Source organism: Cellulomonas hominis, from assembly GCF_005239125.1.
In the GTDB taxonomy this organism is placed as follows: domain Bacteria; phylum Actinomycetota; class Actinomycetes; order Actinomycetales; family Cellulomonadaceae; genus Cellulomonas; species Cellulomonas hominis_A.
Window position 1 is genome coordinate 1 of the sequence record NZ_SZYE01000006.1, and the last position, 53,270, is coordinate 53,270.

At 74.0% G+C, this 53,270-nt stretch carries 71 protein-coding genes, 1 other RNA gene and 1 pseudogene (1 of these 73 running past the window's edge); 22 read left to right on the plus strand and 51 right to left on the minus strand.

Annotated elements, in window-relative coordinates; translation table 11 throughout:
* A partial coding sequence (locus tag FA014_RS01765) for a hypothetical protein (RefSeq protein WP_230322789.1) occupies positions 1–394 on the minus strand: 394 nt, incomplete at its 3' end.
* A gap of 162 nt (positions 395–556) precedes the next feature.
* Between FA014_RS01765 and FA014_RS01770 the strand changes: the two genes are divergently transcribed.
* On the plus strand, positions 557–1,402 hold the full coding sequence (locus tag FA014_RS01770) for a siderophore-interacting protein (protein WP_154728000.1): 846 nt from the start codon (positions 557–559) through the stop codon (positions 1,400–1,402).
* Positions 1,403–1,541: 139 nt separating this feature from the next.
* On the opposite strand, the gene FA014_RS01775 is transcribed toward FA014_RS01770, so the two are convergent.
* The 3 genes and pseudogenes from FA014_RS01775 to FA014_RS21050 all read right to left on the minus strand — a co-directional run.
* Complete coding sequence (locus tag FA014_RS01775) at positions 1,542–2,261, minus strand: SOS response-associated peptidase (RefSeq protein ID WP_154728001.1); 720 nt, start codon at positions 2,259–2,261, stop codon at positions 1,542–1,544.
* A 170-nt stretch (positions 2,262–2,431) separates the two neighbouring features.
* A complete protein-coding gene (locus tag FA014_RS01780) occupies positions 2,432–3,271 on the minus strand; it encodes an HNH endonuclease signature motif containing protein (RefSeq protein WP_154728002.1) in 840 nt (279 codons plus the stop codon).
* 155 nt (positions 3,272–3,426) lie between these two features.
* Positions 3,427–3,987: pseudogene (locus FA014_RS21050) on the minus strand (DUF222 domain-containing protein); the annotation flags it as partial.
* Here FA014_RS21050 and FA014_RS20535 point away from each other — a divergent pair.
* From FA014_RS20535 to FA014_RS01805, 5 genes are all read left to right on the plus strand, one after another.
* Entirely contained in the window at positions 3,950–4,108 is a 159-nt protein-coding gene (locus FA014_RS20535; protein WP_230322791.1) for a hypothetical protein, read from the plus strand. The pseudogene FA014_RS21050 and the gene FA014_RS20535 sit on opposite strands and share 38 nt — an antisense overlap.
* Positions 4,109–4,318: 210 nt before the next feature.
* Positions 4,319–5,368: a zinc-dependent alcohol dehydrogenase family protein gene (locus FA014_RS01790; RefSeq protein ID WP_154728003.1), complete on the plus strand. Its 1,050-nt coding sequence runs from the start codon at positions 4,319–4,321 to the stop codon at positions 5,366–5,368.
* A gap of 78 nt (positions 5,369–5,446) precedes the next feature.
* Positions 5,447–6,670, plus strand: a complete 1,224-nt coding sequence (locus FA014_RS01795; protein WP_230322792.1) for a Nif3-like dinuclear metal center hexameric protein — start codon at positions 5,447–5,449, stop codon at positions 6,668–6,670.
* On the plus strand, positions 6,667–7,407 hold the full coding sequence (locus FA014_RS01800) for a zinc ribbon domain-containing protein (RefSeq protein ID WP_154728004.1): 741 nt from the start codon (positions 6,667–6,669) through the stop codon (positions 7,405–7,407). The genes FA014_RS01795 and FA014_RS01800 overlap by 4 nt, the downstream gene beginning before the upstream one ends.
* Entirely contained in the window at positions 7,407–8,171 is a 765-nt protein-coding gene (locus FA014_RS01805) for a histidine phosphatase family protein (protein WP_154728005.1), read from the plus strand. Before FA014_RS01800 ends, FA014_RS01805 begins: the two co-directional genes overlap by 1 nt.
* Positions 8,172–8,179: 8 nt before the next feature.
* Here the strand turns inward: FA014_RS01805 and FA014_RS01810 are convergent, their stop codons facing one another.
* Together FA014_RS01810 and FA014_RS01815 are read right to left on the minus strand one after the other, a co-directional pair.
* Positions 8,180–10,114 (minus strand): threonine/serine ThrE exporter family protein, encoded by a 1,935-nt coding sequence (locus tag FA014_RS01810; RefSeq protein ID WP_154728006.1) that lies wholly within the window; start codon positions 10,112–10,114, stop codon positions 8,180–8,182.
* Positions 10,115–10,269: 155 nt separating this feature from the next.
* Positions 10,270–11,055, minus strand: a complete 786-nt coding sequence (locus FA014_RS01815; protein WP_154728007.1) for a YaaA family protein — start codon at positions 11,053–11,055, stop codon at positions 10,270–10,272.
* Positions 11,056–11,180: 125 nt separating this feature from the next.
* Between FA014_RS01815 and FA014_RS01820 the strand changes: the two genes are divergently transcribed.
* Positions 11,181–12,104, plus strand: coding sequence for a hypothetical protein (locus tag FA014_RS01820; protein WP_195969120.1), 924 nt, complete (start codon positions 11,181–11,183; stop codon positions 12,102–12,104).
* Positions 12,105–12,122: 18 nt separating this feature from the next.
* Positions 12,123–12,509: RNase P RNA component class A (rnpB, locus tag FA014_RS01825), an RNA gene on the plus strand.
* Positions 12,510–12,646: 137 nt separating this feature from the next.
* Here rnpB and FA014_RS01830 read toward each other — a convergent pair.
* From FA014_RS01830 to FA014_RS01885, 12 genes are all read right to left on the minus strand, one after another.
* On the minus strand, positions 12,647–12,955 hold the full coding sequence (locus tag FA014_RS01830; protein ID WP_195969121.1) for a hypothetical protein: 309 nt from the start codon (positions 12,953–12,955) through the stop codon (positions 12,647–12,649).
* Entirely contained in the window at positions 12,928–13,179 is a 252-nt protein-coding gene (locus FA014_RS01835; protein ID WP_154728009.1) for a hypothetical protein, read from the minus strand. Before FA014_RS01835 ends, FA014_RS01830 begins: the two co-directional genes overlap by 28 nt.
* A gap of 128 nt (positions 13,180–13,307) precedes the next feature.
* Positions 13,308–13,559 carry a hypothetical protein gene (locus FA014_RS01840; RefSeq protein WP_154728010.1) on the minus strand — a complete coding sequence of 84 codons (252 nt, stop codon included), beginning with the start codon at positions 13,557–13,559 and terminating at the stop codon, positions 13,308–13,310.
* 172 nt (positions 13,560–13,731) lie between these two features.
* On the minus strand, positions 13,732–14,157 hold the full coding sequence (locus tag FA014_RS01845) for a hypothetical protein (RefSeq protein ID WP_154728011.1): 426 nt from the start codon (positions 14,155–14,157) through the stop codon (positions 13,732–13,734).
* A 14-nt stretch (positions 14,158–14,171) separates the two neighbouring features.
* Positions 14,172–15,155, minus strand: coding sequence for a peptidoglycan recognition protein family protein (locus FA014_RS01850; protein ID WP_154728012.1), 984 nt, complete (start codon positions 15,153–15,155; stop codon positions 14,172–14,174).
* On the minus strand, positions 15,152–15,316 hold the full coding sequence (locus tag FA014_RS01855; protein WP_154728013.1) for a hypothetical protein: 165 nt from the start codon (positions 15,314–15,316) through the stop codon (positions 15,152–15,154). Before FA014_RS01855 ends, FA014_RS01850 begins: the two co-directional genes overlap by 4 nt.
* 18 nt (positions 15,317–15,334) lie before the next feature.
* Positions 15,335–15,802 (minus strand): hypothetical protein, encoded by a 468-nt coding sequence (locus FA014_RS01860; protein ID WP_154728014.1) that lies wholly within the window; start codon positions 15,800–15,802, stop codon positions 15,335–15,337.
* Between the two features lie 103 nt (positions 15,803–15,905).
* A complete protein-coding gene (locus tag FA014_RS01865; RefSeq protein ID WP_154728015.1) occupies positions 15,906–17,414 on the minus strand; it encodes a hypothetical protein in 1,509 nt (502 codons plus the stop codon).
* Between the two features lie 2 nt (positions 17,415–17,416).
* Positions 17,417–18,502, minus strand: a complete 1,086-nt coding sequence (locus FA014_RS01870) for a hypothetical protein (protein ID WP_154728016.1) — start codon at positions 18,500–18,502, stop codon at positions 17,417–17,419.
* Positions 18,502–19,440: a hypothetical protein gene (locus FA014_RS01875; RefSeq protein WP_154728017.1), complete on the minus strand. Its 939-nt coding sequence runs from the start codon at positions 19,438–19,440 to the stop codon at positions 18,502–18,504. The genes FA014_RS01870 and FA014_RS01875 overlap by 1 nt, the downstream gene beginning before the upstream one ends.
* A gap of 25 nt (positions 19,441–19,465) precedes the next feature.
* Positions 19,466–20,320 (minus strand): hypothetical protein, encoded by an 855-nt coding sequence (locus FA014_RS01880; RefSeq protein ID WP_154728018.1) that lies wholly within the window; start codon positions 20,318–20,320, stop codon positions 19,466–19,468.
* Positions 20,317–23,400 (minus strand): tape measure protein, encoded by a 3,084-nt coding sequence (locus tag FA014_RS01885; protein WP_154728019.1) that lies wholly within the window; start codon positions 23,398–23,400, stop codon positions 20,317–20,319. Before FA014_RS01885 ends, FA014_RS01880 begins: the two co-directional genes overlap by 4 nt.
* A gap of 33 nt (positions 23,401–23,433) precedes the next feature.
* On the opposite strand from FA014_RS01885, the gene FA014_RS01890 reads away from it, so the two are divergent.
* Positions 23,434–23,781, plus strand: a complete 348-nt coding sequence (locus FA014_RS01890; RefSeq protein WP_154728020.1) for a hypothetical protein — start codon at positions 23,434–23,436, stop codon at positions 23,779–23,781.
* Between the two features lie 198 nt (positions 23,782–23,979).
* On the opposite strand, the gene FA014_RS01895 is transcribed toward FA014_RS01890, so the two are convergent.
* The 9 genes from FA014_RS01895 to FA014_RS01935 form a co-directional block, all read right to left on the minus strand.
* On the minus strand, positions 23,980–24,501 hold the full coding sequence (locus tag FA014_RS01895) for a DUF7426 family protein (RefSeq protein WP_154728021.1): 522 nt from the start codon (positions 24,499–24,501) through the stop codon (positions 23,980–23,982).
* An 84-nt stretch (positions 24,502–24,585) separates the two neighbouring features.
* Positions 24,586–25,140 carry a phage tail tube protein gene (locus FA014_RS01900; RefSeq protein WP_154728022.1) on the minus strand — a complete coding sequence of 185 codons (555 nt, stop codon included), beginning with the start codon at positions 25,138–25,140 and terminating at the stop codon, positions 24,586–24,588.
* Positions 25,137–25,574 (minus strand): minor capsid protein, encoded by a 438-nt coding sequence (locus tag FA014_RS01905; RefSeq protein ID WP_154728023.1) that lies wholly within the window; start codon positions 25,572–25,574, stop codon positions 25,137–25,139. The genes FA014_RS01900 and FA014_RS01905 overlap by 4 nt, the downstream gene beginning before the upstream one ends.
* The gene (locus tag FA014_RS01910; RefSeq protein ID WP_230322793.1) at positions 25,571–25,915 is read right to left on the minus strand and encodes a minor capsid protein; all 345 of its coding nucleotides are present in this window, start codon (positions 25,913–25,915) and stop codon (positions 25,571–25,573) included. The genes FA014_RS01905 and FA014_RS01910 overlap by 4 nt, the downstream gene beginning before the upstream one ends.
* 12 nt (positions 25,916–25,927) lie before the next feature.
* The gene (locus FA014_RS01915) at positions 25,928–26,215 is read right to left on the minus strand and encodes a hypothetical protein (protein ID WP_154728024.1); all 288 of its coding nucleotides are present in this window, start codon (positions 26,213–26,215) and stop codon (positions 25,928–25,930) included.
* A 35-nt stretch (positions 26,216–26,250) separates the two neighbouring features.
* Positions 26,251–26,664 carry a hypothetical protein gene (locus tag FA014_RS01920; protein WP_154728025.1) on the minus strand — a complete coding sequence of 138 codons (414 nt, stop codon included), beginning with the start codon at positions 26,662–26,664 and terminating at the stop codon, positions 26,251–26,253.
* Between the two features lie 59 nt (positions 26,665–26,723).
* Entirely contained in the window at positions 26,724–27,074 is a 351-nt protein-coding gene (locus FA014_RS01925; protein ID WP_154728026.1) for a hypothetical protein, read from the minus strand.
* A 65-nt stretch (positions 27,075–27,139) separates the two neighbouring features.
* On the minus strand, positions 27,140–28,129 hold the full coding sequence (locus FA014_RS01930) for a major capsid protein (protein ID WP_154728027.1): 990 nt from the start codon (positions 28,127–28,129) through the stop codon (positions 27,140–27,142).
* Positions 28,130–28,145: 16 nt separating this feature from the next.
* Positions 28,146–28,892, minus strand: a complete 747-nt coding sequence (locus tag FA014_RS01935; protein WP_154728028.1) for a hypothetical protein — start codon at positions 28,890–28,892, stop codon at positions 28,146–28,148.
* Between the two features lie 96 nt (positions 28,893–28,988).
* Here FA014_RS01935 and FA014_RS01940 point away from each other — a divergent pair, with 96 nt between their 5' ends.
* Entirely contained in the window at positions 28,989–29,561 is a 573-nt protein-coding gene (locus FA014_RS01940; protein WP_195969122.1) for a hypothetical protein, read from the plus strand.
* Here FA014_RS01940 and FA014_RS01945 read toward each other — a convergent pair.
* The 4 genes from FA014_RS01945 to FA014_RS01960 are packed head-to-tail and all read right to left on the minus strand — an operon-like array spanning position 29,558 to position 33,981.
* Entirely contained in the window at positions 29,558–30,625 is a 1,068-nt protein-coding gene (locus FA014_RS01945; RefSeq protein WP_154728030.1) for a phage minor capsid protein, read from the minus strand. The two genes, FA014_RS01940 and FA014_RS01945, sit on opposite strands and share 4 nt — an antisense overlap.
* A gap of 6 nt (positions 30,626–30,631) precedes the next feature.
* Positions 30,632–32,173, minus strand: a complete 1,542-nt coding sequence (locus FA014_RS01950) for a phage portal protein (RefSeq protein ID WP_154728031.1) — start codon at positions 32,171–32,173, stop codon at positions 30,632–30,634.
* A 15-nt stretch (positions 32,174–32,188) separates the two neighbouring features.
* Positions 32,189–33,466 (minus strand): PBSX family phage terminase large subunit, encoded by a 1,278-nt coding sequence (locus tag FA014_RS01955; RefSeq protein WP_154728032.1) that lies wholly within the window; start codon positions 33,464–33,466, stop codon positions 32,189–32,191.
* Between the two features lie 17 nt (positions 33,467–33,483).
* Positions 33,484–33,981, minus strand: a complete 498-nt coding sequence (locus FA014_RS01960; protein WP_154728033.1) for a helix-turn-helix domain-containing protein — start codon at positions 33,979–33,981, stop codon at positions 33,484–33,486.
* Between the two features lie 107 nt (positions 33,982–34,088).
* Here FA014_RS01960 and FA014_RS01965 point away from each other — a divergent pair, with 107 nt between their 5' ends.
* Positions 34,089–34,283 carry a YegP family protein gene (locus FA014_RS01965; protein ID WP_154728034.1) on the plus strand — a complete coding sequence of 65 codons (195 nt, stop codon included), beginning with the start codon at positions 34,089–34,091 and terminating at the stop codon, positions 34,281–34,283.
* Positions 34,284–34,445: 162 nt separating this feature from the next.
* Here FA014_RS01965 and FA014_RS01970 read toward each other — a convergent pair whose 3' ends face one another.
* Entirely contained in the window at positions 34,446–35,234 is a 789-nt protein-coding gene (locus FA014_RS01970) for a hypothetical protein (protein ID WP_154728035.1), read from the minus strand.
* Between the two features lie 116 nt (positions 35,235–35,350).
* On the opposite strand from FA014_RS01970, the gene FA014_RS01975 reads away from it, so the two are divergent.
* Both FA014_RS01975 and FA014_RS01980 read left to right on the plus strand, forming a co-directional pair.
* Positions 35,351–35,845: a hypothetical protein gene (locus tag FA014_RS01975; protein WP_154728036.1), complete on the plus strand. Its 495-nt coding sequence runs from the start codon at positions 35,351–35,353 to the stop codon at positions 35,843–35,845.
* Between the two features lie 264 nt (positions 35,846–36,109).
* A complete protein-coding gene (locus FA014_RS01980) occupies positions 36,110–36,442 on the plus strand; it encodes a hypothetical protein (RefSeq protein WP_154728037.1) in 333 nt (110 codons plus the stop codon).
* Between the two features lie 56 nt (positions 36,443–36,498).
* Here the strand turns inward: FA014_RS01980 and FA014_RS01985 are convergent, their stop codons facing one another.
* From FA014_RS01985 to FA014_RS02005, 5 genes are all read right to left on the minus strand, one after another.
* Positions 36,499–36,999, minus strand: coding sequence for a hypothetical protein (locus tag FA014_RS01985; RefSeq protein WP_154728038.1), 501 nt, complete (start codon positions 36,997–36,999; stop codon positions 36,499–36,501).
* Between the two features lie 16 nt (positions 37,000–37,015).
* Positions 37,016–37,438, minus strand: a complete 423-nt coding sequence (locus tag FA014_RS01990; protein ID WP_154728039.1) for a hypothetical protein — start codon at positions 37,436–37,438, stop codon at positions 37,016–37,018.
* A 235-nt stretch (positions 37,439–37,673) separates the two neighbouring features.
* Positions 37,674–40,187 (minus strand): phage/plasmid primase, P4 family, encoded by a 2,514-nt coding sequence (locus FA014_RS01995; protein ID WP_154728040.1) that lies wholly within the window; start codon positions 40,185–40,187, stop codon positions 37,674–37,676.
* Positions 40,184–41,761, minus strand: a complete 1,578-nt coding sequence (locus tag FA014_RS02000; protein WP_154728041.1) for a hypothetical protein — start codon at positions 41,759–41,761, stop codon at positions 40,184–40,186. Before FA014_RS02000 ends, FA014_RS01995 begins: the two co-directional genes overlap by 4 nt.
* 27 nt (positions 41,762–41,788) lie before the next feature.
* Entirely contained in the window at positions 41,789–42,652 is an 864-nt protein-coding gene (locus FA014_RS02005) for a hypothetical protein (RefSeq protein ID WP_154728042.1), read from the minus strand.
* Between the two features lie 27 nt (positions 42,653–42,679).
* Here FA014_RS02005 and FA014_RS02010 point away from each other — a divergent pair, with 27 nt between their 5' ends.
* Positions 42,680–43,258 carry a hypothetical protein gene (locus tag FA014_RS02010; protein ID WP_154728043.1) on the plus strand — a complete coding sequence of 193 codons (579 nt, stop codon included), beginning with the start codon at positions 42,680–42,682 and terminating at the stop codon, positions 43,256–43,258.
* A 4-nt stretch (positions 43,259–43,262) separates the two neighbouring features.
* Here FA014_RS02010 and FA014_RS02015 read toward each other — a convergent pair whose 3' ends face one another.
* The 9 genes from FA014_RS02015 to FA014_RS02055 all read right to left on the minus strand — a co-directional run bounded on the left by FA014_RS02015 (position 43,263) and on the right by FA014_RS02055 (position 46,033).
* Entirely contained in the window at positions 43,263–43,541 is a 279-nt protein-coding gene (locus FA014_RS02015) for a hypothetical protein (protein WP_154728044.1), read from the minus strand.
* 2 nt (positions 43,542–43,543) lie between these two features.
* Entirely contained in the window at positions 43,544–43,912 is a 369-nt protein-coding gene (locus FA014_RS02020; protein WP_154728045.1) for a hypothetical protein, read from the minus strand.
* Positions 43,913–43,935: 23 nt separating this feature from the next.
* Positions 43,936–44,175, minus strand: coding sequence for a hypothetical protein (locus FA014_RS02025; protein WP_154728046.1), 240 nt, complete (start codon positions 44,173–44,175; stop codon positions 43,936–43,938).
* Positions 44,168–44,620 (minus strand): hypothetical protein, encoded by a 453-nt coding sequence (locus FA014_RS02030; protein ID WP_154728047.1) that lies wholly within the window; start codon positions 44,618–44,620, stop codon positions 44,168–44,170. The genes FA014_RS02025 and FA014_RS02030 overlap by 8 nt, the downstream gene beginning before the upstream one ends.
* Positions 44,620–44,952, minus strand: coding sequence for a hypothetical protein (locus tag FA014_RS02035; RefSeq protein ID WP_154728048.1), 333 nt, complete (start codon positions 44,950–44,952; stop codon positions 44,620–44,622). The genes FA014_RS02030 and FA014_RS02035 overlap by 1 nt, the downstream gene beginning before the upstream one ends.
* On the minus strand, positions 44,949–45,203 hold the full coding sequence (locus FA014_RS02040; RefSeq protein ID WP_154728049.1) for a hypothetical protein: 255 nt from the start codon (positions 45,201–45,203) through the stop codon (positions 44,949–44,951). The genes FA014_RS02035 and FA014_RS02040 overlap by 4 nt, the downstream gene beginning before the upstream one ends.
* Positions 45,203–45,469, minus strand: coding sequence for a hypothetical protein (locus FA014_RS02045; protein ID WP_154728050.1), 267 nt, complete (start codon positions 45,467–45,469; stop codon positions 45,203–45,205). Before FA014_RS02045 ends, FA014_RS02040 begins: the two co-directional genes overlap by 1 nt.
* 88 nt (positions 45,470–45,557) lie before the next feature.
* Complete coding sequence (locus FA014_RS02050) at positions 45,558–45,767, minus strand: helix-turn-helix domain-containing protein (RefSeq protein ID WP_154728068.1); 210 nt, start codon at positions 45,765–45,767, stop codon at positions 45,558–45,560.
* Positions 45,767–46,033, minus strand: coding sequence for a helix-turn-helix transcriptional regulator (locus FA014_RS02055; protein WP_154728051.1), 267 nt, complete (start codon positions 46,031–46,033; stop codon positions 45,767–45,769). The genes FA014_RS02050 and FA014_RS02055 overlap by 1 nt, the downstream gene beginning before the upstream one ends.
* Positions 46,034–46,249: 216 nt before the next feature.
* On the opposite strand from FA014_RS02055, the gene FA014_RS02060 reads away from it, so the two are divergent.
* From FA014_RS02060 to FA014_RS02085, 6 genes are all read left to right on the plus strand, one after another.
* On the plus strand, positions 46,250–46,735 hold the full coding sequence (locus tag FA014_RS02060) for a hypothetical protein (RefSeq protein WP_154728052.1): 486 nt from the start codon (positions 46,250–46,252) through the stop codon (positions 46,733–46,735).
* A 46-nt stretch (positions 46,736–46,781) separates the two neighbouring features.
* Positions 46,782–47,897: a hypothetical protein gene (locus tag FA014_RS02065; RefSeq protein WP_154728053.1), complete on the plus strand. Its 1,116-nt coding sequence runs from the start codon at positions 46,782–46,784 to the stop codon at positions 47,895–47,897.
* A 50-nt stretch (positions 47,898–47,947) separates the two neighbouring features.
* Entirely contained in the window at positions 47,948–48,448 is a 501-nt protein-coding gene (locus FA014_RS02070; RefSeq protein ID WP_154728054.1) for a hypothetical protein, read from the plus strand.
* Between the two features lie 69 nt (positions 48,449–48,517).
* Complete coding sequence (locus tag FA014_RS02075; protein ID WP_154728055.1) at positions 48,518–48,934, plus strand: ImmA/IrrE family metallo-endopeptidase; 417 nt, start codon at positions 48,518–48,520, stop codon at positions 48,932–48,934.
* Between the two features lie 42 nt (positions 48,935–48,976).
* Entirely contained in the window at positions 48,977–50,095 is a 1,119-nt protein-coding gene (locus FA014_RS02080) for a tyrosine-type recombinase/integrase (RefSeq protein WP_154728056.1), read from the plus strand.
* Between the two features lie 232 nt (positions 50,096–50,327).
* Positions 50,328–50,555, plus strand: a complete 228-nt coding sequence (locus FA014_RS02085) for a hypothetical protein (RefSeq protein ID WP_154728057.1) — start codon at positions 50,328–50,330, stop codon at positions 50,553–50,555.
* 5 nt (positions 50,556–50,560) lie between these two features.
* Here the strand turns inward: FA014_RS02085 and FA014_RS02090 are convergent, their stop codons facing one another.
* Both FA014_RS02090 and FA014_RS02095 read right to left on the minus strand, forming a co-directional pair.
* Positions 50,561–50,884, minus strand: coding sequence for a DUF6191 domain-containing protein (locus tag FA014_RS02090; RefSeq protein WP_154728058.1), 324 nt, complete (start codon positions 50,882–50,884; stop codon positions 50,561–50,563).
* Positions 50,885–50,932: 48 nt separating this feature from the next.
* Positions 50,933–51,211 (minus strand): hypothetical protein, encoded by a 279-nt coding sequence (locus FA014_RS02095; protein ID WP_154728059.1) that lies wholly within the window; start codon positions 51,209–51,211, stop codon positions 50,933–50,935.
* 89 nt (positions 51,212–51,300) lie between these two features.
* Here FA014_RS02095 and FA014_RS02100 point away from each other — a divergent pair, with 89 nt between their 5' ends.
* Complete coding sequence (locus tag FA014_RS02100; RefSeq protein ID WP_419178359.1) at positions 51,301–51,933, plus strand: GNAT family N-acetyltransferase; 633 nt, start codon at positions 51,301–51,303, stop codon at positions 51,931–51,933.
* 117 nt (positions 51,934–52,050) lie between these two features.
* Positions 52,051–52,371, plus strand: a complete 321-nt coding sequence (locus FA014_RS02105; protein ID WP_154728060.1) for a hypothetical protein — start codon at positions 52,051–52,053, stop codon at positions 52,369–52,371.
* 98 nt (positions 52,372–52,469) lie between these two features.
* On the opposite strand, the gene FA014_RS02110 is transcribed toward FA014_RS02105, so the two are convergent.
* The 3 genes from FA014_RS02110 to ppgK all read right to left on the minus strand — a co-directional run.
* A complete protein-coding gene (locus tag FA014_RS02110) occupies positions 52,470–52,643 on the minus strand; it encodes a CsbD family protein (RefSeq protein ID WP_154728061.1) in 174 nt (57 codons plus the stop codon).
* Positions 52,644–52,744: 101 nt separating this feature from the next.
* Positions 52,745–53,161 (minus strand): VOC family protein, encoded by a 417-nt coding sequence (locus FA014_RS02115; protein ID WP_154728062.1) that lies wholly within the window; start codon positions 53,159–53,161, stop codon positions 52,745–52,747.
* A 94-nt stretch (positions 53,162–53,255) separates the two neighbouring features.
* On the minus strand, positions 53,256–53,270 hold the 3' end of the coding sequence (ppgK, locus tag FA014_RS02120; RefSeq protein ID WP_154728063.1) for a polyphosphate--glucose phosphotransferase. The gene runs 783 nt beyond the window's last position; only the last 15 of its 798 coding nucleotides appear in the window; the start codon falls outside the window, past its right edge — the gene reads right to left on this strand; it ends in the stop codon at positions 53,256–53,258.

The window sequence follows — 53,270 nt, forward strand, 5'->3', positions numbered from 1 at the left end:
GCGGCGGCGGGCCTCGGCGGACCCGCGGCCGCGCGACCGCCCACGCCAGGTCCGGCACCGACCCGCCCGCCCAGCACCGCACCTCGTAGCGGAACAGCCGCGACCGTCCCAGCGCCCGCGCACCGACCGGGCCGGTCGCCACCACCCCGCGGTCGCCGGGCGGCTGGCCCCAGACGGGCGTCACCTCGACGACGACCTGCGGGCCGCCCGACGGCCGCACCAGCAGCGCGGCGTGCACCAGCGCCCGGCGCGGCCGGCGGTCCCGGAGCGCCGCCAGCGACTCGTAGACCCGGCCGCTCGCGCGCACCACGCGGGGGCCACCGGCGCCGAGCGGGATCCAGCACACCTCGACGCCGGCAGCCGGACCGGGGTCGGGAGCGCGGTCGGTGCCCATGCCCCCATCCCGCCATCGCCGCGGGCCCGTCGCCACGGACCGACGTCCCGGGCGCGTGGGTCGACCGCGGGTGGACGGGGGGTTCCCCGCCCCGCGGTCCGGCTGCTACGGTCGCGGCCCCGGTAAGGACAGCCTTACCAACCTCGACGTCCAGGAGTGCCCGTGGTCCGCAGCAGCAACCTCACCGGCCGGCGCAAGCCCGACGTCACCGAGCTGCTGACCCTGCACGTCCTGCGGACCGAGCGCGTGTCCACCGGGTTCGTCCGGGTCACGCTGGGCGGGGGAGACGCCGCGCGGTTCCGGCCCATGGGCTACGACCAGTGGTTCCGCCTGTTCATCCCGGTCGCCGACGACGCGGTGCTGTCCCGGCTGCCGAACAGGCTCGACACCCTCGCCTACCTGAAGTACCTCGCGATCGCCCGCACCGAGCGGCCCGTCCTGCGCAACTACACGGTCCGCGCGTACCGGGCCACCGGCCCGGAGGGGCCCGAGCTCGACGTCGACTTCGTCCTGCACGGCACGCCCGAGGACGGCACCAGCGGCCCCGCCGCGACCTGGGCGCAGACCTGCGCGCGCGGCGACGCCGTCGCGATCCTGGACGAGGGCATCACCTTCCCCGCCGCGACCGCCCGCGACCGGGTGCTGCTCGCCGCGGACGAGACCGGGCTGCCCGCCGTCGCCGGCATCCTCGGCTCCCTCGGTGCCGACGCGCGCGGGGTCGCGGTGATCGAGGTGCCGCACGCCGACGACGTGCAGGACCTCGCCGGCCCCGCGGGCGTGCAGGTGCGCTGGGTGGTGCGCGACGACCCGCACAGCGTCCCGGGGCCCGCGGCGCTCACGGTGGTCGAGGCGCTGCCCCTGCCGGAGGAGCCCGTCACCGCGTGGGTCGTGGGGGAGCAGTCGCTCGTCGCCGGGGCCCGCCGGCACTGGGTCGCCGCGGGCGTGCCGAAGCAGGACGTGACGTTCTGCGGGTACTGGCGGGCGGCGCGGGTGCGGGCGGCGGCGTGATCCCCGGGGCGTGAGTCGCGAGGCGTGCACCTCGGTGTGAGCCGGACGCTTCGGCGCGCACGGGACCGGAGCCAGGACGCTCAGGCTCGGGCCCGGACGCTCAGGCTCGGGCCGGGACGCTCGATCCCGAGCCGGACGCTCAGGCGCCCGGCTCGGGCTCGGGCGCCACCGGCTCGACGAGCTCCGGCCCGTCGTTCGCCACGTTGCCCACGGCCCGCCCGACCTCGCGCGGGACCAGGTGCGGCTCCGGGACGTTCACGAGCATCGCCCCGACCTCGTCCGCGGCGGTGATGCCCGGGTCCAGCCACTCGTCCCACAGGTGGCCGGGGAGCAGCACCGGGCAGCGGTCGTGGATGTGACCGAGGCTGTCGGTCGCGGGGCGGGTGATGATCGTGACCGTCCACAGCCACCGCGTCGGGTCGTCGTCGGCCTTGCTGTGGTCGCGCCACAGCTCGTACAGCCCGGCCGCGGCCAGCGGCTCGGCACCGTGCAGGAAGTACGGCGTCTTGGGGCCGCGCTCGTTCGCCTGCCACTCGTAGTAGCCGTCCATCGGCACCAGGGCGCGCCGCTTCGCCGCCGCCTTCCGGAACGCCGGCTTGTCCAGCACCGTCTCGGAGCGGGCGTTGATCATCCGGGACCCGATCGACACGTCCTTGGCCCACGACGGCACGAGGCCCCAGCGGGCCTGCCGGAGCTGGCGCTGCGGGCCGTCGTCCTCGACGCGCTCGAGCACGACGGGCACGTCCTGAGTCGGGGCGACGTTCCAGGACGGGCCCGGGTGCTCACCGAGGATCCGGTCGATCGCGAGGTCGCGCTCGAGCTGGTCGGCGGCGCGGGTCTGCGCGTAGCGGCCACACATGGAGCCCAGTGTGCCGCGCACCACCGACATCGACGACGCGGAGGCGTCGGCCGCGGGTCGGGAGTGCGGGCCCGGGCACGAGAGCGCGGCGGGCTCGGGCATCGGCCGTGGCGTGGGCGGGCTCAGGTGCCCGGCGCCGGCGGGGTGTGCAGCGGAGGCGGGGCGCCGGACTAGAACGGGGGTGGTGCGTCGTGGGGGTCGGCGGTGGCGTCGTGGCTGTGCCCCGTGCCGGGTCGGGTGAGGTAGCGGTGGCCGGTGGGGGTGATCCACTCGAAGAGGCCGGGTTGGATCTGGCGCAGGCGGAAGCCGCCGTCGGTCTTGAGGCGGTGGTGGCGGTGGCACAGGGGTCCGAGGTTGTCGGCGTCGGTTCTGCCGAGGGGTGTGTCGGGGTCGGTGCCGGGTCGGGGGTGGAACTCCTTGGTGTGGTCGAGGTCGCAGGCGCGGGCCGGGACGGTGCACCCCGGTGCGGCGCAGGTGGCGTCGCGGGTGCGGACGAGCTCGGCCAGTGCGGAGGGTGGTCGGTAGCGTTCGCGGCCCACGTCCAGGACGCGGTCGGTGAGCGGGTCGGTGACGACCCGCTGCCAGACGCCGCCGGTGGCGAGTGCCCTGGCCCGGGTCGCGTCGAGGGGGCCGTGCCCGTCGAGGTGGGCGGGTTGGTCGTCCAGGCCGAGCAGGGTGGACGCAGCGATGGTGATGCGGACCTCGGCGCCCGGGCGGCCGGAGCAGCGGGTGCAGCCACGCCGCGCGGTGGGCGCGGCGGCGACGGTCGGCGGGTCGGGCGCGGTGGCGACGGTGCTGGTCTCGTTCCCGGTCGCGGTCCCGACCTCGGTGCTGGCGTCGGTCTCGGCTTCGGCGTCGGTGGCGGTGCGCCCGGCGGTGCGGGCGGCGGAGCAGGGTGGTCCTGGCCGGGTGCGGGGTGCGCGGCGGTGTCGCCGAGCGGGGTGAGGGTGGCGATCGGGATCGGCTCGACCGGGGGTGCGAGCACCGGCCCGTCCCGGTCGGAGAACCACGTCCCGTTCCACGCGCGTCTCGGCTGCGGTGGCTGCGGTGGGCCCGGGGTCAGCTGGACCTCGAACGCCGGCCCGTCGGATGCGGGCACGTCACCGACGACGAGGTCCCGGAGCCCGTCGGCGCGCAGCTGGTCCAGGGTGCGGGGGTCACCCAGGGCCTTCGCGGTCTTCGCGGCGTGGGTCAGCACCCCGTCGACGCGGATCGCGTCCTCGGCGTCCAGGACCAGCCACATGGACGCCATCCCGTCCGGTTGCGGCCGCGGGTGGGAGACCCTCCTGGTGCGCCGGGCGCGGTCGTGGCGGCCGGCGGCGCCCTCGGGGTCGAGCAACCGGATCTCCCGCTCGACCCGCTGTCGTAGCTGGGCGACCGAGCACTGGTCGGCGTCGGGCAGCACCGCGTCCTCCACCGCGTGCGCGACCTGGAAGGGCAGGTCCGCCAGCGTCGCGGCGAGGACCTGGGCTCTGGCGGCGTCGATGTGCCCGGCCTGCAGCGCCTCGTGGGTCTGCCCGAGCAGGCTGTCCAGGACGACCGCCCGGTGCACGGTCTTCGTCGCGGTGACCCGGGGCCACCCGAGCCGCATCGCGAGCTCGTCGCCGGCGACGCACGCCTGCGTCGGCGGCGCCCCGGCGAGCGGTGACCAGTCCGGGCGCATCTCGTCCCGCGAGGCGAGGACTGCGATGGCGTCGAGCATGGCGGCGTGCTGGTGGCTCTCCATGCGCGCCCGCGCCGCGACCACCTCCACCAGGACCGCCGAGGGCAGCACGTCCAGGTCCAGGCCCCGCAACCACGCGTCCAGCTCGGGCCCGGGCGGGCAGGACCGGATCGCCTCGACCTGACGCTGCTCACCCGTCCTCGGCGACCCACCGGCCGCCACCACGGGGTCCGGACCGAGGTCCGTCAGGCACGCCCCGTCGGGCCCGTAGACCGGCAGCACCACGGCGGCGACCACGTCGCCGCCCGGGTGTTCCTGCAGGTCAAGTGCCATGGGACAACGCTACCGGCGACCACCGACACGCCCCCGGGTGGCCCCGTCGTAGGCTGCCCCCGTGCGAGCGACCCTGATCCACGGCCCCCGTGACGTCCGCCTCGAGCAGGTCCCGGACCCGACCATCCAGCGCCCGACCGACGCCCTCGTGCGCGTCGTCGCGTCCTGCGTGTGCGGCTCCGACCTGTGGCCCTACCGCGGCGTCCGGCCGACGAAGGAGCCGCGCCGGATCGGGCACGAGTTCGTCGGCGTGGTCGAGGAGGTCGGGTCGGACGTCCGGACGCTGCGCCCGGGCCAGTTCGTCGTCGCGCCGTTCACCGTGTCCGACGGCACCTGCGTGCACTGCCGCAACGGCGTGCACACGTCCTGCGTGCACGGCAGCGGGTGGGGCGGCGACGACGCCGAGGGCGTGTTCACCGACGCCGGTCAGGGAGAGTTCGTCCGTGTCCCGCTCGCCGACGGCACGCTCGTCGTGATGCCCGGGACCCCGGACGCCGACCTCCTGCCGCACGTCCTCGCGCTGACCGACGTCATGGGCACCGGGCACCACGCGGCGCTGTCGGCGGGCGTCGGCCCGGGGTCGACGGTCGCGGTGGTCGGCGACGGGGCGGTCGGCCTGTGCGCGGTCATCGCGGCGAAGCGGCTCGGCGCGGAGCGCGTCGTCGCGATGTCCCGGCACGCGACCCGGCAGGCGCTGGCGCGCGAGTTCGGCGCCACCGACGTCGTGGCGGAGCGCGGCGACGAGGGCGCCGCGGCGGTGCGTGACCTGCTCGGCGGGGTCGGCCCCGACCAGGTGCTGGAGTGCGTCGGCACGAAGGAGTCGATGCAGCAGGCGCTCGACACCGCGCGCCCGGGCGGCCAGGTCGGCTTCGTCGGCGTCCCCGCCGGCGGGCCGGAGCTGCCGGTGCAGCAGATGTTCGGCACGAACGTCGGGGTCCGCGGCGGCGTCGCCCCGGTGCGCGCGTACATCGAGGAGCTCGCCGCGGAGGTGTGGGCGGGCGCGATCCTGCCGGGCAAGGTGTTCGACCTGGTGCTGCCGCTGGACGAGGTCGCCGAGGCGTACGCCGCGATGGACGAGCGCCGCGCGATCAAGTCGATGCTGCTGCCCTGACGCCGTCACGGTCCTCGAGGAACGGGGCGCGCGGCGCGGGGCGGCGGCGAGGTGACCGGCCCGGGTAGGTTCGACGGCGTGAGCCAGACCGCCCTGCCGTCCGCCACCCTCGCCGACGTCGTCGGCCTGCTGGAGCGCCGCTACCCGCCGCGCACCGCCGAGTCCTGGGACCGTGTCGGTCTGGTGACCGGCGACCCCGCCCAGCCGGTCCGCCGGGTGCTGTTCGCCGTCGACCCGCTGGCCGCCGTCGTCGACGAGGCCCTGGACTGGAGTGCCGACCTGGTGGTCGTGCACCACCCGCTGCTGCTGCGCGGCGTGCACTCGGTGGCGGCGACCACCGCCAAGGGCGCGCTGCTGCACCGGCTGGTCCGCGCCGGGGTCGCCCTGTACACGGCGCACACCAACGCGGACGCGGCCGCGGGCGGCGTGGCGGACGAGCTGGCCCGCCTGGTCGGCCTGCGGGACCTGCGCCCGCTCGTCCCCGCCCCGGCCGAGCCGCTGGACAAGCACGTCGTGTTCGTCCCCGCCGGCGACGCCGAGCGGCTGGTCGACGCCCTGGCCGCCGCCGGCGCCGGCGCGATCGGGGAGTACAGCCGGTGCGCCTGGACGTCGACCGGCGAGGGCACGTTCACCCCGTCCGAGGCGGCCTCCCCGGCGATCGGCCGCGCGGGAGAGGCGGCCCGGGTCGTCGAGGCGCGGGTCGAGATGGTCGCGCCGCGCCGGCTGCGGGCCGCGGTGGTCGCCGCGATGCGCGCGGCGCACCCGTACGAGGAGCCGGCGTTCGACGTCCTGGAGCTGGCGACCTGGGACGGCCCGACCGGCACCGGCCGCGTGGGCCACCTGACCGAGCCGCTGACGCTGCACGCCTTCGCCGAGCGGGTCGCGTCCGTCCTGCCCGCCACCGCGCAGGGCATCCGGTACGCGGGCCCGCGGGAGGCGACGGTGCGGACCGTCGCCGTCGTCGGCGGGTCGGGGGACTCGCTGTTCGACGACGTCCGGTCCGCCGGCGTCGACGCCTACCTGACCGCCGACCTGCGGCACCACCCCGCCTCGGAGCTGCGGGAGCGCGCGGAGTTCGAGGCCCGCGGCGCCGCCGCCAGCCCGCCCTACCTGGTCGACGCCGCCCACTTCGCCTCCGAGTGGCCCTGGCTGCGTGGCGCGGAGCGGGACCTGCGCGCCGACCTGGCCGCGCGCGGCACTACGGTGGAGACCCGCGTGAGCACCCTGCGCACCGACCCGTGGACCGGCCGCGTCCCGGCGCCCTCCAGCACCACCGCACCGTCGGAAGGACACCACCCGTGACCAAGGCCTCCCCGCAGGACCAGAAGCGGCTGCTCGACCTCCAGGGGCTCGACACCAAGCTCGACCAGCTGGCGCACAAGCGCACCGCGCTGCCGCAGCACAAGCGCATCGCCGAGCTCGACGCGCAGCTGGCGGACCTGGACACCGCGATCGCCGCGTCGCGCACCGCCGTCGGCGACATCCAGCGCGAGGTCAGCAAGGCGGAGTCCGACGTGCAGCAGGTCCGGGACCGCGCCGCGCGCGACCAGACCCGCCTCGACTCCGGGCAGGGCTCGGCGAAGGACCTGCAGGCGCTGCAGAGCGAGCTGGTGTCGCTGGCCCGCCGGCAGGGCGACCTCGAGGAGGTCGAGATCGAGGCGATGGAGCGGCTGGAGGCGCACGAGGGCACGCTCCGCGAGCTCACGACCGCGCACGCCGCGCTGCTGAACGACCGGGCCGCCGTCGTCGCCGAGCGGGACGCCGAGCTGGCCGTCATCGAGAAGCAGGCCGCCGAGGTGCGGACCCAGCGCGACGCGATGGCCGCCCCGCTGGAGGACCGGCTGATCCAGCTCTACGACCGGCTGCGCGGGCGGCTCGGCGGCGTGGCCGTCGCCGCGCTGCGCCACGGGCGCTCCGAGGGCAGCGGCCTGCCGGTGCCGGCCACGGAGCTCGCCAAGATCAAGGCGACGCCCGAGGACGAGGTCGTCTACTGCGAGGACTCCGGGCGGATCCTGGTGCGCGGCGAGGACGCGTACTGATGGCCGCCGACGGCCCCGAGGGCACCGCGCAGCCGCCGGCGCCCGCGTCGTCGGGGTCGCCCGCGCGCCGCGGCCGCCCGTCCGGCGCCGCGGTCCGGTTCGACGACGCCCAGCCGGTCACGGTGATCCTGGTCCGGCACGGCGAGACCGAGATGACCGTCTCCCGCGGCTACTCGGGGTCCTCGGAGCCCGGACCGTCGCTCACCGAGCGCGGCCGGGCCCAGGCCGCCGCCGCGGGCGAGCTGGTCCGACGGGTCGGCGACGACCTGTGGGGCGACGTCCCGTACCCGACCGAGCTCATCGCGTCCCCGATGGTCCGCACCCAGGAGACGGCCGCGATCATTGGCGCCCGCCTGGGCCTGACCCCGCGCGTGGACCCCGCGTTCCAGGAGGCCGACTTCGGCGCGTGGCAGGGGCTCACCGCCGAGGAGATCGAGCAGCGCTGGCCCGGCCAGCTCGAGCCGTGGCACACCCGCGCCGACCTCCGACCCGAGGCCGGCGAGTCGATCGCCGACGTGGGGGAGCGGATCGGCGCCGGGCTCGACGCCCTGCTCGCCGCGGGCACCGACCGGACCGTGGTGGTCGTGTCGCACGCCGTGGCGATCCGGGCCGCGCTCGGGCGGACCATGGGCGCGCAGCCCGGGTCCTGGAGCCAGCTGCGGGTCGCGCCGGCCTCGGTGAGCATCATCCGGCTGTTCGCGGACAAGCGGGACGAGGTCGCGGTCGCCGGGGCGCCGAGCGAGGGCTGGCCGGCGCGCGGCTGACGCCGGTCCTAGACCGGCGGGTCCGTGCGGCGCCGGAGCCGCCAGGGGCGCGCGGCCGGGAGCAGACCCGGCACGCCGCCCATGGACCACCGCTGCTGCCGCCCGGGCAGGCCGCGGGCCGCCGACAGGCCGACGAGCACGCCCAGCGCGATCGCCACCATCGTGCCGCCGGTGGTGACGAGCGTGGACACCCCGTTGCTGTCGCCGTCGAGCAGGCTGGTCACGCCGGCCAGGCCGAGCGCTCCCGGCACCAGCATCCAGAACGCGGGCAGGAACGACGCGAGCGGCGACGGGCCGGAGGGGAACCGGGACACCGCCAGCGCGACCGGTGTCATCACGAGCGCGCCGACGAACGCCGACAGCGCCCCGCCGAGCAGCGCCCCGCCGAGCACCTGCGCCCCGTAGGCGACGGCCAGCACGAGGACCACCCAGCCGATCGTCTGCGGCCGTCCGCACCGGTACACCACCGTCCCGACGCCGAACGCGACCACGCCGAGCCACGGCGCCACCGGGCCGAGCCCGCTGCCGCCGGCCGCGAGGTCGACGCCGGGGACCCCGACGAGCGCCGCGGCGGCGACGATGCCGCCCGCCAGCAGCACGAGCTGCATCGCCCCCGCCGCGATCCGGCCGGCCCCGGAGAGCATCTGCCCGGTCGCGAGCTCGATGACGCCGGTCGTGAGCAGGCCGCCCGGCAGGAACAGCACCAGCGGCGCGACCAGCGACGGCAGCACGCCGAGGTCCGGCACCACCCGGGCCGCGAGCAGGACGGCCGCCGCGACGACGAACGCCGACGCGACCGTCACCAGCACCTCGGCACCGCTCGGCATCCGGCCCGACACCAGCTGCACCGCACCGACGCCCAGGCCGAGCCCGCCCGCCACCAGCAGGTCGGCCCACGAGCCGCCGAGCAGGGCGGCGAGGCCCACCGACAGCAGCAGGTACCCACCCAGCCGCGCGAGCATGCCGAACGGCGGCGGTGCGGCCCGCAGCAGGGTGATCCGCGCGGCCATGCCGGCGACGTCCGCGTCCGGCGCGACCGCGTCGCGGAGCACGTCGGTCACCTCGTCGACCTGGTGCAGCATGAGCTGGCGGCGGCCCGTGGACACCACCGCGGTCGCGACGCCGTCCCCGTCGGGGACGGACACGAGCAGCGCGGTCGGGAGCACGACGGTCTGGGTGCCGGGCACGCCGTGCGCGGCCGCGAGCTCGTCGAGGGTGTCGGCGACGGAGGACACCGTGTGCCCGGCGTCGACCATCGCCTCGCCCGCCACGACCATGAGGCGCAGCACGTCGGCGGGGGTCGGCGGGGCCGGCAGCTCGGCCGTGTCGCCGTCGACGGCGGGCAGGGCGGCGGTGGCCGCACCGGACTCGGTCCCGGCGGTCCCCGCCTCTCCCGCGAGCCGCGCCCGGCGGGCCGAGATCGCGACGACGGCCACCGCCCCGGCGACGACGACGGCCAGCGCGGCGATCAGCTCCGTCCAGGGGATCGCCGAGGTGGTGACGGCGGGCGGGCGGCTGAACGCCCGCGTGCCCGTGCCCGCGCCGGTGCCCGTCTCCGTCGGGGTCGGCGTCGGTCCGGGGGTGACGGCCGGCTCGGGCTCGCTCGTCGGGCTCGGGCTGGGGACCGGCTGCGGCTCGGCCGTCGGCGCCGGCGCGGGGACCTGCTGGGTCGGCGTCGGTGTCGGCACGGGTGCGGTGGTGGGCTCGGGCTGCGCCACCGACGGGGACGGCGAGGGCGCGGGGACGGCACCGGTGCCGGTGCCGGCGTCCTGGTCCTCGTCGGTCGTCGTGCCCGGCACGGCGGACCCGCCGCGCTGCGTGGACGAGCCGCCGTCCGACACGGACGCGCCCGCCGGCCCGCCCGCCACGGCGACGACCCCGACCAGGGCGAGGGCGAGCACCAGCAGCAGCGCCGCGACCCGCGCGGTGCTCGTTCGTCGCATGCTGCCGCCGTCCCCCTGCCGGTCGGTCGCCGCGGGCGGTCACCCGGGCCCGCCCCACGCTAGCGGGACGGGTCGCCCACGGCGTGCCCCGGCGGTGACCGGCCGGTGGGTGCCGGGTGAAGGGCCGGTGCAGGGTGCGCCCGGTCCCCGTCCCGCTACGCGACGACGAGCGACAGCGTCGCGGCGCGGCCGTCCGGCGCGTCGAGCTCGACCGCGAGCAGCTCCGTGCCGACCAGCTCCTGCGCCGCGCGGGCCAGCCGCTCCGGCGTCCCCGGCGCCGCGCCGCGCCGGGTGACGAGGTGCCGGGTGAGCACGCCGCGGGTGTGCTTGGCGTGGTGGGACACCACCGACCGCCTGCCGTCGACCTCGCGCAGCACCCGCACCTGCACCCACGACCCGTGGGCCGCGCGCGGCGGCTTCCACGCGGCGAGGTAGGTGGCCGACCGGCAGTCGACGACCAGCTCGCCGGCGGCGGCCCGGGGGTCCAGCTCAGCGCGCAGCGGCTCGCGCCACGCCGCCGCGAGCGGGCCGACCCCCGGGAGATCGACGCCCATCGACAGCCGGTAGGCCGGGATCCGGTCCTCCGGCGCGACCAGGCCCCACAGCCCGGACACGACGCGCACGCTCTCCGCCGCCCGGCGGCGCTGAGCCGTCGTCAGCCGGTCCAGGCCCGCCGCCCCGTACAGCACGCCGGTGTACACGGAGCGGGCCTCCGCCGCGGGGGCGTGGCGCAGGTCGACGTTCCGCGCCACCTCGTCGGCGATGCCCGCGCCCACGCCCAGCACCTCGACGGCGTCCGGGCGCGCGCTCGCCGCCACCAGGGCGTCCAGCACCCGCTCGCGCGTCGGCGTCAGGGACGGGGCGGACAGGGCGGCCAGGTCGAGGGCGGCGCCGCGGACCGGCGCGGTCTTGCCCTCGGACGGGGGGAGGAGGATCAGCACGCGCTGAACTGTAGGCCGCACGGAGCGGTCGGCCGGGTCGGGTCGGGCGTGCGGTTCGCCACGCGGGCGGGTGACGCCGGCACCGACCTCCCGCACCGGGCCGCCGGAGGTGCGAGCATCGCGACGTGCTGACGCGGGGGATGGACGGGGCGACGCGGTTCTGGGTCCGCGCGACGGGCCGGCGGGTGGAGCTGCCCGTGACGCCGTGGCTGCAGGGGCCGGTCGGGGACCTCGACCGCGTCGGTGACGCCTGGCTCCCGGCCGAGGCCGACCGGCTCGGCGCCGAGGTGGCCGGGCCCCGCGGCGCGGACGACGCCGGCCCCCGTGGCCTGCTCGGGTCGGTGGCCGACCTGGACCGACCGGGCTTCGCCGCCGACGCGCTCGCCGGACCGGTCCGCCGGTTCTACGAGCGCACGTCGACCTGGCGGCTCGACGCGTGGGTCGGCTGGGCGCCGTGGGCGTGGCCCTTCGGCTGGGCGGTCGCCGCGCTGTTCGCCCGCCGCCTCGACCGGCTCGCGCTGCCCATGCGCTCCCTCGACCTCGCGCACGGCATGTCGAGCGCGGTGACGCCGCTGGTCCGGGACGGCGCCCAGGTCGGCGCCCTGTGGCTGCGCCGGCTCCGGGCGACCGGGCGGATCGTGTTCAGCGGCCTCTACGGCGTCGTGCGGCTCCCGGCCTCCGGCGAGCCCGCCGTGCGCGTCACGTTCCCGCTGCCCCGCGGGCGGCTCGTGGTCCTGCTCCGGCCGACCGCCACCGCCCGGGGCGGGCTCGTGCTCACCTCCGGGGCCGGCGCGTGGGGCGAGCCCGGCGCGTACCTGGTGGTCGACGGGCCGGGCGGCTGCTGGGCGCGGCGCGTCCCCGTGCACGAGCGGTTCCACGTGTTCGTGGACGACGAGGGGGTGCTCCGCACCGACCACGACCTGCGGCTCGGCGCGCTGCCCGTGCTGCGGCTGCACTACCGGCTGACCGAGTCGCCGGGCGCGGGACCGGCCGCCCGCGCGGGTGAGGTGCCGGCCGCCCGGCCGGGCGAGGCAGCAGCCGGGGCGTAGTAGGCTGACCGGCGCGGATGAGCTGGCCAGGCGGCCGCGTCGAGCCCTCGGGCTCGCCGAGGAACGTCCGGGCTCCACAGGGCAGGGTGGTGGGTAACGCCCACCCGGGGTGACCCGCGGGACAGTGCCACAGAAAGCAGACCGCCACCGCACGGCCCTCGGGCCGGACGGTGGTAAGGGTGAAACGGTGGTGTAAGAGACCACCAGCGTGCCGGGTGACCGGCACGGCTCGGTAAACCCCACCCGGAGCAAGGCCAGACAGGGAGCGTTCGAGGGCTGCCCGCCCGAGCTCCCGGGTAGGCCGCTGGAGGCGCACGGCAACGTGCGTCGTAGATGGATGGTCGCCACCCGCGCGGGGGTAACCGCGCGCGGGGACAGAACCCGGCGTACCGGCCAGCTCATCCGCACTTTCCGGCCCCTGACCTGCGAAAACGTACGTCGCAGGTCGGGCCGCGCGGTCGATCGGGGCTCGCGACTCCGGTCCGCTGACCTGCGCTTATGTCTGCTTGTTCAGATCGGCAGCCCCCGAGCAGCCCCCAGGGTCAGCGGCGTCGCACGTCGTTCGCGGGGAGCCACACGGCTCCGGTCATGACCCGCAGGTCGACGATCCGGACGCGCACGACCGCGTGGCCGCGCCTGGGGCGCCACCACTCCAACGCGAGCGTGTCGATCTCCTCGGTGCCGGTGGCCCACCGCAGGGTCGCGACGACCGGGATCGGGCGCTCGACGTCGTGGTGGACGCCGGGCGGGACGGGGCGGGCGTTGAGGAGCTGCACCGCCGACGCGATGCGCGCCATGCCGCCGGGCACGAGCGGGGGGAGGTTCAGGGCCTCGTGACGGCGCTCGCCCACACCCAGACCCAGCCCTCGCGCCCGTGCGGGTCTTCGTAGTGCACGTGGACGGCGCGGGCGGTCCAGGCGACCGCTTCGCCGTCGACCTGGACGTCCCGTCCGCGGCCGTCGACGATCCATGCCTGGACGCGGGGCGGCTCCTCGGGCCGCGTCACGCGCGCGTCGGCGAGCACTTTCTGCGGCACCTGCCGCGCCATGTCCCGCATCGGGACTCGATCCACCACCTACCCAGTATCGAACACGTGTTCGAACCGCGATGAATCGTGAGGTCGGGGCGTGCCGGTGGCGCGGACTGCTCGATCGTCGAGCGGCGGACCACCCTCCAAGCCCGCCGCTCGACGGCGCAAGCGCGCTACTCAAAAGTAGCGTGCGCCCGCGAGCCCCTTAGGCAAAGGGGAACGCCGTCGTCGTCGACGGCGATCGGGGGGACGCCGGCCGCGGCGAGAGCATCGACTGCATGCAGGGCGGCGTGCACGTCGAGCGGCTCGCGGTCCGTCTCCCGGAGCGCGCCGCCGGAGATGCCGGTGGTGATGAGCGCGAGCACGGCGCGGGTGGCGGAGTCCATGCGGTCGATTCGGTCGGGGGAGATCGTGATCGTGTCCATGCCTTCGATGCTGGCGGGGACCGCGGGCGCGCGACAGGTGCCGCGACCGATCTGTGGACAACCCCGTCGGGCCGGGGAGTCGAACTCGCCGCGCGCGACACGCCCCGCACGGCATGACGAAGCGCCCCGCCCCTCCGGCGAGGAGGAGCGGGGCGCGTCCGCGGGTCGGCGGTTACGTGCGGTCGTCGGGGATCGTCGGCGGGATGACCTCCACGGTGCCGTCGTTGTCGATCTCGATCGTCTCGTAGTCGTGCTCGCCCTCGTCGTCGACGTCGCAGTCCGGGGGGTCCGGCTCGACGTGGGCGTAGGTGGGCTCGGCGGCCGATCCGAGGGCGAGCCGGGTGAGCCACGCGGGCACGTGCGGCTCGACCAGCCGCCACAGCACGTACCAGACGCCGATCACGGCGGCGGTCGCGACCGCCGCGGCGGCGTCCGTGTTCAGCCAGGCGTCGAGCGCGTCGCCGAGCTCGCCGGGTACGCGCGGTCCGGCCCAGGTCAGGACCTGGGCGACGAGCGCGCCCCAGATCACCGGGACGAGGGTGCGCAGGTAGGACGCGCCGTGGTCGCCGAGGGTGGTGGTGCGGCGGGTGGTGCTCATCGTGTCCTCCGGGATCAGTGCGTGCGGTACGGGGGGATGGCGGCGCGGGCCTCGGCGATGCGGGCGTCGCGGTACTCCTTCGGCTGGGCGAGGAAGTGCTGGCCCTCGGCCGACTTCCACAGCTCGTTGGCCACGGCGAGCACGTCGTTCGCGACCTGCCCGGAGGCGACGGCCGTCACCCAGGTCTGCTTGCCGGCGGGGTCGGGCTGGCGGCCGAGCCCGTCCTGGTAGGCGCGGGTCACGGTCCAGCCGATCGCCTCGGGGGACTGGGAGATGGCGTGCCGCTGCTGGGCGAGCGCCTCGGCGACGGTCGCGCCGTCGATCACGCGGTTGGCCATCTGGACCACGCGCGAGTCGACGTCGGCGGCCGACGGGTGCCGGCGCATGTGGGTCCAGAACAGGGCGATGATGTAGGCGGCGTTCATGATGCTCGGGTCCTCCTCAGGGGGCAGCTCGGGCTCCGGCTCGGGTGCGACGGCCGCGCCACCGCCGCCGCCGATCTGGCCGGAGTTGATGGCGGGGATCAGGGCGTAGGCGTGCCGGCCGGGGCACGCGGTGGCGGACAGGTCGCGGTGTCCGCCGGTGAGGGTGGGCGAGGTCCACCACCCGGCCCGCACGCCGTGGTGCAGCAGCTCGACCAGGGCCGCGACCTGGGCGTCCGACGGGGCGCGCGTGTCGAAGTTCCCGGCCAGGCAGATGCCGGCGCCCGCGGTGTTGTGGTTGCCGGTGTGTGACCCGACGCGGGTCACGCCGGTGCCCTCGAAGCGCCGGCCGGCCTCGGTGATCACGAACGTGTAGCTGATGCCGCCGCCGAACCGCGCCTGGCCGGTGTCCTCCAGGGCGCGGACGACGGCCACGTCCTGCGCGAACGTCGCGCCGACACCCGGCGAGGCGCCAGCCGAGTGGTGCAGCCACCGCGACAGGCGGCCGACCGACCGGACGCCGAACCCCGCGCGGTGCCGGGCACCCCACTCGGCCCGGGTGTAGATGCGGGTCACGACGACTGCCCGGAGCCGTCGTCCGCAGCGTCGTCATCCGGGGACGGGGCGGGCGGGGCGGTGTCGAGGGTGTCGGGGTCGATGGTGACGTCGTCGTCGAGCCGGACGACTGCCGCCTCACCGAACTCGGGGTGGACGACGTGGGTGGGGCGCTGCGGCATGGGGTGCCTCCTCGTGGGTCAGATGTCGGTGGCGATGTCGCGGTGGGGGCGCGGGCGGGGGCCCTGGGCGCCTGCGGCGTGCCAGGCGATGAGCGCGCGGATGTGGTCGATCGCGCGCCAGTACCGGCCGCGCCAGGCGGTGCGCTCGGCGCGCAGCCGCTCGGACTCGGCCCGCAGCCGGGCGATCTGCTCGTCCTGCCGGGCGATCTGCTCGCCCTGGCGGGCGATCTCCGAGCGCAGTGGCTGCAGCAGGTGCTCGGTCTGCACCCGGATGGCCTGCGCGAGGGCGTCGCTGGCGCTCTGGTGCCCGGCGAGGGTCGAGTCCGTGAGGAGCTGCTCGGCCCGTGCCCGGGCGAGGTCCGCCTCGGCGCGGTTGCGACGCCGCTGCACCGCGGCGCCAATCACGACGCCGAGCAGGCCCCCACCGGTGCCGGTCAGCAGGGACGCGATCGCGTCGGTCAGGGCGTCAGCGCTCGAGCCGTCCATCAGCGCGCCGGGGTCGGGATCGGGTGCATGGGTGGTCCTCCGGGCATGACGAAGTCCCACGGACCGGGCGGCTCGCGGGGCTGGGGGGGCGGAGCGGATGCGGTCAGACGATGTAGAACCCGGCGATGTCCCAGGTCCCGGCGGGCACGGCACCCCACGCCGAGCTGGAGTTGCCCATGAGGCGGATGGCGACCGTCTCGGCGTTCGTCGGGACGTCGCCGCCGGTGCGCTCCAACATCCCGGCCGTGGGGAAGTTCGGGCCACCGACGGTGTCCATCGCGACGCTGACCACGATCCCCACCGGAGTGGCGCCCAGGCCGTGGTGCCACCAGGAGCGGCCGGCCGCGGTCGTGGCGATGGTGTGCGCGAACGGCACGAGCCGGCGCGCGCCGATCGACAGGCCCCCACTGACCGCCAGCCACTGCACGTTCAGGCCCTGGCAGTTCACGCCCTCGGCGATGACGGCTGCGCGCGCACGTAGGGTGCCGGTCGGTGCGGCCACGTCGCCGGCGGCAACGCTCAGGTCGCCCAGCAGGACGTCGAGGTTGCCGAGCACCGAGTTCTCGTTGCCCCACAACTCGACGCCGCTCGCGAGCGGTGAGCCGACGCCCTGCCCGCGTGCCCGGACACCGATCTCGCGCGACCCCTGGTGGGCGGCGGTCTCCGGGGCGACCAGGTCGACGTAGGACGCCTCGTCGCCCGCGCCCACGCGCAGGACGCCCGGGCTGATCTGGTCCGCGCGCCCGGTGTGGAACACCACCTGGTCGCCCGTGGCGGCGCCGAGCTCGATGCGCCGACCCTCGGCCGCGGTGCGGATCAGGGCGCCGGTGATCACCTTGCCGTCCAGGGCGGTCGCGGAGATCTGCTCGCCGTGAATCGTGGCCGCCGCGATGATCGACCCGGACGCCTCGACCGGCACCCAGGTCTCGCCGTCCCAGACCCACTGCTCGACGACCACGATGCCGTGCACCCGCCACCACACGTCGCCGGGGGTCTGCCCGTCGCGGTCCGGCGCTGAGTCGGATCGCGTGGTCGAGGTCTTGGTCGCCAGCGCGGCCTCGACCTCGGCGGTGTCGACCAGCGAGGCCACCTCGACGACCGTCTCGTCGGACAGCGCCGAGACCTTCCCGGACGCCGACCGCGATGCCAGCCGCGCGTGGTACGTGCCGGCCTCGCGGCGGATGACGACCTCGGCGCCCTGCGGGGTCTCGATCGTCGCAACTAGGAACCTGGGCAGCGGGTCGCTGATCGAGTCGGTCGAGACGTAGACCTCGACCCGCGAGAAGTCCATCGGGGTCAGGGCGCCGTTGAGCCACCCGCCGTCCCACCCGATCCGGGCCAGGCCTGGGCCGCCCTGGACCACCGGGACGGTCGGGGTTGGCGGGACCGGCCCGGCCAGGACCGCGGAGCCGAACGTGCCGTCGTGCTGCTCGCCGGTGCGGGTCGTGAGCTGGCCGTCCACGGTGAACCCGTCGAGCGACCCGCCCTCCATCGACGAGTGCCCCGTGCCAGGGGTGGAGGCGAGTGCGGTGACCTGCCGCTGCAGCCCGGCGATCTGCCGGGCGAGCCGCCGGATCGCCGGGGACTCGCGGGGGTCCTGCGGTGCTGCCACGCTCACACCTCCACGACGCTCAGGACCGCACGGTCGGACTCCGGGGAGGTGTCGACCTCGGTGATCCGGACCCACCGGTCGACTGGCTCGCCGGCGACGTCCCCGGCGACGAGCACCTGGTCCCCGGGGGTCAGCGCGGCGATCGGGGCGTGCGGGTGGTCGATCACGGTGACCTGCTCCAGCAGCGGGGCGCCGTCGCGCCACGCCAGGTCCGTCCGGGCCGCGGTCGACAGGTCCGCGGTCGTGCGCGCGGAGGAGTCGGTGTGGACCAGCACGCGCCGCACCCCGACCGTCGGGCGCGTTAGGTGCGCCCGGACGCGGGTGCGGCCCGTCCCGGCGCCGAGGGCCAGCACCTCGCTGGCGTACAGGTCGTCGTCGCCGGCGAGCGCCGGGGTGACGATGACGTTCTCGCCGATGACCAGGCGCAGGTCCGGGCGGCGGGTGCCGATGGTCGGCCACCCGAGCTGCAGCCGGTGCGTCAGCCCCGTGCGCGCGGAGTTCCAGGCGGCGTGCTCGAGGTAGTCGAACGGCGTCTCGACCGCCAACTTGGCGATGACGGCGCCGAGGTCGGTCGTGGACCACCACTCCAGACGGAACGGCCCCGCCTCGAACGACACGTCCTCGCCAGCGGAGGTCGTGAACTCCACCTGCTCGGCCTCGGTGCCGACCCGCACCGGGCTGGTCGTCGGGTCGACTGCGACGCGTAGGTTCCCGCCGGGCTGGGACTGCAGGTGCGCCCAGATCATCCGCACGACGTCCAGCGGGTCGACCTGCACGAGCGCTTGGTCTGGGCCGAGCCACGGCATCCCGCCGGGGTAGCCCGCGATCCCCATGACGTTGACGACCGTCCGCTCGCCGGACACGCCGCCGGCCGAGGTCAGCAGACCCCCGCCGGCGATCTGCCCGGCGGGGTTCTCCGCCCACACCGAGCACTCCCACGGCCGCAGCCACGCCGGAGCGTCCCCCACCACGGTTCCGGTCAGCCGGCCCGGGCCGGACAGCACCCGCGACAGCCGCACCCCGGACAGCTCGACCTCGCCGAGGTACGCCCCGGCCGGCTCGGCGAAGCACACGTAGCGCCAGGGCATCAGACGGCCTGCTCGGTGAACTCCACGTCGAAGATCACCGACGTGTACCCCTGGCGCGCGCGCAGCGCCCCGGTCCCGGTCTGCCGGACCGCGCGCAGCTTGAGCGTGCGAGTCGTGCCCGCCATGCCCGCGGCCAGCCGAATCGGCCCACCCGCGGCGATCAGCGCCTCGACGACCCCGACACCCTCGGCGCCGTACTGCACATCCGCGGGCGACGGCGCCCCGTCGAGGACCGCACGGATCACCCCGGACGACGCCGCGGTGACCGCGCTCGCGCCGGCGACCGTCACCACGATGCTGTAGTGCGTCGCCCACTCCGGGATCCGGATGGTCGGCTGGACCGAGGACGGCCAGTCCACGAACGTCGTGGACACGAGGTCCTGCTGGAGGGTGACCTGGTTGCCGCGCAGCGAGCGGGCCGAGCGCGGCCGCGCCAGAGCGCGCAGGTCGGTGACCATCCCCGCGGTGATGGTCGCGGTCGACGCGGGAACCGTGACCCCGGCCAACGGCTCGACCGGGAAGGCCAGGGCCTCGCAGTACGCGCGCGCCGCCTCCGGCGAGGCGATCGCGGACGGCGGGACGGCCTGGATCACCTCGAACGCAGCCCCCGGGGTCGCGCCCTCCTCGAACTCCGGGTCGCGGACCCTCGCCACGACCATGTCCGTGCGGGACCCGGACGAACCGGTCGACGCGATCGCGACCTCCCGCTGCACCCGCTCGTGGATCGCGTAGGACTGCAGGGAGCCCTGCGGGTACCGGTTCGCGATCGCCGCGGCCCCCGGCATCACCCGCACCCGATCACCGGGCACCGCCAGCGGCTCCACCTTCAGCCCTCCGGGCTCGATCACCCCGGCGGCACCACCGATCGCCACGTGCGCTACAGCCCGAGCCGTCGCTGCCGGGACGTCCACGCCGTCGATCGCCCACACGTCCGGCATCAGCCGTCTCCCTCCGTCGGGCCGCTCACAGCGACCTCCACGCATCCCGCCACGCCACCTCGACGCGGCTCGTCCCCGTCAGGTCCGTCCCACCGAAGGTCACTCCGTGCGTCCCCGGCGCCAGCCGCAGGTCCGCCATCCGGGTCGTCGGCGAGAGCATCCCCGGCCACGGCGCGCCGTCGCCGCGGGTGATCAGCAGCCGCCGGGCATCGACGACGAGCTGCTGGTCCCACGCCAGGTCACCGAACACCTGCACCACCACCCCGCCGATCCGCACCCACGGCCGGGCGACCGGCCCGTGGAACCGGATCGTGACCGGCGTCGGGGCGTCACCGCCCACGACCGCGCCGCGGACCGTCTGCCCGCCCTCCGATGTCCACCGGAACGGCGGCGCCGTCGGGAACCGCAGCAGCGCCGACGAGGCCGGCACGATCCCGAGGTCGATGCTCGACTCCTCGTCGTCGTAGTGCAGCGGGTCGGACAGCTGGAACGTCGCCTGCACGTCGGCGAGGCCGGCCTCGCGCTCGTGCGGGGCCGACGCCTCCGCGAACCTCCGGGGGCGGCCGAACACCCGGCGGGTCCGGCCGCCCGTCGCGTACCGCAGCACCGCCTCGTCGAGCAGGGAGCCACGGGGGCCCTCCCACGCGGTACGCAGCCGGGCCAGCTCCGCGAGCAGCTCGCCGCCGTCGACGTCGCTCGGCCGCAGCATGAACGTCCACTCCGGGCCGTCCTCCCGGTCGCGCCCGAACACCCGGCCGTCGCGGGCCTGCAGCACGACGTCCTGCGTCACGAGCGTCCGCGACCCGCGGTCCCACTCCGCGACACCCCAGGGCGCCCCGGCGCCGAACGGCACGCCGTCGAGCTCGAACCAGTCGGTCACCGCGCCACCCCGTACCGGCCGCCGCGCTCCAGGCGCCGCAGCTCCCACACGATGGCGCTGACGACCTCCTCAGCTTGGTCCACCCGCACCCCCTCGAGGTTGATCACGATGGGCGCAGGCGCGGGCGCCGCGATGGTCGACGGGGAGCTCACCGCCCCGTTCGCGCGTGGCTCAGCGCCCGCGGGGATCAGCCGGTAGCCGAACTCCCGCGCCGTCTGGTCGAGCAGCGCTGTCGACCGCGCGCGCTTCGCGGGGTGGTGCGGGATGTACGTCTCGCCGCCGGTCTCGTCCTCCGCCCACACGATCCACGACCCGGCCGCCGCGTACTGCGCCTGCCGGCCACCCACTCCGCCATCGGCCATGGGACGCAGACGGGACGCAGGTCGAGGCGTGAACGCGCCCTCGGCGCGGGCGATCATGTTCCCGACCCCGGTGTTCACGGTGGTGTTGCCCTGCTGGTCGACGCGGATCACCGCGGTGTAGACCCGGCCGTTGATGTGGTTGAGCCGCTCCACGACGCGGGTGATCGCGCCGTCCGCCTCCGTCGTCTCCGCCCTGATCGTCGTCGTCACGGTCTGCGGGATCAGGCCGTACTGCCTGGCGAGCCGTGCAGCCTCGTCGCGCGTGTAGCCCATCGACTCGGCCGTGTCGACGAACGCGTTCCGCTGCTGGACGGTCGTGTCGTACAGCTCCTGGCCGGAGGCGTTCTGCTTGCGCATCGCCTCGGTGACCTGTGCGTTCCGGGCCGCCAGGTCGAGCAGCGCCCTGTCCGCGGCGATCGTCGACGCCGCGTTCAGGTCGACGGCGCCGGACTGGTCGCGAGCGACCCGTACACCCTCCGCCGCGGCCCGGTTCGCGGCCTCCTGCGACTCGGTCTGCGCGATCTGCGCCTCACGGAGCGACATCGCCGCGCCGGCGGCGTCACGCTGCGCACGGATCTGCTCCTGGAGGGCGTCGTTCGCGGCCTGCACCGCCTCCGCGTTCGACCGCTGCTCGCGAGTGCCCTCGCCGGTGACCTCGTTCATCCGCTCCTGTGCGTCGCGGGCGTCGCCGAGCGCGGTGCGCTGTTGGCCCACCTTCGTCAGCAGCTCGGTGATCGCCGCCCGGCTAAGCCCCGCGGCCTGTGCGGCGTCCCAGATCGAATCCGACCAGGCCTCGAACTCGGCGTCGGACATCATCACAGCGTCCGTCAGCTGCGACACCGAGACGCCCGCGGCGTCGGCGAGGTCGATGAACGACCCGAACTTGGTGGTGAAGCTCTGGAACCAGCCCCAGTCCAGGCCGTCGCCGGTGACGAACGCGTTCGCGGCGACCTTCCGCGCGGCCTCTTCCGCCTCCGTCCCGAGCAGCTTCACCGACTCGGCGTAGGCCCGGGCGCGGGCCTTCGCCTCCATCGACTTCACCGCGAACGCCGTGACCGCCGTCGTCAGCGCCGTGATCGCCAGCCCGACCGGGTTCGACATGAACGCCGCGGTCAGGGCCGTACCAACGCCCTGCACACCCGCACGGGCGGTCACCATCGCGACGTTCATCGCGCTGGTGGAACGCCCCGTCAGCTCGAGGGTCACGCGGGACGCGGCGAGCGTCTGCGAGAACGCAGCGAACGCGGTCTGCAGCGGGCCGCCGAGGGTCGTCACCAGCCTGTTGATGGGGCCGTGCAGCAGCATGAACGCCGCGACGCCGGCCAGGACCGGGGTGGGCAGGTTGGCGACGCCGGTCGCCACGTCGGCGATCACGCTCGCCAGGGGGGCGGCGGCCTGGAGCACGGCTACGAGTGCGGGGGACAGCCCGGAGGCCAGCGCGACGATCAGCGGCGCCGCGGCCTGCAGTAGGTCCCGGCTCGCCGGCACCAGCTCGTCGAGGACGCCCGACGCGGCGTCCGCGACCGCGGCACCCACGCGGACGAGCACGGGCACGAGCGGCGACAGTGCCGTCAGGAACTCCTGGCCTGCGGACCGCAGGGCGGGGGACGTCGCCACCAGCGCGGCGACGCCGGCGACCACCGGGTTCAAGCCAATTCCGAGGTTCCTCAGCACGGGCAGGGTGCCGGCCCCGTACGCGAACAGCGCCGCGGCGCCCGCGCTGATCAGCGGTGTGTACCCGGTGAGGCGGTCGAGCTGGCTGTTCACCTTCGACAGGTCCCACGCGTTGATCGCGCCGCGCGCCCGGTCCAAGACCGGCGTCACGGCGTCCAGGCCGGGCCCGAACCGGGTAACCATGAGGTCGACGAACGGCTTCGCCTTCGCCTCCGCGGCGCGCAGCGCGTCGGCGAGCTTGTTCGTCCACTCGACGACGCGGCCGCCGCCGTTCGGGTCGACGAACGGCGCGGCGATCACGGCGCCGATGTCCCGCCATGCGCCCTTGACGCGGTCCGCGGCGCCGTCCATCTGGAGCTTGATCAGGTCGGTCGCACCACCGAAGCGGGCGGTCATCCCGGCGACGAGCGCGTCGATCGCCTGCCCGGCGTCGAGGCTGCCGGAGGTGATCGCCTCCCTGATCTGCTCGCCGGTCATGCCCATCTGCGAACCGATCAGCGTGGCGGCGTCCACGCCGCGCACACCGAGCTGGTTCAGCGTGTTCGCGGTGATCTTGCCGGTCGACTCGACCTGCGCCAGGACCCGCGTGATCTCGCTGATGTCCTCGGCGGACCCACCCGTCGCCGCGACGGCGTTCTGGATCGCGTCCAGGGTCGGCAGGACCCTCTCCGCCTGCATCCCGAAGCCCAGGAGCTGCTGCTGGGCGGTGATGAACACCTGCTTCGTGAACGGGGAGTTCCTCGCGAACGCGTCGAGCTTGTCCATCTGGGCGTTCGCGGCCTCGGCCGAACCCAGCAGGGTCGTCAGTGCCGCCCGGCTGGACTGCTGCAGCCGGTTGTAGTCGGCGCCGACCTTGTACACCGCGGCGCCCATCGCGACCGCACCCGTCGTGAGCCCGACGAACCCCTGCGCCACAGTCCTCGTACCGGCGGCGACGACCTTACCCAGGCCCTCGAACTTCCGGCCCGACTGGTCGACCTGGGAGTCGAACTGCGTGCCGTCCGCACGGATGTAGGCGACGAGCTCGCCGACAGTGAGTGCCACTGGGTGTCACCTCCGTCGTGATTCAATTCGCCCATGAATGCGCGCACGGTCGCCAGCAGTCTTCTAGTACCCGCATTGCTGGGCGGCTGCTCAGGCGCCGAGGCGGATCCGTATTTCGCTGCGCTCGAAGATGCGGGATGGGTCAACGAAGAGATGTCAGAACGTGAGCGCCGGCAGATGTACGAGGACATGGCTGCCGACGTCTGCGCGGAGATGAGAGAATTGATGCTCGCCGGGTTCGACAATGAAGCGGTTGTTTATTCACTTCTTCGCAAGATCGACGGGAACGACCCGATGGGCGATCGGGCGGCGGGTACCCTCAACGCCCTCCTCGACTACCGCTGCGACGCGGGGCAAGCGAGCGGCCTCAAGGCGGAGTGAGCGCGCGCCGCAGGCGCGTGTCCGCGGACAGAAGCGACCAGATGCGGTCGCGCCACCACGGCCACGCCCGCACGAGCCCCGGGTCCTGCAGGTCGTAGCCGGCGTCGGCGAGGTCGGCCTCGACGAGCGACCAGCGCGCCAGAACATCGGCCCACCCGACCCGCGTGCCCTCGGGCTTCGCTGCGGTGCGGGCCGGCTTCAGCGACGGCGGGGCGCCCCGGTACCGCGGGTAGATGCCCGTCGCTGGGTCCGGCTCGCCGACGCCGTACGGGGCCCACGCGGCGACGTCGAAGACCCCGAGCCGGCTTCCCCCGAGGCGTCACCGCCCCCGTGCTGGGCGGCGAGGATCGCGTCGGCGGTCTCCTCGCCGACGGTCCAGTAGTACAGGGCGTACATCCCGAACATGTCGATGTCCGGGGCGCTCACGCCGTCGGCGACCATCTGGGCGTACACGTCGGCGCCGAGGGACAGCTCGGCGACGTCGGTCTCGCCGAGGGACTCGACGAGCGCCAGCGTCTCCGCGGGCACATGCGGGGCGCCGGCGCGCCCGCACGTTGGGCACTTCTCCAGCACCGAGGCGTACGTCGCGACGCCCACGGCGTTGATCGCGGCGAGCTTCAACCCGACGTCCTTCGACGGGGGACTGACGACGTACACGCGATCGCCGCAGGGCAGCTCGAGCGCGGGTGCGAGGAACTGGGTCAGGTCCTTCAGGGCCACGGTGGTTCTCCTTGCGTGCCGGGCAGCCGGGTGGAGCGCGCGGGGCCGGACCCGGCTGTGCCGGCCCCGCGCGCGGTCGGGAGGTCAGTCGCCCTCGGAGTCCACCTCGGGCTCCGAGGGCCCGGTCGGGTCGTCTTCGGCGGCCGGGTTCGCGATCCGGCGGCGCCGGCCCTGGCCGGTGATGGAGAACGACCATCCGCCGATGTCGTCGTTCCCGGTGGTCTGGCGGTTCATCTGCACGGTGCCGTCGCCCTCGTACGCCTCGCGGGGGTTCGGCTCGCCGTCGGCCGGGTCGTCGTACCAGCGGAACCGGCCGGTGGCCTTGTTGCCGACGGCGTCGGGCCCGGCCAGCTCCAGGAGCCGCTCCACCTCGGGCAGGAAGTCCCCGTCGGGCCGCCGGTGCTGCTGGACGGTGCCCGCCAGCGTCCAGGACTCCGAGACCTTCTTCTGGTTCGGGGCGCCCTTGTCGCGGTACGTCGCGGCGTCCTTCATCACGGGCGTGACCTGCGGGTCGATCGCGGACGAGAACCGCAGGTGCTGCCAGATCGGCGGGTCGGTCAGGCTTTCGGCGAGGTCGACGTCGAGCGCGTACTCGTAGGAGAAGCCCAGCTCGGTGTTCTCGGCGGTGGTCTCGGTCATGGGGTGCCTCCTCGGCGGGTGACGATGCGGTAGTTGTCGGTGCGCTCGTGGCGGCCGTTGTTGTCCGGCCCCAGGGGTGCGACGGAGACGCGCGCGCAGCGGGCCACCCGGATGCCGCCGAGCCGGGTGTGGTGGCGGGCGTGCAGCACGGCGAACACCTCGTCCGCGACCTGGTCGACGGCGTCCGGGCGGCTGGCGGCGCGGAACCGCAGCTGCACCGCGAACGTCCGGCGGACCTGCCGCGGGTCGGGGTCGTCGTCGACGTCGTACACGGTGACCGAGCACACGACGTCCGGGCTCGCCGGCACGGCCTTGATCGTCAGGGCGTGGTCGCCCGCGGCGTACGAGCCCTGCGGGCGCCACACGAGGCTGGTCGACGCGTCGAGGTGCTCCACCAGGGCGACCGCGACCGTGGCGACGGTCGGCTCGGTCACCGCAGCTCCTGGCGGACGGCGTCGCCGATGAGCTGCTCCTGCGCGCGGCGGGTGCCCAGCAGCGGCCGCTCGAGGTACTTCGCGGTGCGCCCACGTGTGTGCCGCAGCGTCATGTCCTCGTGCTGGCGCACCGCGTACGGGGTGTCGAACGACACCGCGGCGACCGGCCCGGACTCGTCGACGGCGGTCGCGCCGGACCGGGCGAGGGTGCCGTCGTCGATCGGGACGACCTGGAGGGACTCCGCCAGGACGTGCTCAGCGGCCAGCCGAAGTCCCCGCGCGGTGCCGCGTCGCACGGCCTCCTTCGCGGTGGCGCCTTCCCAGCGGATCGTCACGGACACGGTGGCCTCCGGTCAGGTCAGGGCGAGCTCGTAGTGCTCGGGCGCGGGCGGGGTGTGGTGGTGCGCGGCGGACAGGACGACCGCGGTGCGCTCGTCCGGGGCGCCGGGACGGACCGTCACGCGCGACCCCACGGGCACGGGGCCGTCCTCGGGGCGCAGGAACACCCGCGTCGAGGACACGACCTCCTGGCCGGAGGCGTCGCGCACCAGCGTCGGCCGGTCCTCGACACGGCAGCGACGGACCGTGCGCGGGTCGGCGAACGACGCCCCCCAGCCGCCGTCACCCGTCTTGTCCTCCACGCGCACCGTGTGCGGAGTCAGCGCCCGCGGCAGGCTCACCACGGCGACGGCGCCCGGCCGGCGAGCCCCGCTGTCGCAAGGATCGACACCGCCTCGGGGGAGTAGCGGGACTGCGCGGCCGACGCCGCGCCCACCGCGGTGCCGGCGCCCGTGCGGGTCAGCGCCGCGGTGCCCAGCGACATCGACTGCCACCGCGCCTCGGCGCCGGAGACGTCACCCGTCTCGTCGAACCACAGGGCCTGGGCGCACGTCGCGTCGCGCAGGGCGTCGCTGACCGTGAGGTCGTTGGGGTAGCCGTCGTCGTCCACGGCGTACCGGGCGGTGAGCGTCAGCTCGTCGACCACCATCGACGCGCGTCGCAGGAGCGCGCGGGCGACCGCCTCGTCGAGCTCGACGTTCCACGGCTCGCCGGCCAGGTCGGACGGCGCGGCGTACATGCGCTGGGGCACGGCCCCTCCGTTCTCGGTCGGGTCGGGTGCGGGCGGGAGAGCGCCCGCACCCGACCTGCTCAGGCGCCGCTCGGGTCCTGCGCGCCGGTGCTGCCGGTACCGAGCTCGACGGTGCCCGTCGCGCCGGTCGCGTCGTTGCCGGCGGCCTCGCGGGCGGCGGCGATGACGGCGAGCTTCTCGTCCTTGCGTTTCGCGCCGGCCAGGTCGACGTCCTCGCGGGCCGCCCAGGCGTCGATCTGCGCGTTCGTCCAGGACTCGGCGGGGTCGCCGTCGGGAACCTGCGGCGGCTGCGACTCCGCCTGCGCGGCGCCGGTGCTGGAGACGTACCCGCGGCGCTCGTAGTAGGCGCGCACGCCGGGGTTGTCGGTGTCCGGGACCTGCTCGCCGGACGGGGACGTGAACGGGGGCATGGTGTGGCTCCTCGGTGTTCGGGGGCGACGGGCGGCTGGCCGGGCGAGCGCCCGGCCAGCCGGGATCAGCCCAGGACCTTGACGTTGCGCAGGACGCCCGCGCCGCGGGTCGACTTCAGGACGCCGGCGACCGGGCCCATCTCCATCTCGCCCTTCTTCACCGCGCCGGGCGCGGTGTAGTCGGGGCGGAACGTCTGCAGGAGCGGGCCGAGCACGCTGACGCCGTGCAGGGCGCGCAGCCCGAACTGCACGGCGTAGATGTCGGTGAGCCCGGTGACGCTCTCACCGCCGACGGTGCGGGTCTCGGTCGGGATGATCGTGCCCGTGCCCGCGGTGTTGTCGCCGAGGTCGACGATCACCGCGGTGCCGAACCGCTCGACCTCCCGGCCGAGGGCGTCCTCCGAGCGGGTGTAGTACCCGGCGCGCCGGCCGAGCGACCGGACGCGCGCCGCGCCCTTGTCGTTCGTGAGGATCGCGTCGGCGCCCCCGTTGATCGCGTGCACGAGCTGGTCGAGCAGGTCGATCGCGTCGTTCGAGGCACTGCGGTCGTCGCCGAGCGCCTCGCTCGTCCAGTCGGCGACGGTGTCCGCACCGATCTCGGTGATCGTGCCGGCCAGCGACTTGTCGAGACCGTCGAAGCCCTTGGTGTCGACGGCGGTGTCGCCGTTGATCAGCTCGTCCTGGAACCGCGTGCGGACGGAGATGCTGAGCTGCTCGAACTGGAACGCCTCCTCGTTCGTCGCCGCCTGGCCGAGACGGGCCAGCGCGCGGTCGACGTTGAAGGAGCCACCGAGGGGCTTCAGGTCCACGGTGTACCGCTTGCGGACCGCCTGGCCGGGGTCGTACTCGCGGTTGAACTCGCGGAAGGCGGCTGGGGCGGGCGTGACGAGCCGCGTGTACCCGTAGGTCAGCGTCGAACCGCCGCCCGAGGGGTTCACGCAGTCGTCGAAGGGGATCTGGTCCAGCAGCCAGGAGCGGCGGCGCAGATCGTCGATGACGGCGAAGTCGACGTCGTCCTGGGTGTTGACCTGGGCGTCGGCGAGGGAGATGACCATGGGTGCCTCCTTGGGCTCAGTGCGACTGGCGCTCGATGGCGTCGTGGATGCTGGTGGGTCGTCCGGTGCGCTCACCGGTGCCGCCGGTCAGGTCCCGGCCGGAGCGGGGCGCCGCGACACGTGCGCGGAGCGTCTGGTTCCCGGTCACCGCGGCCTTCGCGGCGTCCGCGACCTTCGTGGCGAAGTCCTCGGCGCCCGGGTCCAGCGCGGCGACCTTCGCCAGGAACGCGCGGGAGTCCGTCAGGGCAGCCGGGTCGCCGCCGTGCTGGCCGGCGGTCTCGTACACGGCGAGCCGGACGGCGAGGTCGCTGATGCGGGTGTCTTTCGCGGCGCTGCCGTCGCGGACGGTCTGCAGCTCGGTGGTGAGCTGCTCGACGCTCGGCGAGCCGCCGTCGTCGGTGATGAGGCCGATGGCCCGGCCGATCTCCTGGGTGAGGGTGCTGCGGGCCTCGTCGGCGGCCTGCTGGGCGGCGGCCGTGCGAGCGGGCTCGTCGCCCTGCCGCAAGGAGGCTACGAGAGCGCGCAGCTCGGCGGGGTCGTCCGGCAGTCCGTCCCCGGGCGCGGGCTGCTGCTCACGGCCGGTCGCGCCCGGGGAGGCTGCTGGGCCGGCGTCCGGCGTGCCGGTGCGGGCACCGGAGTCGCTGCCGGCGTCCGTCGAGCCGGCGGTGCCGGAGGAGCCGGCGTCGCCGTCGATGAACCGCAGCCGGGACAGACGCATCGGCATCCCGGGGGTGCGGGCGGGCCAGTGGACGGTCGTGCGCATGACGGTCCCTCCTGTGGGTCTAGTGAGGTGTCGGACCGCACGCGTACCGTGCGGCGCACACGCCGGTAAGGCGCCGGCGTGCGAGGGGGTGTAGGGATGGACGCCGCGGCGTGGATCTCGGTTGTGGGCGCTGCTGTCGCGTTGGGCGTAGGCATCGCGAGTTGGTTCCAGCTGTCAGCCATGAAGGAGCAGACCGAGCTCCAGCGGCAGGTGCAGCGGGACGCCGCGACTCCGTACGTGTGGGTCGACTTCCGCACAGACCAGGCCCATGCATGGCTCGTGCAACTAGTCGTCAAGAACGAGGGCCCCACGGTCGCTGAGAAGGTCCGAGTCCAGATCGACCCGCCGGTGAACCGGGTGGGTAGCCGCGCGCGTGCGTCGTCCGAGTTCGGCGACCTCTCGGAGCTCGCCGCTCTGAGCTCGGGCATCACCTCCATGCCGCCGGGCCGGGAGATGCGGTGGACGATCGGGTCTTCACCTGACGTGCTGAAGGAGAAGGCGCTCGGCAAGCATCACGTCACGGTCACCTTCGAGGGGCCGTTCGGGCCCGTCGGACCCCTCGAGTACGACCTTGACTTCGCTGACTTCCCGGGGTCGGCTGTGCAGCCACCGGGCTCGCTCAACCAGATTGCCGAATCCATCGACAAACTGACGAAGAGGATGTCTTAGCGGGCTCGGCCGATCTGCTCCCGGCGCGGCGCCCGCCGCAGGTCCGGATGCGCGGCCAGGTGATCGCGCAGCCGCCCCTGCCACTGGCGGACCTTCGCCCGTGCGGCGCGCCCCGCCTCCGGGGTCAGCGCGAGCTGCTCGCGGCGCTTCCACTCCCGCACGCCGCGCTCGAGCCGCCGCTGCTCCTGGCCCGCGGCATACCCCGCCGGGTCGGGGCGTTCGACGTTCGGCGTCGTGATGCCAGGGAAGTACGCCCCGACCGAGCACCGGCAGTTCGGGCCGAACAGGTGCCCGTCCGCGGTCGCCTCCCGCCAGGAGGTCACCTCGACCAGGCGCCCGTCGACCAGCACGCTGGTGGTGGCGCCGCTGATCGACAGCACCTTCCCGGCCTGCTCGTCGCACGACGCGCAGGCCCGCGGGCCGGGGATCGGGTACACGAGGTCGTGCCCCTGCTCGGTGAGCCCGTCGAGGTGACCGAGTACCGCGGCGCGGCCAGCGCCGGTCCGGGTTGCCATCTCGACGTACGACTCCAGCGTCCACCGGCGGCCGGCCGCATCCCGGAACCCGGTGATCCCGCGGGCGAGGAGGTCGTCGAGCGCCGCCTGCGCGGCCTGGACCCGGGTGCTGGCGCCGAGCAGGACCGGCGCGGTGGCGCGGGCCACGACCTCCCGGTAGGCGTCCGCGGTCGCCCGGAGCACGGTGGGGCGCGCGCCGATGACCTTCGTGAGCACGTCTTCGGCCAGTCGCCGCACCGCCGCCGGAACGAAGGCGGGCACCGCGGCCCCGGGCACGTCGGCGGCCGCCTCGCTGCGCCCCAGCCCGTACGCCTGGTCGATGACGTCCGCGACGGCGGCCGCCAGGTCGTCGTCGAGTGCGCCGAGGTCACCGGCGACCGCTTCGCGCAGCGCCTGCAGCTCGGCGAGCTTGTTGACCGCCCACGTCGGCGCGTCGATGCCGGCGGCAAGCCGGTCGCGGATGCGCTGCAGGATGACGAGCTCGGCGGCGGCGACCAGCTGCGTCACCTGGGCGGCGAGCCGGGCCCCATGATCAGGGCTGGTCGGCACCGCTGGTCACTCCTCGACGTCGGGGCGCAGCGTCGCCGGGTCGGCGATCGCGTACTCGCGCATGATCTTGTCGACCTCGGTGTTCACGGTGTCCCCGTCCCAGTCCGGGTGGACCAGGCGGACCCGGGTCTCGACGGACGCGGCCTCCGCGGTGCGCAGGGCCTGCGCGGTCTGCGCCAGCTCGAGGGTGTCCTCCTGAACCTTCGGCGGGAACCGCGCCTCCGGCAGGTCGCCGCCGGACCCGGGGCCGCGGAACACCGCGGCGTCGACGTCGAGCAGCACGGCGGACAGTCGGCCCAGTTCGGAGGCCCAGTACCTGGCCTTCTTGTCGCGGGTCCGCTCGGACAGCTTCTCGCGGGCCTTGACCTCGGTCGCCGTCGTCGACACCGCGGTGGCGTCGTCGCCGAACGTCTGCGGGCTGTACTTCGCGCCGCGCAGGATCGCGCGCAGGAGCTCGTCGGCGGTCGCCTTGTGCTCCTCGTGGCGGATCGCGAACTGCTCCGCCTGCGCCACGCGGCCGTCCTTCATCGACCCGATGCCGGGGACCTGCGTGAACACCTCCTGGTCGACGTCGAAGGCGGCGCCGGCGCCGGGGCCGAGGGAGGTCATCGCGCCCTGGTCGACCAGGAGTCGGGCCTTCGCCAGGCGGATGTCCCGCATCCACGAGCTGTACGTCTCGTCGAGCGCGTCGAACAGCGGTTCCAGGCCGTCGAAGTCCGACCGGCCGAGCGGGGCGAGCTCCGCCTCGTGGCGCCAACGCCGCGACGGGCGGATGTTCGGCACGTACCCCGCAGTCAGGCCGGGCGAGCCGGTCTCGATCGCGGAATCGGCGTCGACCAGCGGCACCAGCCACTGCGTCTTGGTGTGCTCCGCCAACGGGATCACGTGCCCGATGCTGGACTCGGTGCCCTGGTACAGGGCGTGCTGGATGCGGCCGTGCTCGTGGTGCTCGACGTGCCGGAACACGGTCTGCCCGTCCTTGCCGACGATCGTCCAGAACACGACGGAGTCGAGCTGCCCCCACCGCCACGTCGGGATCGCGCCGTCGGCGTGCACCGCGGTCAGCAGCGGAAGGTCGGGACCGTCGTCGGTGGCGTCCCACACGATCCGCAGGTAGGTGCCGCCGAGGGCGGTCCCGAGCTCGGCGGCCTCCAGCAGCGCGGTGTGCGTCTCGGCGCTGTTCGCGATCTCCTCCAGCCGCTCCTGCCGGGGCGTGCGACCGGCCTTGCGGCGACCGCCCGGCATGACGATCCGCGGGGGCTCGGAGAACAGCAGGTCGGCGCTGGTGGTGGCGAGGTCGGAGGGCACCGGCACGTGCAGGCGGGTGCGCGGCTCGCCGTCGGGGACCGGTCGGCCCCAGAAGAACCTGGCCGCGGCGCCGACCACGCCACCGCGCAGCTGCGAGGGGCGGTTCGCCGGCCGGCCGCGGTACGTGCGCGCCAGCGCGGCGGTGTCCCCGACGTACCAGGCGTCCCACGCGCGCATCGCGTCGAACGCGACGTCGAACGGCTCCGGCGGCCACTTCGTGCCGGGCTGGGGCAGCGGCATCACGACCCCTCTCGGTCAGGCGGCAGCGCGCAGGTCGAGGACGGGGCGCCACAGGCGTTCGGTCGTGGCGACCGCGTACCGGGCGCCGTCCAGGGAGTGGTCGGCGACCTTGAGCGGGCGGTCCTCGCCCTTCTCGGTGGCCTTCGGGTCCCAGGAGTACCCGGGGGCCTCGGCGATGAACCCGCGGCAGCGGTCGGTGACGACGAGCTGGTCGCGCCCGAGCAGCGACGCCACGGTGCGGATGCCGTAGGCGACGTCGTTCTCGGCCGGCACGAGCCCGGCCAGGCCGTCGGACTGCAGCTGCACCCGGAAGGATGCCGCGGACGGGTCGAGGGCCACCCAGCGGGGCCGGGCGGCGGTCGGGTACGGGGTGTGCGGCTGGTCGAGCCAGGACCGCAGGCGGGTCGAGAGCTGGGCGTCGGTGAGCCGGTGGTGCTCGGTCGCGGAGTCGTACCGGAACTCATCAACCAGCACGAGCCGCGACGTCGGGCGCCCGGCCGGGTCGACCTCGTCGGTCACGCCGAGCAGGAGCGCCGCGGTTGCGTTCGTGGTGCCGTAGTCGACACCGACGGCGATCAGGTCGGCGAGCGGCGGCAGGTCCTCCCACGCGGTGACGTGCCGGCCCGGGTCCCACATGTCGTAGATCGCGCCCTCCGCGGCGACCCACTCGCCGAGGACGTTGCGGCGGTAGTACAGCCCGGTGTTCTCGCGCCGGATCGCGGCCTTCCGCTCTTCGGACAGCACCGGGTTGTCGTCGAGGACGAACTTCCATGTGCGCCAGTCGGGGAGCTCGTGCAGCCGGTCGAGGAACCGGCGCTTGAGCCAGTGCGCGGGGTTGTCCGGGTTCGTGGTGCCGAACAGCCGGGCGCCCTGCCACAGGCGGTTGAGCAGCTGCGTGAAGAAGTCCTCGCGCAGCAGGGTGACCTCGTCGACGTATGCCCCGGCGCAGGTCAGTCCGCGCAGCACGTTCTCGGAGCGGGTGTCGGAGGAGCCGAGCACCCACACGGTGCGCCCGAGGATCGTCGCGGTCGGCGCGCCGGCGGTGTACTGCACCTGGTGGGCGATCGGGCCGAACAGCGCGGGGTCGGTGAGCGGGGCGAAGACGTTCCGGGCGGCGGAGTCGCGGGTGCGGCTGACGACGACGAGCTCGCCGCGGACTGTCGACGTCGCCACGTAGAGCAGCCAGCGCAGCAGCGACGCGATGGTCTTCCCGGACCGAACCGAGCCCTCCCACACGTTGATGCGCGCAGTGGACTCGCGGCAGGACAGCACCTGCTTCGGGGACAGCGGCATCGACGCCAGCGCGCCGGTTACGACGCGGGCGTCCCGTCGTCGATGCCGAGCGCGCGCCCGAGCTGGGCGAGCAGGGACGTCGCGTCGTCGGTGTCCGCAGCGATGTCGAGCTGCTCGAGCCGGCCGTAGGCGTTGATGGCCGCGGACGTGGCCTGCACGAGCTTGAGCTGGTCGACGTGCGGCGGCTGCGGCAGCTCGCGGGAGTTGAAGGTGTTGTCCTTGCCGCCGAACGAGAACACCTTCGTCGGCTTCCACAGCTGCTCGCGGAGCCGGGCGGCGTCGTCGAGCAGGTCCAGCTTGAGCTGCGCGCGGCGTGCCTCGGCGTCGAGCTTCTTCGCCTTCGTCGCGTCCTTGGTCTGCGCGCGGTCCCAGCCGAGGCCGAGCCGTGCGGCGTGCCGGGAGATCGTGCCCTTGCCGCGGCCCATCTCGGTGGCGGTGTCGCCGAGGGTGCGACCGGCGGCGTGCAGCTCGCGCAGCCGGGTGTCTTCGTCGGTGGTCCAGGGACGGGCGGCCATGTGCGGTCACCTGCCTCGCGGAATCGGCCTCGGGGCCACGTCGGGCGGAGTACGTTTCGAGCACTCGCGGCCGCACCCGAGGCCGCTCAACGGGGAGGCGACAGACGATGGCGCAGCGCGTGCTCTACGAACGACCGGACGGCAGGTGGGGCTGGCGGCTGAAGGCCGACAACGGCCAGGTCATCGCCACTGATGGAACCCAGGGATACGAGAACGAGCAGGACGCTCGTTCGATGGCTGACCGGATCATCGGCGGCGAGTTCGCGTACGCCGACAAGAAGATCAGCCGCCAGCCGAACTAGGGGTTGTTCCAGGAAGACGCGCGAGCCCCGGGGCGATATCGCACCGCTGCCGGGGCTCGCTGCCACCTGTCTCGACTCTGGCAGAACGCTATGGTGCAAATCGCCGTCCGTCAAGCGCTGGTCAAAGTAGAGCTAAGTAGACACAAGTAGACGCAAGTGGCATCAAGTCGCGACGAGGCGACGACCCCGCCCACGCCGCGCCGCCGCGGCGTGGACTAGGTCCAGAACGTCGCCCACCCTGTAAGTCTCCGCCGTCCGGCCGTCCGTCAGCACGGCCCGCCCGCGGCGCACCAGCCGCCCCTGACGAACCCATGACCGCAGCGTGTTCTCGCTGAGCCGCAGCCCGAGCCCGTCCACTGCGCGCGCGATCTCGGCCGCCGGCAGCAGCACGTCCTCGGCGCGCTCCAGCAGCCAGGACCGCCGCTCCGCCAGCGGCCAAGCCGTGCCGCACGACCGGCACTCCACCACCGCGGACCCCGGCGCCGCGAGCAGGTCCGTGCCGCACTCGACGGCGAGCCCGCCCTCGCCGGGCACCACCGCGGTGCACGGGCCGGCGTACAGCCGCCGTGCCGGGGAGTCGATCGCGCGGCGCGCGTTGCGCAGCGCCGCGGTGAGCTCGTCCACGGCGGCCGCACCGTCCGGGTGTCGGGCGAGCCAGTCGACCGCACCGCCACGCCACCGCACCAGGTAGTCCTCGACCTCAGCCCACGTCGCCGGCGGCCGGTGCGCGCGCACCGCGGTCACCCAGTCCAGCCACGCGAGCAGCGTGTCGAGAAGGACCCACCGGGCGTCGGCCGGCTCGAGCGCGAACGGCAGCGGGGTCGTCGTGCTGGCGCCGGCGGTGCGAGAGCCCCAGCGCGCCTGTCGGGTGCGGGCGACGTCGAGGTCGCCGAACAGGCCGGGCAGGTCGGTGAGCAGGCCGCGCAGGGTGCTGGTGCAGCGGGGGCACACGCAGCGGTCGTCGGTGATGTTGGGAGCGCCGTCAGGGTGGGGGAGCGGGCATGTGATCATGAAGTTCCTCCGGTCGGGCCTAGCGCCCGGACTCGAGACCAGCCAGGCTCGGCGTCATGAGTAGCGGGCTTTCTTTCTGGGGCGAGATCGTTCCGAACTGGATCGGCGCCGTGGGCGGTGCGGCCGGTACCGTTATCGCGGGTGTCGCCTTCGTGCAAGGTCGACGCAACAAGGCGGGAATTCGGAACATCGCCAACGCGTCCCGAAATCCTCCGACCGCGAGCGGTGTAGCCTCCCCGATTAGCGGGGGGAGTCGATGGAGCCCTGAACGCGGGGGTGTCCGGTGGGAACTCGTCAACCCTGCCGGCGAGCGATTCAAGCTCGTCAACACAGGGAATCAGACCGCGCACGTGCTACTTTTTGGTCTCGGTGAAGGCGCTCAACTTGAGCTCCATACGACGATTCCGGGCGACGTGGCTCCGGGTGACGCCATCGAGTTTGACTGGGTCAAGTCGTGGACCGAGCCGACCGCGGTGTCGTACAGCGTGCAGTGGACTGACGACGCGAACCCCGGCTATGAGCAGTGGGAGACGCTGGGGATCTCGCGCTAGTCGAGTCACCGCCGGTGCCACCCGATCCCCGCCAAGGCGAGCAGAACGAGCAGAATCCCGCCCCGCGCCGATGGCGGCCGCGGCGTCGGCCCACGAGCGCACCGCAGGCTGGTGATGCCGTGGGCGACGCACGAAGTCCTCGCAGGACGGGTGCGCCCGCTCCGGCTCGGCGCCGAGTCCGTTCCGCTGGTGTAGCAGTTCCGCGGCGCGTCGGTCCCCGACGCTACGGTCCCGCTCATGAGACTGAGTCCGAACGCATGCGGCGTGATCGCCACCCTGATCCCCGTGTACATGCTGGTTCTGTACGTCGGCCGTGAGCGCCTGATCGAGGACCCGCTGCGCCGCGCTCAGCAGATCGAGCCCACCCGGGCGTTCAGACGAGAGCTCGCTCGAATGCACGCGGTCATGCGCCTGACGTCCACCTACTCCGTCGTGGTGCTTACGGCAGCTGAGGTCCTGGCCGTTCTCGGACTGGTCAACGACGCGGGCGTGTCCGGCTGGCGCGGGACGTTCGCCGTTTTCGCAGTCGTCTCTGCCGTGGTGATCTTCGGTAGTGCGACCCTGGGCCCGATCTGGATCGAGCGCTACGTCCCGTAGGCGCCCGTCCACGGCCGTCAGAGACCGCTGACCTCGCGGATCGTCACGAGTCACAGTCACGCCACCTCCTGCACGCGAACGCCGCCGGGAACGTTCGGCGACCCGCTCGCCTCGCCCGCGTCGAGTGGGTCGCCGTAGCCGGCACCGCGCAGGAGCTGCAGGGCGTCGGCGAGCTGCATGCGGATGACGAGTTGGTCGTGCAGAGGGGCGACGGCGAGGTCGGGCAGCGACCCGAGCCGCCACCATGCCCACCAGCGGTTTGCGTTGGCGGGCCCGACGCCGGCGCGCTGGGTGACGAGGAACGCGACGGCGGCGCCGGCGTGGAGTCGTTCCCGCTCGGTCTCAGCGAGCCAGGAGGCGATCATGCCGTCGGAGGCGTCCTTCGCGGCGGCGCCGCCCTTCACCTCGACGATGACGCCGGGGGCGAGGCCGATGTCGCCGCGGTCGTGGGCGCCGGTGAGGGTGAGCCGGTCGGCCCCGGGGAAGCCGCGGGTGCGGGCGGCGCGGACGACGGCGGTCTCGGCGCGGGTGCCGATGTCCTTGGGGCGATTGGCCATGTCGGGGTCCTCTCGGTCAGTACGGCGGGACGTCGCCCGGCTGGACGGCGCCGTAGCGGGGCTCGGGCAGGGGGTCGAGGGTCAGGGGCGGCCGGTCGCAGTCGTGCGCGGCGAGGACGACGACGTGGTCGGCGGGCGGGAAGTCGCGGGCCTGGACGAAGCCGGGGATGTGCCGGGACGTGAGCTTGAGGCGGCCGGCGTCGATGCCCCAGAGCTGGTAGGTGGGGCGGGCGAGGATCACGCAGGCGGCTTCGAGCTGTGGGGTCAGCCGGTAGGGGTCGGCGATGCAGAGCGTCGCGCAGACGGGGGCGTCGTACCCGGCGAGGACGAGGCGCCGGCAGCGCGCGCACCAGCGGGGGACGGCCTTGGTGCCGAGCAGTCCGGGGTCTTGTCCGGTGCGCGTCGCGAGGGCGGCGAGCCAGTACGCCCGGGCGGTCACGGCGCACCGCCGTGACGGGTGACGCGTTGCGCCGGGTTCGCTCTCCTGCGTGTGTGCGCGCGCGTATGGGCTGGAACAGAGAGGAAAGCGTCACATGTGTCACACCCGTCACCCACGCCATGCACGCGGGACCCGTCACACGCGTCACTGCCTGCGCAAACGTGCGGCGTCGCCGTCACGAGAATCGGCGTGACGGGTCGGTGACGGGTCGGCGGATCGTGACGGGTCATGGGGGTCACAGCACGCCGTCCTGGGTCCAGCGGTCGCTGCGCGGTGACGGGTCCGGCTCGTCGGGTGACGCGTCGAGGAGCCGGATGCCGGCGAGGTACCGGTTGGTGTTGGACCGCTCGGGGATGACGTCGAATCGGGTGCGCAGCGCCGTCGTCATCGCCTTGACGGTGACGGGCTCCTCACCCTCGACCCGGCACCAGGTCTCGTACGCGGCGCGCAGCACGCCGGACTTCACCTTCAGGTGCTGGGCGCCGGCCGGGCCGGTCTCGCACTGCTCGGCGACGAACCGGCCGATGCTGTCCTGGTCGGTGGCGTAGGCGTCGGTGGCGGCGCGCACGGACGCGGGTTCGGTGAGGCCGTCGGCGAAGTAGTCGGCGGCGCCGCGGATCAGCCACGCCAGGATGGCGGGGCCTTCGTCTTCGACGAGGCGGTCCTCGAGGTCGGCGACGCGCTTCTCGGGCGGGACGGTGTGCTCGAACGGCAGCAGCCGCAGCCGCCGCCAGAACGCGGGGCCGCCGGCGCGGACAGCGGGTTGGTGGTTGGCGAGCAGCCACAGGGTGTGGGTGGGGGTGAAGGAGAACCAGTCCTGCCGCATGAACCGCCCGGAGATGACGTCGCGGCCGGTGAGCTGCTTGATCCTGGCCTCGGCGAACCGCTGCCCGTCTTCGAGCTCGGAGGTGGCGACGAGGCGGGCGCCGGCGAGTCGGGCGATCTCGGTGGGGTGGCCCTGCTGGTGGGTGGCCAGGAGCATCTCGGCGGGCGCGGAGATGCTGTACCCGTCGTCGCCGATGCCGATGAGCCGTTGGACGACGCCGATGAGGGTGGTCTTGCCGTTGGCGCCGGGGCCGTGGGCGAACGGCAGCACCTGCTCGAGGACCTGCCCGACGAGGGACAGGCCGAGCAGGCGCTGCACGTAGGTGGTGAGGGCGGGGTCGCCGGCGAAGGTGTCGGCGAGGAACGCGAGCCACCGGGCCGGCACGGCGGCGGGGTTGGGGGCGACGGCGGTGGAGCGGGTGTGCAGGGCGGCGGGGTCGGGGGTGGTGATGGCGCCGGTGCGGAGGTTGACGACGCCGTCGGGGGTGTTGAGCTCGTAGGGGCGGGCGTCGAGGTCGGCGAGGTGGGTGACGGTGCGGGGGTCGGTGCGGGCGACGGCGACCATCGCTTCGAGGCCGCGGCGGGACAGGGACTTGGCGCGGTGTGCGCGGGAGTCGCGGTCGGTGGCGCGCAGGTCGCGGGCGATGGCGCGGGCGAGCTCGTGGACGTGGCCTGCTTCGTCCCAGGTCCAGCGGTGCCCGTTCCAGGTGAGCCACTGGCCGCGCTGGGGGACGTACCGGATGGTGGCGGCGTGCTGGTCGACGAGCCGGAGGGCGTTGCCGTCGTCGGTCTCGGTGTACGTGGTGGGCGGGGTCGTCGTCGCTGCGGGGGTGGGCGTCTTCGGCGTGCTGGTGTCGGTCGTCGTCGAGGTCGGCGTGTGCGTGCTGGTGGGCGTCTTGGTCGTGGGGGGCGAGGTCGGTGGGATGAGCCCGGCGAGGTCGTCGACCTGTTCGACGGGGCGGGCTTCTTCGGCGCGGCGGCCGTACCCGTCGGCGTAGAGCGCGCGGGCGGCGGCGGACAGGTCTCCGGCGTGCTCGAGGACGGCGTAGGCCCCGAGCTTCGTGTACGGCATCTCCTGGGTGAAGTCCGTGGAGGAGGTGAACACGAACAGCCGGTCGCGGTCGTCGGCGTGCCCGGTGGTGGCGGAGAACCCGTGGGTCTTGCCGGGGCGTGTCCAGTACCGGGTGCGCCCGCGCTGGGTGGCGAGGGTCCAGCCGTGGGGGGTGAGGATGTCGGCCCAGTCGGTGCGGTTCTCGTAGTCGTCGCCGGGGGTGATGCCGGCGGCGGGGTCGTGCGGGGCGGCCGGCCAGGTGGCGCCTGGCGGCGTCGCGGGCTCGGGCTGCTCGTCGACGGTGCGTAGCAGCGCGTGGAACGCGTTCCGCTGCTCGGCGGTCAGCACGGGGGCGGTGGCGGGGCCGCCGACGAGCCGCTGCCACGGGCGCCCGGAGGCGTGGTGGCGGGACGGGGCGACGACGACCTGGCCGCCCTCGCCGCGGGTCTCGGCGAGCACGAGCTTGTCGGCGCCGCGCGCGAGCTTGAGGTTGCCGGGGACGTCCATGCCGTCGACGCGGTAGTGGAAGTGGAACCCGCCGCTGGGGGACATCTCCACCCAGCCGGTCGTGACGAGCGTCCAGAGATCGCCGAGGCCGGTGTCGTCGGCGAGGGCCTTCAGCTCGGGCAGGCGCGCCGCGGCGCGGCCCTCGATCTCGGTGAGCTCGGCGCCGCCGGACACGGAGCCCTGGACGACGCCGAGGTCGTGCGGGTCGTCCTCGCCGAACCAGGCGACGAGGTCGGCGTCGGTGGCGCGCTGGCGGGTGTGGTACTTCCACGACGGCAGGGCGGGCGCCTTGGACCCGTCGGTGCGGATCGGGATGATCGAGTAGCCGTGAGCGAGCAGGTCGCGGGCGGCGGCCAGGATGCTCACGCTGTGGCTCCCAGGGCTACGGTGCGGACATGGACAGCGAAGAAAAGGGGCGAAGAGCGCTGTCTCAGGCGAAGGTGGCCGGGGCGGCGGGGCTCGTGGTTCTTGGTGATTCGGTGCTCGCCGCGCATGGGGTTCCTCCGATCACGGCACCTGTGCTCGCAGCCGGGAGTGGAGTCGTCTGGGCGGTCCGAGCGACGTTCCAACGTGGGGTGGACGAGGTCGGCCGTGTGCTCGAATTGGCGTCCGGCGTCCCGCTTGAGGAAGCGATGCGGCGCGTGGCTGCGGACGGGGACACCTCGGCTGGCCTGTTCGCGGCCCTGAACAGCCTCCTCGACCGTCCCGGCGAGGAACGGGCAAGGCTGCTCGGTGCGATCCTGGGCGAGACCGTCAGTGACGAGGGCGTGAACGAGCAGGACGGCCTGCGGGTGTTGCTCGACCTCGCGCTTGGGCTCCAGGTCGGCCACCTGCGCGTCCTTCAGCTCGCCGAGAGCCTGCGCGGCGACGTGCCCCTGAGCGAGGCGTGGGTCAGCGCCCACCAGCTCAACGCCAACCTGCCAGGCTTCGAGCGCGTCCTGGGCGGCCTGATCGCGGCGTGTGTCGCCAACGGCACGCTCGTTCAGCGGCAGGCCGACGGCATGACCTACGGGCCCAGCGGGATGGACGAGTGGGCGGTGACGGAGCTGGGGGTCACGATCGTGGGGTTCCTGACGCGCTACGCGCCGTCCGCCTGAGCCGGTGAGGGTGCAGAGCCGCATCGGACCTTCTCGTGTCGTGGGTGGTGCTGGTACCTGGGTCCCCGCGGCCCGGCTCGGACGGGCGGCGCGCCTGACGCGGCGCGGGGTGCTGCGGTTCAGGCCGCAGCGGGGGCGCCCCGAAGGACGGCGGATGACGCTGGCGTCAAGGCCGGTGGCGTCGGCGATGGTGGCGTCGTCGATGCCGAGGGAGATGAGCTGGCGGGCCTTCTCGCCCGCCTCGGCCGCCGGGGCCGGGGCGGGCGCCGCCGCGGCGGCCGCGAGGGTCGACTGCTGGACCGGCACCGGGGCCGGGGCGGCCTGCACCGGCTGGGTCACCGCCTGCGGCGTCGGGGCGGGCGTGGTGACGGCGGCCGGGGCCGGGTCGGGCGTCATCAGGGCTGCGTTGCCGCCCGGGACGTAGGTGGCCTGCCAGTACTTCCGGGACCGCTTGTCCTCCGGGTCCTCCCGGTGGGTGAACGTCAGCGTCAGGGTGCCGCCGACTTCCAGGCCCGGGGCCCCCGCGGCGCGCACGGCGTCACGGATCGTGCCCTTGAGGTACCGCCCTTCGACGAAGAGCCGGCGGGTGCCGTCGTCGTCCTCGATGGACGGGTCGCGCAGGTCGGTGGCGACGTCGACGTACAGCGCCATGATCGGGTCACCCGAGGGGTACGTCTTCGGGGTGCCGCTTCCCGGGTTGTTCTTGTCGTAGTCGCGCTCCTGGTACGCCTGTGGCGGGGCGACGATCCGGCCGACGAGCATGTCGCCGGGGTTCGGGAACTTCGCGGCGGGCACGCCGGCGCCGCCCATCAGGATCGCGTTGGCGTCGGGGGTCTGGGTCATAGTGGTCGTCTCCTGCGTCGTGCCGCTTCAGGCGGCCATGGACCCGGCGCCGGCGGCGTCGGGGGTCGGGGGGATCAGCCCGGCGAGGTCGGTGCCGGGGGCGTGGTGCCCGGGCGCCGGGTGGGCCGGGACCGGCGCGTCGGGGAACCGGGCGCAGTCCCAGCAGTCCGGGTCCCGCGGCAGGCCGCCGATCCACGCTGTGACGGCGTCGGGCCCGAGGGCGGCCAGGGCGGCGAGGTTGGTGGCGATGCGTTCCGCGCGGGCGAGCGCGTCGACGGCGCGCTGCCGGTCGTGCGGCGCCGTCCACCACACGGCGTCGTCGAGGCTGGCGGCGTTGCGCGGCAGGAAGGCCACGGCGACGTGATCGACACGCACGCCGGCGTCGTTCCACCCCTTCGCGTACAGGTCCGCCTGGGTGCGGTACACCGGGGACGGGCCCGACTTCGCCTTGCGGAGCGTGCTGGCCCCCACGAGCTTCCAGTCGACGGTCATGCCGACCAGGAGGTCGACGAGGTCGGTGCTGCCCCAGATCTCCCGGCCGGCGATGTGCCCGACCATGACCCGCGCCTCGGTGAGGTACCGCAGGCCACCGCCGTGCTGGGCGCCCCGGGCGTTCTCGTGGCGGATGAACGCCTCCTCGACCCAGGCGTGCATCGCGGTGCCGAGGGTCGGCAGCCACGCCACGTCCCGCGACGTCGGCCAGCCCGCGAGCTTCGCGGCGAGGCAGTGCTCGCAGGGGGTGCCGATCTCGGACGGGCCGATCTCGACCTGCTGGGACCGGGGGTGGTTGACGATGGCGTCCTCGATGACCGCGCGGGCGTCCTTCAGGGCGGCGCGGGGGTCGCCGCCGGCGAACGGGGCGTACAGCTGCGGCAGATTCTGCGGAGTCACTGTGCACGCTCCGCTACGGTGCGCGGCATGGACTTCTGGGAGGTGTCCCTCGGCGGGTGGCTCGGCGCGGTGTTCGGGTCGCTAGCGTCGATCGGGGTCGCGGTGTTCGTGCTGCGCAGGACCCTTCGGCATGAGCGTGAGCAGTCTGCGGAGCAGCGCGAGGCTGAGCGTCGACTCGGCGTGTGGCAGCACCAGCTTGAGTTGTTCGGAGAAGTGACGGCGAGGGCTATGACGCTGTCCTTGATTCCTACCGATCGAGATCGACTGATCGCGGTGACAGATGACTTCACCTCCGCGGTGCACCGGTGGCGCATGTACACCGACGACAGCCACGGGAGCTTTCCCCACGACGTCGAGATCTTGGCGCTGCATCTGGTCCGAGGCGCGTGGCGCGCGCAGGAGGAGGAGAGAGCCGACGCGCGGCTCACCGCACGCACTCCTCGGGAGAGGGTGTACGTCGAAGCGCTGAGCGGGTTCGCGGCGGAGCTCACTTCGAGCGGTCGTGTCTGGCACCAAGACTCGGCCAAGCGGTCAGCCGTGGAGGACTGGGCTAGGCAGGCCGTGGCTGAGGCGCGTGCCTTGTGGCCGCGACGCGTGACTGCTTGACGGGTCACGCTGCACCGCCCGACGCCGGTGTGGTCAGGTCGATGGCGACGCCGGCCATGAGGGCGTGCGAGAGCCGGTGCAGTGCGGCGCCGACGGCGTGCGCGGTGTCCGCGATGGGCTGCCCGGCCCCGAGGTTCGTGGCGACGTCGAACGTGATTCCGGCGGCGCTGACGTTCTCCAGGGTGAGGCGGATGACGGCCGGCTCGCCGTCGAGGTCGGGGAAGGCGGCGATGGGCCCGGTGAAGACGCTGGCGATGTCGACGGGGGGCTGCGTGGCGGGCATGGTCACTTCACCTCGACCGTGGGGGTGCCGGCGTCCTGGTACTCGGCCAGGGCGGCGGGGGACAGGTGGTGCTTGACGGCGGTGGTGTCGAGGACGGGCTTGTACAGCTCGGGGTGCTCGACGACCGGGTACGCGGCGGCGAGCCGGGCGGCGTTGAGGCGCCGCGCGGGGGCCTTCACCAGCACGTGGTGGGAGCCGACGTCGTGGGTGCCGCGGGGCAGGCGCCGGCGCAGGGTCGCCTTGATTTCGTCGATGCGCTCGCGGTCGGCCTCGATGGCGGCCTGCCGCTTCACGAGTTCGGCCGCGAGCTGGTCCAGCTCGAGCAGGTCCTCGGGGGTCAGCTCGACGGCGGGGTCGGTGGTCTCGTCCATGGTGTGCGTCCTTCGGGGTCAGGTCAGGCGGCGTGCGGGGAGCGGTGCAGGTTCATCTGGCGGGGGCTGAGCTCGTGGGCCTTGAGCGCGGAGACGAGGTCCCCGCGGCCGAGGCGGTACAGGACCCGCTCGAGCGACTTCGGGCTGCCGTAGCCGAGGCGGTGGGCGGCCTGGGTCCAGCACTCGCCGGTGGCGACGAGCCACTCGGCGTCCTCGACGACGGCCCGGGCCCGCGGCTGCAGCTCCGTGGTGGTGTCAGTCATGGGTGACCTCCAGCTGGCCGAGGCGGTGCTGGTCGCGGTGGTGCGCGACGGTCTGCTCAATCTCGGCGGGGAACTTCCCGGTGAGCGTCCAAGGGCAGTGCCGGCACTCGGCGAGCACGCCCTCGGGGGTGCGGCGGATCGGCACCCGGGGCCGGGCGAGCATGGTCCGGGCGGCCCGTTCGGTGGTGGCGCCCGGCAGGTCGAGAACATCGACCTCGCGGTCGCGGTCCAGGTACGCCCGGGCGTGGTGGTTGCCGGGGCCGAGACGTCCGCGCTCCTCGGGGGTGAGCGGGTCGAGCGCGACGACGGCGCCGACGTTGGGGCGGATCAGCACGGAGCGAACGCGGCCGCGGTACGGCGCGATCCATGAAGGCCCGTCGGCGCGGCGGTACTCGATGGCCTGGCCCACCAGGAGGTCCCGGACCTTCACGCGCTTCGTCGCCATCACCGACCACCGGCCCGGATGGCCTTGGAGCGCACCGCGACGGCGCGCACCCGCGCCGTGGCGTACACCTGGGTGACGTCCGGGATGCCGCGGTCCGGTTGCAGCTCCAGTGCGTCGAGGACGCGCTCGGCGTCGTTGTCGCGGGGCTGCAGCCACCAGGTGCCGGTCGTCGGGCCCCCGGACCACACCGACCAGGCCCCGGGCAGGCGCCACAGGGTGACGACGGAGCCGACCCGCGGCTGACCGCCGCGGGGACCCTCCATGAGCGCCTTGTCGGACGAGTCCAGGGGCCGCAGCAGGTCGCCGTCGCGCTGGCGGGTCGCGCGGCTCACAGCCACACCGCCGTGAGGGCGACGGCGATGACCGCGGTGACGAACATGACGCCGATGAGCGCAAGGGCCTCCACGACGACGCGGTCCGTACGGTGTGCGGCGTCCGCGGCCGCGAGCCGGTCGGCCTGCGCGTCCGGGACGGCCACGGGCGGGTCGTCGTGCCGGGACTGCTTCAGCGCGCTGCGCACGTGCTGGTCCCAGGCGATCTCGCGCTCGACGGCGCGGTCGTCCTCGTCGGTCCAGTGGTCCATCACGCCGGCACCTCAGCGAGCACGCCGCGGTTGCGGAGCGCTCGCAGCAGGGCGACCTGGGAGTCGACGGCGACGGCGAGGGTGAACCTCACGACGTTCGTAACCGCGAAGCGGTCGTTCGCCGGGTTCGCGAGGTCCTCGAGGAGGTCGAGCGGGTCGCTACCGCCCGTGTTCTGCAGCTGCTCGCCGAGTTCGGCGACTAGGTCGGCCTTCCACGCCGGGACGTGCGGGTGGTTGGTCGAGGCGGTGGTCGAGGTGGTGCTCATGGGTACGCTGCTCCTGTCGTTTCGATCGACGTAGGCCGGTACTCGTGTCCGCGGGGGCCGGCCTTCGTCGTGTCCGGGTGGGGTCGGGTCAGGCGACGCGGCCGCGTCGAACGGCCGCCTCGCGCTTGCGGATGAACTCGTCGACCGCGGCCTGCCGGAACCGCCACGGCGAGGTGATCCCGCCGGTGCCGGCCTTGAAGCCACGCAGCTCGCCGCGGCGGGCGAGCCTGCGGACGGTCTGCTCGTCCTGGCCGAGCTGCTCGGCGACCTCGCGGGGGGTGAGCGGGTGCGTGGGCATCACGCCGCCGATCGCATTTCCGTGTGCACCGCACTTGACGGTGGAGGCACGGCGGAAACCTGCCGAGCCTCGAACAGCTCCTCCCACGGGACGTCGAGGCGAGCGGCGATGGCGATGGCGAAGTCCTCGCTGACCGTTCGCAGCTTGCCCGCTTCGAGTGCGTAGATCGCTGTCTGCGACCGGCGCACGAGATAGGCGAGGTCGCGCTGACTGAAGTGGCGCTGCCTTCGCCACCGTCGGATCTGTGCGGGGTCCTTGACGCGCATCCAACAGTCCTTCCTGCGCCTGAAGTGGGTTGGCGAAGCCATGGTGCCTCCTAGGTCGTCGTGCTGACAAGTGCCATGCAACTCACAACGCGTCCAGTTGTCAAGGTGACCACCGCCGCGAGCCGCGTATGTACACCCGTGCTGCGCGGCTAGGTTGTCATCGCTTGCTCAGCGACAACTCGACCTACAAGAGACCCGGAAGGCAACGTCGAAGCCGTGAACGAACCCACATCGCTGCGCGACCTAGCGCAGTCAGCTCTCGACGCGCGAGCGCTGTCTGCTCGGCGGCTGGCGGCGCAGGCCCAAGAGCGCGGGTTCGAGCTCACGGCGACCACGCTGAGCGCGATCGCCGCCGGGACTTACAAGTTCCGCCCACGCGCCGAGACGGTCCGCGCGATCGCGTGGCTCGCTGGCGTGCCCGAGTCGACCGCCTTCACCGCCGCCGGCATGCCCGTGCCGGGTCCGCCGTTCGCCGATGAGCTACCGCCCGGCGTCGACAACCTCTCGCCGAAGGCACGACGCGCCGTCATCGAGATGCTGCGCGTCCTCGTCGATGCCGAGCGCCGCGACGCCGACGCGCCCGCGCCGGTCGAGCGCCAGGACGACGTCGCGCTCGCCGCCATGGCCGGCACGCCCGAGCACATGCCCGACGACGTCACTGGCGAGGAGACGCAGGATTCCGGCTCAGACGAGCCGGCGTGAAGATGTAGTTCCTTTATTGGTACCGCCACATTGAAAAGGGGGCGAAGTGGCCTCGTTCGGCTACCGCGCATACCGTTTTGAGATCGTACGCAGTCGGACTCAGGAGCCCTTGGATCTTACTGACGAGACGCTCGTCGAGAAGTTTCGCGATGTTCTCAACGTGCTCGCGAGTTCCGGAACCATCTTCGGCGATCCTGGAAAACGACTTCCTCCGACGTCAGTTGACGGGGAGCGGGTGACTCAGCCGACCCTCACCGTTGCTTCGCTGATCGAGGTCTCGCCATTGCACCTGCATGCCCTGATCATGCATGGCGAGCAAGGGCTCCACGAAAGCTACGCGGAACCAGGCTCGGAGTCCCGCAATATCGCGGCCGGTAGCGCGCAGGCGGCGTACCGAGTGGATTTCCTCCTACCGCGGTCAGGTACGTCCGGGGTGCTCGTCGCCGAAGTGATCTCCAATCGTGACGTCACGAAACTGCTCAAGAGTCACTTCGTTCACGCATCGCGGGCAATCCGGGAGAGTGAGAGGAATGCGCACAAGGTGAGGGCGCGCGAATTGCGGAAACAGGGTGAGCGCTCGCCTTCGATGCCGGACCTGTTCGCAATCGATCTACAGATCTATCGGCTCGCGGACCCCGAGCAGATTCGCGGCATCCTCATGGGTGCAAAGAAGACCGAGGCGGTGTTCTCGCAGCACGAGACCTCCGCGGTGGACGGCAGCAAGGTCGTTCGTAAGAGAGAGCTCCGGGTCCTCATCGAGACTCCGCTTGAGGTCGAGTCGACCGTCGATCGTGTCTCGAACTGGGTCGACCGATTTCGCGAGGGGACGAGTCTGTCGACGGCAGAGGCCGTGCTTGAGATGGAGCAGGATCTGAACCTCGAGGACCTCGATCTCGACTTCGATGACGTTGGTGTAGTGGTGACCCCCGTGAACGGAAGCCCGAGGCTTTTTGGGCCAGGCTTTCTCAAGGAGATTTTCACCTACCAGCTGGGCGCGCGTCAGCCGTCGATGCTAGGCTACTATCGCGCTGTCTTGAATAAGGTTGTAATGCTCGCCGGCGTCCATCAGATTGAGTTGAGTCTTCGTTCAGCGGAGGAGGTGGCCGAGTGCCTACTCGATTCAGCACCCGAGAACTCCGTCGAGGCGTCAAGAGAGGATTGAGTCGACGTAGGATTTTCGGGGAGGAACCTCCGGACATACTCGCTCGAATCGTGCTACTTGTCGTTCCCTTAGTTGCGGCGGCCGCGGTTGTCTGGCAGCAATTCGGCCTTGGGAGCACCGGCGCGGTCACGTCAGGCCTGGCGCTGCTTGGTGGGGCCCTCTTGGCAGCTTTTCCGCAGTTGGCTGCTTGGCGGTCTCGACTCTCGCAGCGGGTCGAATTCAAGGCGACAACCGAGCGGCCCGCTCGCGAGTCTGTCGACGAGGCGGTCGCACACGTTCTGTGGTCCGCGTTGCTAAGCGTGTTGGGCGCGGTCCTCGCGGCCGCGGTGGAGAATTCAGTCCCGACTGGCGAGCAAATTGAAGCCGCTGGAGTTCCCTACTGGACCTGGATTGCGATGGGGGCTGCGCTAGTGGCGTTGTCGACGTACCTCGTCCTCACCTTTGTGGTGATCGTAAACCTTCTCTGGAGCGCATATAGGCGCGCGTCCAAAGACGAGGACGAGGAGGCGGCCGCGCGAGCGGCGAAGCGCTCGAGGGGATCCGCCGCCTGAACTGCGTGATGCCGGGCTAGCCCGCGTGCACGAGGTTGCGTGTCAGCGCTCTGTCGTACGGTCCTGGCCATGACCTTCCACCCTTGGCGGTGGCTCAGGGCGAAGCCCGAGATCGAGGTCATCTGGCAGCCGCAGCCCGTGGGTCGCATCGCAGCGACCGACGGGCACCGGGTGATCCTCATGGACCCGCGCCAGTCTCAGGCCCAGCGCCGCTGCGCCATCACGCACGAACAGATTCACATCGAGCACCGGCACGTCGGCGGATGCTCACCAACCGAGGAAAGGCAGGTGCGCGCGGCCACCGCGCGGCGGCTCATCGCGCTGGACGAGTTGGTTGCGGCGTACCGCTGGTCACGCGACCTTCGCGAGATGGCCGACGAGCTGTGGGTGACGCCCGACGTCGTCCGTGAGCGGCTTGCGGGGCTTGCCGCCGAGGAACGCCGCAGGCTCGCCTCCGTGCACGACGACCTGGAACTCACGTGTTGACGTTGCGCGCCGGGTCGCGCGGGCCGAGAGGGGGAGCCTGACGTGGCTAGCGTGGAGGACCGGTGGTGGAGCCGGGATGCAGCCGGCCGGCGGGTCCGCACCGAGCGGTACGGCACCGGGCTGCGCTGGCGTGCCACCTGGCACGAGGACGGAGGAGCCCGGCGCCGTCGGTCGTTCCCGACGAAGGACGCCGCTCAGGCGCACCTGGAGGACGTCGGCGCCAGCCAGCGCGCCGGGACGTACGTCTCGCCGGACCGCGGCGCTATCACCGTGGCCGAGATGGCGGAGCGCTGGTACCGCGCGCAGGTGCACCAGCGCGCCAGCTCGCTCGAGGCCGTGCGCCGGCGCCTCGACCGCACGGTCCTGCCGACGCTGGGCTCCGGGACGCTCGCGGACCTCGACCGCTCGGCGGTGCAGGACGCCGTCACCGAGTGGTCCACGCGGCTGGCGCCCGGGACCGTGCGCAACGCCTACGTGTACCTGGCGGGCGTCTGCTCGCTGGCGGTGGAGGAGCGGCGCATCGTGTCCACACCGTGCCGGCGGATCAACCTCCCGCCCGACGCCGAGAAGCTCATCGACCCGCTCCCGATCGGCAAGGTGCAGGACCTGGTGGACGCGCTGTGGGTGCCATACCGGCCGATGGCCGCCCTGATCGTCGCGTCCGGGGTCCGGCCCGGGGAGGCCCGCGGCCTGACGGGGGACCGGGTCGTTCCGATCGAGGGCGGGGCGCGCGTGCGGATCGACCGGCAGATGGTGTCCCGGAACTCCTGCCGACCCGAGTGGGGGCCGTTGAAGACGCCGGCGTCGTACCGGACCCTGTCGATCGGGGCGGTGGCTCTGGAGCAGCTCGGACCACTGGACGACGGTCTCGTCCTGACGACGGGGCAGGGGCGGGTGATCACCCGCGGCATGGCGTCGAGCGCATGGCGCGCCGCCGCGGCGAAGGTCGGGCTGCCGACTGGTTCCGGTTGGCACGACCTGCGGCACTTCCACGCCTCGAAGCTCATCGCCGGCGGCTCGTCCCCGCGCGCCGTCGCGTCCCGGCTGGGGCACAAGGATCCGACGGAGACCCTGCGCACGTACGCGCACCTGTGGCCGGACGACGACGACCGGATGCGCGACGCCACGGACGGGCTGATCGTCCTGCCGGACGCGGCGTAGCCCCCGAGCAGCCCCCGGCGCCGCGTTTCTGCAGTTCAAAGGCGTTGCTGCCGCAACCCGGCGTACCGGCCAGCTCATCCGCGCACGAGGACGCCCCGGCCACGTCGGCCGGGGCTTCGTCGTCCCCGGGGGGATGGCGCACGTCCGTCCGGGCCCGCCGGGCACGACCTCGGGCGCCGCCGGCCGAGCGCCCCTACCCTGGACGGGAACAGACCGACGGAGGGGGCCCGTCATGTCCGAGGCACGTTTCAGGATGACCCGGCTCGCGGTCGACGAGGCCGCGGACAGCCGCAGTCTCGCCGAGCTCGCGGAGCGGCTCACGCGCGACCCGACCGCGCACTACCAGGGCGCGGTGCCGGCGGAGGTGGGCGCGGTGGTGCACGGCGTGCTGACGTGGGGAGCGCGGCCCGGCTCGCCGCGCGAGCACCACGCGGCGGTCAAGGTCGAGCGCCTGGCCTGACGGCCCTACCCGCAGCCCCCGCGCCGGGGCTGCGCGTCCACGTGCGCGGTTCCCGCGTCGAGGTCGACCGGCGGGGCGCCGTCACCCGCGTCCTGCCGGTCGTGCCGCCTGCGCTGCTGCTCCTCGGTGGTGTGCGTCCGGCTCGGCTGGAACACGTCGATCAGCTCGGCGACCATCCCGCTGCCGCCCGCCGCACCCCCGCGGTTCCGAGGACGGCGCGACCGGGTCGGTTCCCGGAGGTCGAGCAACCCCCACGCCACGAGGCGGTCCAGCAGGACGAGGAGCCCGACGACCACGACCAGTGCGATCACCCACCCGGCGACGTCCACGCCGTCCAGTGTCCCGCGCCCCGTCAACCCCTGGCCCCGCGACGGCCCCTACCCGCAGCCCCGGCGCCGGACGTCGGCGGCGGGCAGCCAGACGGCGCCCGTCATGACCCGCAGGTCCGCCACCCGCACCCGGACCAGGGCGGCGGTCCACTCGACGGCCACGGTGTCGAGCGGCTCCGGTCCGGTCTCCCAGCGCAGGGTGGCCGTGACCGGGATCGGGCGCTCGACGTCGTGGTGCACGCCGGGCGGGACCGGCCGCGCGTTCAGCAGCGGGACGGCCGCGCGCAGCCGGGACAGGCCGCCCGGGACCGTCTGCGCGAGGTTCACGACGGCAGTGTGCGCCGCCGGCCTCGCGGTCGCGCGGTCGGCGGCGGGTGATGTCACCCACGGCCGGGCCGGGCGCGAGAATGGCCCGCGTGCAGCACGACGTGACCGTCCGCCCGATGACCGCCGCGCACGCCGCGGGGGTGCTGGCCGTGTTCGCCGAGGGGATCGCGACCGGCCACGCGACGTTCGAGAGCTCGGCGCCGGACTGGGCCGCGTTCGACGCCTCCCACCTGCCGGACCACCGGTTCGTGGCGCTCGGCGGCGCCGAACCTGCAGACGATGCGGGGTTCCGCGCCCGGGAACCCCGCATCGTCCGCAATCTCGGCGGGGTCGAAGCGCGGGGAGGTGCGGCGGGCGCGGGCGCGGGCACGGGCGTGGCGGGCGCGGGTCGCGGGGCGGTGGTGCTCGGGTGGGTCGCCGCGTCGCCGGTGTCGCGACGGGCGGTGTACGCCGGGGTGGTCGAGGCGTCGCTGTACGTCGCCGGCGCCGCGCGGGGCCGGGGGGTCGGGCGGGCGCTGATGGCGGCGCTGCTGGACTCCGCCGCCGCGGGCGGGGTGTGGACGGTGCAGTCGTCGGTGTTCCCGGAGAACGCCGGCAGCCTGGCCCTGCACGCCGCCGCGGGGTTCCGGGTGGTCGGCACGCGGGAGCGGATCGCCCGCATGACGTACGGCCCGCTCGCGGGCGAGTGGCGGGACGTGGTGCTGCTGGAGCGCCGCCTCTGACACGGCGCGACGACCGAGGCCACGGACCTAGGTCCTGGTCAGCAGCCCGTGGAGGCCCCACCCTGGGATGCGGGGGCTGGGGACGACGGCCCCCGAGCACGAGCCAGGGGGGCCCGGATGACTCGGCGACGCCTGCCCCGGATCGCCGCGCTGAGCGGCCCGGAGGCCGCCTACGCGCAGCACGTCGAGGTGCACTCGCCGGTGTCGGCGGGCCCGGCCGCGCTCACCTGGACGCTGACGCTCGTCGCCGCCGACGGCAGCCCGCTGGCGGAGAGCCGGACGACGTCGCCCGACTTCCCGGTCCCGCTCGCCGACATCGCCCAGGTGCACCTGGACGTCGTGGGGCTGGTGCAGACGGGGGAGTGGGAGCCCGTCGCGACGGTCGACGGCGGCGCCCGGTTCCGCGCCGCCGTGCACGCGACGCCCCCGCCCGACTAGCCCCGGCCGGAGCGGCCCCCACCGGACGAGCCCCCGCCCCCGGACGGCACGACGCCCCGCCCCGGGTGCCCGGGACGGGGCGTGGTCGGCGCGGAGGCTCAGTGCTTGAACGCGTCCTTGACCTTCTCGCCGGCGCCCTTGATGTCCGCCTTCGACTGGTCGGCGCGACCCTCGGCCTCGAGGCTCTCGTCGTCCGAGGCGCGCCCGGTGGTCTCCTTGACCTTGCCCGCGGCCTTCTCGGCAGCGTTCGAGATCTTGTCGTCGAGTCCCATACGTCCTCCTTCTCGGACCGGTACGTCGTGCTCACGACGCTATGCCCGCTCGCGCGGGTCCGCATCCGGAGGGACCGGGCCGGGCGGGGCGAACGCCCAGGTCAGGCGGACGCGTCCTCCGCGGGGTCCGCGGCCAGCAGGGCGGCGAGCTCCGACGGGGTCGACCGGAGCAGGCAGAACTCGTTGCCCTCGGGGTCCGCGAGGACGTGCCAGGTGGCGTCCGGACCCTGCCCGACGTCGACCCGCACCGCCCCGAGCCGGAGCAGCCGCTCGAGCTCGGTGGCCTGGTCGGAGCCGTCGGGCGGCCGCACGTCGACGTGCAGCCGGTTCTTCACGCGCTTGGCGTCCGGCACCCGGAGGAACAGCCACGGGGTGGCGACGACGCCGGGCGGCGGCTCGAGGTCCACCTCGTCCTCGTCCTCCTCGACGACGCGCCAGCCGAGGACGTCGGCCCACCACCGGGCGAGCGACGAGGGGTCGTGCGAGTCGACGCACAGCTGCGCCACGGCGAGTCCCATGGCGCGACGGTAGGGCGCTGCGGCGCGACGCACCAGCCCCCCGGGGGGTGCGGACCGGGCCCGGCGGCGGCTGACCGCGCGCCGGGCCCGGCCGTCAGTCGCCCTTGAC

Bases quoted from the DNA above. Each gene is read 5' to 3' on its own strand.
- FA014_RS01775 (WP_154728001.1), bottom strand. From the start codon at position 2,261: ATGTGTGGCCGCTACGCGCAGACCCGCGCCGCCGACCAGCTCGAGCGC.
- FA014_RS20535 (WP_230322791.1), top strand. From the start codon at position 3,950: ATGGCGTCGAGCATGGCGGCGTGCTGGTGGCTCTCCATGCGCGCCCGC.
- FA014_RS01805 (WP_154728005.1), top strand. From the start codon at position 7,407: ATGGCCGCCGACGGCCCCGAGGGCACCGCGCAGCCGCCGGCGCCCGCG.
- FA014_RS01810 (WP_154728006.1), bottom strand. From the start codon at position 10,114: ATGCGACGAACGAGCACCGCGCGGGTCGCGGCGCTGCTGCTGGTGCTC.
- FA014_RS01840 (WP_154728010.1), bottom strand. From the start codon at position 13,559: ATGGACACGATCACGATCTCCCCCGACCGAATCGACCGCATGGACTCC.
- FA014_RS01845 (WP_154728011.1), bottom strand. From the start codon at position 14,157: ATGAGCACCACCCGCCGCACCACCACCCTCGGCGACCACGGCGCGTCC.
- FA014_RS01855 (WP_154728013.1), bottom strand. From the start codon at position 15,316: ATGCCGCAGCGCCCCACCCACGTCGTCCACCCCGAGTTCGGTGAGGCG.
- FA014_RS01860 (WP_154728014.1), bottom strand. From the start codon at position 15,802: ATGGACGGCTCGAGCGCTGACGCCCTGACCGACGCGATCGCGTCCCTG.
- FA014_RS01870 (WP_154728016.1), bottom strand. From the start codon at position 18,502: ATGCCCTGGCGCTACGTGTGCTTCGCCGAGCCGGCCGGGGCGTACCTC.
- FA014_RS01875 (WP_154728017.1), bottom strand. From the start codon at position 19,440: ATGCCGGACGTGTGGGCGATCGACGGCGTGGACGTCCCGGCAGCGACG.
- FA014_RS01890 (WP_154728020.1), top strand. From the start codon at position 23,434: ATGAATGCGCGCACGGTCGCCAGCAGTCTTCTAGTACCCGCATTGCTG.
- FA014_RS01900 (WP_154728022.1), bottom strand. From the start codon at position 25,140: ATGACCGAGACCACCGCCGAGAACACCGAGCTGGGCTTCTCCTACGAG.
- FA014_RS01925 (WP_154728026.1), bottom strand. From the start codon at position 27,074: ATGCCCCCGTTCACGTCCCCGTCCGGCGAGCAGGTCCCGGACACCGAC.
- FA014_RS01930 (WP_154728027.1), bottom strand. From the start codon at position 28,129: ATGGTCATCTCCCTCGCCGACGCCCAGGTCAACACCCAGGACGACGTC.
- FA014_RS01935 (WP_154728028.1), bottom strand. From the start codon at position 28,892: ATGCGCACGACCGTCCACTGGCCCGCCCGCACCCCCGGGATGCCGATG.
- FA014_RS01940 (WP_195969122.1), top strand. From the start codon at position 28,989: ATGGACGCCGCGGCGTGGATCTCGGTTGTGGGCGCTGCTGTCGCGTTG.
- FA014_RS01950 (WP_154728031.1), bottom strand. From the start codon at position 32,173: ATGCCGCTGCCCCAGCCCGGCACGAAGTGGCCGCCGGAGCCGTTCGAC.
- FA014_RS01955 (WP_154728032.1), bottom strand. From the start codon at position 33,466: ATGCCGCTGTCCCCGAAGCAGGTGCTGTCCTGCCGCGAGTCCACTGCG.
- FA014_RS01960 (WP_154728033.1), bottom strand. From the start codon at position 33,981: ATGGCCGCCCGTCCCTGGACCACCGACGAAGACACCCGGCTGCGCGAG.
- FA014_RS01965 (WP_154728034.1), top strand. From the start codon at position 34,089: ATGGCGCAGCGCGTGCTCTACGAACGACCGGACGGCAGGTGGGGCTGG.
- FA014_RS01975 (WP_154728036.1), top strand. From the start codon at position 35,351: ATGAGTAGCGGGCTTTCTTTCTGGGGCGAGATCGTTCCGAACTGGATC.
- FA014_RS01985 (WP_154728038.1), bottom strand. From the start codon at position 36,999: ATGGCCAATCGCCCCAAGGACATCGGCACCCGCGCCGAGACCGCCGTC.
- FA014_RS02000 (WP_154728041.1), bottom strand. From the start codon at position 41,761: ATGACCCAGACCCCCGACGCCAACGCGATCCTGATGGGCGGCGCCGGC.
- FA014_RS02010 (WP_154728043.1), top strand. From the start codon at position 42,680: ATGGACTTCTGGGAGGTGTCCCTCGGCGGGTGGCTCGGCGCGGTGTTC.
- FA014_RS02015 (WP_154728044.1), bottom strand. From the start codon at position 43,541: ATGCCCGCCACGCAGCCCCCCGTCGACATCGCCAGCGTCTTCACCGGG.
- FA014_RS02020 (WP_154728045.1), bottom strand. From the start codon at position 43,912: ATGGACGAGACCACCGACCCCGCCGTCGAGCTGACCCCCGAGGACCTG.
- FA014_RS02025 (WP_154728046.1), bottom strand. From the start codon at position 44,175: ATGACTGACACCACCACGGAGCTGCAGCCGCGGGCCCGGGCCGTCGTC.
- FA014_RS02030 (WP_154728047.1), bottom strand. From the start codon at position 44,620: ATGGCGACGAAGCGCGTGAAGGTCCGGGACCTCCTGGTGGGCCAGGCC.
- FA014_RS02040 (WP_154728049.1), bottom strand. From the start codon at position 45,203: ATGGACCACTGGACCGACGAGGACGACCGCGCCGTCGAGCGCGAGATC.
- FA014_RS02045 (WP_154728050.1), bottom strand. From the start codon at position 45,469: ATGAGCACCACCTCGACCACCGCCTCGACCAACCACCCGCACGTCCCG.
- FA014_RS02050 (WP_154728068.1), bottom strand. From the start codon at position 45,767: ATGCCCACGCACCCGCTCACCCCCCGCGAGGTCGCCGAGCAGCTCGGC.
- FA014_RS02055 (WP_154728051.1), bottom strand. From the start codon at position 46,033: ATGCGCGTCAAGGACCCCGCACAGATCCGACGGTGGCGAAGGCAGCGC.
- FA014_RS02075 (WP_154728055.1), top strand. From the start codon at position 48,518: ATGACCTTCCACCCTTGGCGGTGGCTCAGGGCGAAGCCCGAGATCGAG.
- FA014_RS02085 (WP_154728057.1), top strand. From the start codon at position 50,328: ATGTCCGAGGCACGTTTCAGGATGACCCGGCTCGCGGTCGACGAGGCC.
- FA014_RS02105 (WP_154728060.1), top strand. From the start codon at position 52,051: ATGACTCGGCGACGCCTGCCCCGGATCGCCGCGCTGAGCGGCCCGGAG.
- FA014_RS02110 (WP_154728061.1), bottom strand. From the start codon at position 52,643: ATGGGACTCGACGACAAGATCTCGAACGCTGCCGAGAAGGCCGCGGGC.
- FA014_RS02115 (WP_154728062.1), bottom strand. From the start codon at position 53,161: ATGGGACTCGCCGTGGCGCAGCTGTGCGTCGACTCGCACGACCCCTCG.